The 57,671-nt window shown below is 29.1% G+C and carries 70 protein-coding genes, 2 tRNA genes and 1 riboswitch (1 of these 73 running past the window's edge); of the genes, 11 read left to right on the top strand and 61 right to left on the bottom strand.

Annotated features, from left to right (window positions below; genetic code table 11):
- Together G534_RS0100980 and G534_RS0100975 are read right to left on the bottom strand one after the other, a co-directional pair.
- A protein-coding gene (locus G534_RS0100980) for a hypothetical protein (protein WP_027347463.1) crosses the window boundary here: on the bottom strand, positions 1–104 show its start. It extends 166 nt beyond the left edge of the window; only the first 104 of its 270 coding nucleotides appear in the window; it begins with the start codon at positions 102–104; the stop codon falls past the left edge of the window.
- A 95-nt stretch (positions 105–199) separates the two neighbouring features.
- Entirely contained in the window at positions 200–412 is a 213-nt protein-coding gene (locus tag G534_RS0100975; protein WP_027347462.1) for a hypothetical protein, read from the bottom strand.
- 81 nt (positions 413–493) lie between these two features.
- Here G534_RS0100975 and G534_RS0100970 point away from each other — a divergent pair, with 81 nt between their 5' ends.
- Entirely contained in the window at positions 494–733 is a 240-nt protein-coding gene (locus tag G534_RS0100970) for a hypothetical protein (protein ID WP_027347461.1), read from the top strand.
- Here the strand turns inward: G534_RS0100970 and G534_RS0100965 are convergent.
- On the bottom strand, positions 711–896 hold the full coding sequence (locus G534_RS0100965) for a hypothetical protein (RefSeq protein ID WP_027347460.1): 186 nt from the start codon (positions 894–896) through the stop codon (positions 711–713). The genes G534_RS0100970 and G534_RS0100965 overlap by 23 nt on opposite strands.
- A 21-nt stretch (positions 897–917) precedes the next feature.
- Positions 918–1,133 (bottom strand): DUF739 family protein, encoded by a 216-nt coding sequence (locus tag G534_RS0100960; RefSeq protein WP_240470406.1) that lies wholly within the window; start codon positions 1,131–1,133, stop codon positions 918–920.
- A 201-nt stretch (positions 1,134–1,334) separates the two neighbouring features.
- On the opposite strand from G534_RS0100960, the gene G534_RS0100955 reads away from it, so the two are divergent.
- From G534_RS0100955 to G534_RS0100940, 4 genes are all read left to right on the top strand, one after another.
- Entirely contained in the window at positions 1,335–1,988 is a 654-nt protein-coding gene (locus G534_RS0100955) for a LexA family protein (protein WP_027347458.1), read from the top strand.
- Positions 1,989–2,136: 148 nt separating this feature from the next.
- Positions 2,137–2,559, top strand: a complete 423-nt coding sequence (locus G534_RS08300; protein ID WP_051177362.1) for a hypothetical protein — start codon at positions 2,137–2,139, stop codon at positions 2,557–2,559.
- A gap of 113 nt (positions 2,560–2,672) precedes the next feature.
- On the top strand, positions 2,673–3,683 hold the full coding sequence (locus G534_RS0100945) for an Abi family protein (protein ID WP_027347457.1): 1,011 nt from the start codon (positions 2,673–2,675) through the stop codon (positions 3,681–3,683).
- 119 nt (positions 3,684–3,802) lie between these two features.
- Positions 3,803–4,849, top strand: a complete 1,047-nt coding sequence (locus G534_RS0100940; RefSeq protein ID WP_027347456.1) for a tyrosine-type recombinase/integrase — start codon at positions 3,803–3,805, stop codon at positions 4,847–4,849.
- A 125-nt stretch (positions 4,850–4,974) separates the two neighbouring features.
- Here the strand turns inward: G534_RS0100940 and rpsI are convergent, their stop codons facing one another.
- The 38 genes from rpsI to rpsJ all read right to left on the bottom strand — a co-directional run bounded on the left by rpsI (position 4,975) and on the right by rpsJ (position 25,082).
- A complete protein-coding gene (gene rpsI, locus G534_RS0100935; RefSeq protein ID WP_027347455.1) occupies positions 4,975–5,364 on the bottom strand; it encodes a 30S ribosomal protein S9 in 390 nt (129 codons plus the stop codon).
- 10 nt (positions 5,365–5,374) lie between these two features.
- Positions 5,375–5,803 (bottom strand): 50S ribosomal protein L13, encoded by a 429-nt coding sequence (rplM, locus tag G534_RS0100930; RefSeq protein WP_027347454.1) that lies wholly within the window; start codon positions 5,801–5,803, stop codon positions 5,375–5,377.
- A gap of 199 nt (positions 5,804–6,002) precedes the next feature.
- Complete coding sequence (truA, locus tag G534_RS0100925; protein ID WP_169513538.1) at positions 6,003–6,719, bottom strand: tRNA pseudouridine(38-40) synthase TruA; 717 nt, start codon at positions 6,717–6,719, stop codon at positions 6,003–6,005.
- A gap of 8 nt (positions 6,720–6,727) precedes the next feature.
- The gene (locus tag G534_RS0100920) at positions 6,728–7,525 is read right to left on the bottom strand and encodes an energy-coupling factor transporter transmembrane component T family protein (protein ID WP_027347452.1); all 798 of its coding nucleotides are present in this window, start codon (positions 7,523–7,525) and stop codon (positions 6,728–6,730) included.
- Positions 7,518–8,375 (bottom strand): energy-coupling factor transporter ATPase, encoded by an 858-nt coding sequence (locus tag G534_RS0100915; protein WP_027347451.1) that lies wholly within the window; start codon positions 8,373–8,375, stop codon positions 7,518–7,520. The genes G534_RS0100920 and G534_RS0100915 overlap by 8 nt, the downstream gene beginning before the upstream one ends.
- The gene (locus tag G534_RS0100910) at positions 8,372–9,181 is read right to left on the bottom strand and encodes an energy-coupling factor transporter ATPase (RefSeq protein WP_027347450.1); all 810 of its coding nucleotides are present in this window, start codon (positions 9,179–9,181) and stop codon (positions 8,372–8,374) included. Before G534_RS0100910 ends, G534_RS0100915 begins: the two co-directional genes overlap by 4 nt.
- Position 9,182: 1 nt before the next feature.
- Positions 9,183–10,616 carry a L,D-transpeptidase family protein gene (locus G534_RS0100905; RefSeq protein ID WP_027347449.1) on the bottom strand — a complete coding sequence of 478 codons (1,434 nt, stop codon included), beginning with the start codon at positions 10,614–10,616 and terminating at the stop codon, positions 9,183–9,185.
- Positions 10,617–10,717: 101 nt separating this feature from the next.
- A complete protein-coding gene (gene rplQ, locus G534_RS0100900; RefSeq protein ID WP_027347448.1) occupies positions 10,718–11,059 on the bottom strand; it encodes a 50S ribosomal protein L17 in 342 nt (113 codons plus the stop codon).
- A 21-nt stretch (positions 11,060–11,080) separates the two neighbouring features.
- A complete protein-coding gene (locus G534_RS0100895; protein WP_027347447.1) occupies positions 11,081–12,031 on the bottom strand; it encodes a DNA-directed RNA polymerase subunit alpha in 951 nt (316 codons plus the stop codon).
- Between the two features lie 25 nt (positions 12,032–12,056).
- Positions 12,057–12,644 (bottom strand): 30S ribosomal protein S4, encoded by a 588-nt coding sequence (rpsD, locus tag G534_RS0100890; protein WP_027347446.1) that lies wholly within the window; start codon positions 12,642–12,644, stop codon positions 12,057–12,059.
- A 14-nt stretch (positions 12,645–12,658) separates the two neighbouring features.
- The gene (gene rpsK / locus G534_RS0100885) at positions 12,659–13,072 is read right to left on the bottom strand and encodes a 30S ribosomal protein S11 (protein ID WP_027347445.1); all 414 of its coding nucleotides are present in this window, start codon (positions 13,070–13,072) and stop codon (positions 12,659–12,661) included.
- A gap of 10 nt (positions 13,073–13,082) precedes the next feature.
- Positions 13,083–13,427, bottom strand: coding sequence for a 30S ribosomal protein S13 (gene rpsM / locus G534_RS0100880; protein WP_027347444.1), 345 nt, complete (start codon positions 13,425–13,427; stop codon positions 13,083–13,085).
- A 10-nt stretch (positions 13,428–13,437) separates the two neighbouring features.
- Positions 13,438–13,551 carry a 50S ribosomal protein L36 gene (rpmJ, locus tag G534_RS0100875; protein WP_027347443.1) on the bottom strand — a complete coding sequence of 38 codons (114 nt, stop codon included), beginning with the start codon at positions 13,549–13,551 and terminating at the stop codon, positions 13,438–13,440.
- 9 nt (positions 13,552–13,560) lie between these two features.
- Positions 13,561–13,779: a translation initiation factor IF-1 gene (infA, locus tag G534_RS0100870; RefSeq protein WP_027347442.1), complete on the bottom strand. Its 219-nt coding sequence runs from the start codon at positions 13,777–13,779 to the stop codon at positions 13,561–13,563.
- Positions 13,769–14,068 carry a KOW domain-containing RNA-binding protein gene (locus G534_RS0100865; RefSeq protein ID WP_034595813.1) on the bottom strand — a complete coding sequence of 100 codons (300 nt, stop codon included), beginning with the start codon at positions 14,066–14,068 and terminating at the stop codon, positions 13,769–13,771. Before G534_RS0100865 ends, infA begins: the two co-directional genes overlap by 11 nt.
- Before the next feature lie 5 nt (positions 14,069–14,073).
- Positions 14,074–14,715, bottom strand: a complete 642-nt coding sequence (locus G534_RS0100860) for an adenylate kinase (RefSeq protein WP_027347440.1) — start codon at positions 14,713–14,715, stop codon at positions 14,074–14,076.
- 13 nt (positions 14,716–14,728) lie between these two features.
- Positions 14,729–16,015, bottom strand: a complete 1,287-nt coding sequence (gene secY / locus G534_RS0100855) for a preprotein translocase subunit SecY (RefSeq protein ID WP_027347439.1) — start codon at positions 16,013–16,015, stop codon at positions 14,729–14,731.
- A gap of 1 nt (position 16,016) precedes the next feature.
- Positions 16,017–16,466: a 50S ribosomal protein L15 gene (rplO, locus tag G534_RS0100850; protein WP_027347438.1), complete on the bottom strand. Its 450-nt coding sequence runs from the start codon at positions 16,464–16,466 to the stop codon at positions 16,017–16,019.
- A gap of 10 nt (positions 16,467–16,476) precedes the next feature.
- Positions 16,477–16,659, bottom strand: coding sequence for a 50S ribosomal protein L30 (gene rpmD, locus G534_RS0100845; protein WP_027347437.1), 183 nt, complete (start codon positions 16,657–16,659; stop codon positions 16,477–16,479).
- 9 nt (positions 16,660–16,668) lie between these two features.
- Positions 16,669–17,169, bottom strand: a complete 501-nt coding sequence (rpsE, locus tag G534_RS0100840; protein ID WP_027347436.1) for a 30S ribosomal protein S5 — start codon at positions 17,167–17,169, stop codon at positions 16,669–16,671.
- A 12-nt stretch (positions 17,170–17,181) separates the two neighbouring features.
- Positions 17,182–17,544 carry a 50S ribosomal protein L18 gene (rplR, locus tag G534_RS0100835; protein ID WP_027347435.1) on the bottom strand — a complete coding sequence of 121 codons (363 nt, stop codon included), beginning with the start codon at positions 17,542–17,544 and terminating at the stop codon, positions 17,182–17,184.
- A gap of 13 nt (positions 17,545–17,557) precedes the next feature.
- The gene (gene rplF, locus G534_RS0100830; protein WP_027347434.1) at positions 17,558–18,094 is read right to left on the bottom strand and encodes a 50S ribosomal protein L6; all 537 of its coding nucleotides are present in this window, start codon (positions 18,092–18,094) and stop codon (positions 17,558–17,560) included.
- Between the two features lie 19 nt (positions 18,095–18,113).
- Positions 18,114–18,506: a 30S ribosomal protein S8 gene (rpsH, locus tag G534_RS0100825; protein ID WP_027347433.1), complete on the bottom strand. Its 393-nt coding sequence runs from the start codon at positions 18,504–18,506 to the stop codon at positions 18,114–18,116.
- Between the two features lie 16 nt (positions 18,507–18,522).
- Entirely contained in the window at positions 18,523–18,708 is a 186-nt protein-coding gene (locus G534_RS0100820) for a type Z 30S ribosomal protein S14 (protein ID WP_027347432.1), read from the bottom strand.
- Between the two features lie 13 nt (positions 18,709–18,721).
- A complete protein-coding gene (rplE, locus tag G534_RS0100815) occupies positions 18,722–19,264 on the bottom strand; it encodes a 50S ribosomal protein L5 (RefSeq protein ID WP_027347431.1) in 543 nt (180 codons plus the stop codon).
- A 12-nt stretch (positions 19,265–19,276) separates the two neighbouring features.
- A complete protein-coding gene (gene rplX, locus G534_RS0100810; RefSeq protein WP_027347430.1) occupies positions 19,277–19,588 on the bottom strand; it encodes a 50S ribosomal protein L24 in 312 nt (103 codons plus the stop codon).
- 9 nt (positions 19,589–19,597) lie between these two features.
- Positions 19,598–19,966 (bottom strand): 50S ribosomal protein L14, encoded by a 369-nt coding sequence (gene rplN, locus G534_RS0100805; RefSeq protein ID WP_027347429.1) that lies wholly within the window; start codon positions 19,964–19,966, stop codon positions 19,598–19,600.
- Positions 19,967–19,994: 28 nt separating this feature from the next.
- The gene (gene rpsQ / locus G534_RS0100800; protein ID WP_027347428.1) at positions 19,995–20,249 is read right to left on the bottom strand and encodes a 30S ribosomal protein S17; all 255 of its coding nucleotides are present in this window, start codon (positions 20,247–20,249) and stop codon (positions 19,995–19,997) included.
- A gap of 1 nt (position 20,250) precedes the next feature.
- The gene (gene rpmC, locus G534_RS0100795; RefSeq protein ID WP_027347427.1) at positions 20,251–20,457 is read right to left on the bottom strand and encodes a 50S ribosomal protein L29; all 207 of its coding nucleotides are present in this window, start codon (positions 20,455–20,457) and stop codon (positions 20,251–20,253) included.
- The gene (rplP, locus tag G534_RS0100790) at positions 20,457–20,888 is read right to left on the bottom strand and encodes a 50S ribosomal protein L16 (protein ID WP_027347426.1); all 432 of its coding nucleotides are present in this window, start codon (positions 20,886–20,888) and stop codon (positions 20,457–20,459) included. The genes rpmC and rplP overlap by 1 nt, the downstream gene beginning before the upstream one ends.
- Positions 20,889–20,932: 44 nt before the next feature.
- Entirely contained in the window at positions 20,933–21,652 is a 720-nt protein-coding gene (gene rpsC, locus G534_RS0100785; protein ID WP_027347425.1) for a 30S ribosomal protein S3, read from the bottom strand.
- 8 nt (positions 21,653–21,660) lie between these two features.
- Positions 21,661–21,996 carry a 50S ribosomal protein L22 gene (rplV, locus tag G534_RS0100780; RefSeq protein ID WP_027347424.1) on the bottom strand — a complete coding sequence of 112 codons (336 nt, stop codon included), beginning with the start codon at positions 21,994–21,996 and terminating at the stop codon, positions 21,661–21,663.
- Between the two features lie 9 nt (positions 21,997–22,005).
- Positions 22,006–22,290 carry a 30S ribosomal protein S19 gene (rpsS, locus tag G534_RS0100775; protein WP_027347423.1) on the bottom strand — a complete coding sequence of 95 codons (285 nt, stop codon included), beginning with the start codon at positions 22,288–22,290 and terminating at the stop codon, positions 22,006–22,008.
- A 16-nt stretch (positions 22,291–22,306) separates the two neighbouring features.
- Entirely contained in the window at positions 22,307–23,140 is an 834-nt protein-coding gene (rplB, locus tag G534_RS0100770) for a 50S ribosomal protein L2 (RefSeq protein WP_027347422.1), read from the bottom strand.
- 16 nt (positions 23,141–23,156) lie between these two features.
- Positions 23,157–23,450, bottom strand: a complete 294-nt coding sequence (rplW, locus tag G534_RS0100765) for a 50S ribosomal protein L23 (RefSeq protein ID WP_027347421.1) — start codon at positions 23,448–23,450, stop codon at positions 23,157–23,159.
- Positions 23,450–24,073, bottom strand: coding sequence for a 50S ribosomal protein L4 (gene rplD / locus G534_RS0100760; protein WP_027347420.1), 624 nt, complete (start codon positions 24,071–24,073; stop codon positions 23,450–23,452). The genes rplW and rplD overlap by 1 nt, the downstream gene beginning before the upstream one ends.
- 14 nt (positions 24,074–24,087) lie before the next feature.
- On the bottom strand, positions 24,088–24,720 hold the full coding sequence (rplC, locus tag G534_RS0100755; protein ID WP_027347419.1) for a 50S ribosomal protein L3: 633 nt from the start codon (positions 24,718–24,720) through the stop codon (positions 24,088–24,090).
- A gap of 53 nt (positions 24,721–24,773) precedes the next feature.
- Complete coding sequence (rpsJ, locus tag G534_RS0100750) at positions 24,774–25,082, bottom strand: 30S ribosomal protein S10 (protein WP_027347418.1); 309 nt, start codon at positions 25,080–25,082, stop codon at positions 24,774–24,776.
- A 366-nt stretch (positions 25,083–25,448) separates the two neighbouring features.
- Between rpsJ and G534_RS0100745 the strand changes: the two genes are divergently transcribed.
- Positions 25,449–25,796: a hypothetical protein gene (locus G534_RS0100745; protein ID WP_027347417.1), complete on the top strand. Its 348-nt coding sequence runs from the start codon at positions 25,449–25,451 to the stop codon at positions 25,794–25,796.
- Positions 25,771–26,430 (top strand): phosphatase PAP2 family protein, encoded by a 660-nt coding sequence (locus G534_RS0100740; protein ID WP_027347416.1) that lies wholly within the window; start codon positions 25,771–25,773, stop codon positions 26,428–26,430. Before G534_RS0100745 ends, G534_RS0100740 begins: the two co-directional genes overlap by 26 nt.
- A gap of 190 nt (positions 26,431–26,620) precedes the next feature.
- Here G534_RS0100740 and pulA read toward each other — a convergent pair whose 3' ends face one another.
- From pulA to G534_RS0100680, 11 genes are all read right to left on the bottom strand, one after another.
- Positions 26,621–33,355, bottom strand: coding sequence for a type I pullulanase (pulA, locus tag G534_RS08295; RefSeq protein WP_051177361.1), 6,735 nt, complete (start codon positions 33,353–33,355; stop codon positions 26,621–26,623).
- Between the two features lie 343 nt (positions 33,356–33,698).
- On the bottom strand, positions 33,699–34,121 hold the full coding sequence (locus G534_RS0100725; protein WP_027347415.1) for a cupin domain-containing protein: 423 nt from the start codon (positions 34,119–34,121) through the stop codon (positions 33,699–33,701).
- A 134-nt stretch (positions 34,122–34,255) separates the two neighbouring features.
- Positions 34,256–35,845 carry a C39 family peptidase gene (locus G534_RS08290; RefSeq protein WP_051177360.1) on the bottom strand — a complete coding sequence of 530 codons (1,590 nt, stop codon included), beginning with the start codon at positions 35,843–35,845 and terminating at the stop codon, positions 34,256–34,258.
- Between the two features lie 132 nt (positions 35,846–35,977).
- The gene (locus tag G534_RS0100715) at positions 35,978–36,664 is read right to left on the bottom strand and encodes an SH3 domain-containing protein (protein ID WP_027347414.1); all 687 of its coding nucleotides are present in this window, start codon (positions 36,662–36,664) and stop codon (positions 35,978–35,980) included.
- A gap of 293 nt (positions 36,665–36,957) precedes the next feature.
- A tRNA-Leu gene (locus G534_RS0100710) sits at positions 36,958–37,042 on the bottom strand.
- Positions 37,043–37,117, bottom strand: a tRNA-His gene (locus G534_RS0100705).
- A gap of 72 nt (positions 37,118–37,189) precedes the next feature.
- A complete protein-coding gene (gene udk, locus G534_RS0100700) occupies positions 37,190–37,819 on the bottom strand; it encodes a uridine kinase (protein ID WP_027347413.1) in 630 nt (209 codons plus the stop codon).
- Positions 37,819–38,520 carry a pseudouridine synthase gene (locus tag G534_RS0100695; RefSeq protein ID WP_027347412.1) on the bottom strand — a complete coding sequence of 234 codons (702 nt, stop codon included), beginning with the start codon at positions 38,518–38,520 and terminating at the stop codon, positions 37,819–37,821. The genes udk and G534_RS0100695 overlap by 1 nt, the downstream gene beginning before the upstream one ends.
- Complete coding sequence (locus G534_RS0100690) at positions 38,520–39,134, bottom strand: ECF transporter S component (RefSeq protein WP_027347411.1); 615 nt, start codon at positions 39,132–39,134, stop codon at positions 38,520–38,522. Before G534_RS0100690 ends, G534_RS0100695 begins: the two co-directional genes overlap by 1 nt.
- 94 nt (positions 39,135–39,228) lie before the next feature.
- Positions 39,229–39,341, bottom strand: a riboswitch (FMN riboswitch).
- Positions 39,342–39,374: 33 nt separating this feature from the next.
- The gene (locus G534_RS0100685; protein ID WP_034595811.1) at positions 39,375–40,814 is read right to left on the bottom strand and encodes an alpha-amylase; all 1,440 of its coding nucleotides are present in this window, start codon (positions 40,812–40,814) and stop codon (positions 39,375–39,377) included.
- A 2-nt stretch (positions 40,815–40,816) separates the two neighbouring features.
- Positions 40,817–41,194 carry a hypothetical protein gene (locus G534_RS0100680; protein ID WP_051177359.1) on the bottom strand — a complete coding sequence of 126 codons (378 nt, stop codon included), beginning with the start codon at positions 41,192–41,194 and terminating at the stop codon, positions 40,817–40,819.
- Between the two features lie 115 nt (positions 41,195–41,309).
- Here G534_RS0100680 and murJ point away from each other — a divergent pair, with 115 nt between their 5' ends.
- Positions 41,310–42,830, top strand: a complete 1,521-nt coding sequence (murJ, locus tag G534_RS0100675; RefSeq protein WP_027347408.1) for a murein biosynthesis integral membrane protein MurJ — start codon at positions 41,310–41,312, stop codon at positions 42,828–42,830.
- 41 nt (positions 42,831–42,871) lie between these two features.
- Here murJ and G534_RS0100670 read toward each other — a convergent pair whose 3' ends face one another.
- From G534_RS0100670 to G534_RS0100635, 8 genes are read right to left on the bottom strand one after another with little or no spacing between them, the layout of a single operon-like run.
- Positions 42,872–43,876: a sugar-transfer associated ATP-grasp domain-containing protein gene (locus G534_RS0100670; protein ID WP_027347407.1), complete on the bottom strand. Its 1,005-nt coding sequence runs from the start codon at positions 43,874–43,876 to the stop codon at positions 42,872–42,874.
- Between the two features lie 14 nt (positions 43,877–43,890).
- On the bottom strand, positions 43,891–44,967 hold the full coding sequence (locus tag G534_RS0100665) for a sugar-transfer associated ATP-grasp domain-containing protein (RefSeq protein ID WP_027347406.1): 1,077 nt from the start codon (positions 44,965–44,967) through the stop codon (positions 43,891–43,893).
- A 9-nt stretch (positions 44,968–44,976) separates the two neighbouring features.
- Positions 44,977–45,684 (bottom strand): hypothetical protein, encoded by a 708-nt coding sequence (locus G534_RS0100660; RefSeq protein WP_027347405.1) that lies wholly within the window; start codon positions 45,682–45,684, stop codon positions 44,977–44,979.
- Positions 45,674–47,059, bottom strand: a complete 1,386-nt coding sequence (locus tag G534_RS0100655; protein WP_027347404.1) for a MurT ligase domain-containing protein — start codon at positions 47,057–47,059, stop codon at positions 45,674–45,676. The genes G534_RS0100660 and G534_RS0100655 overlap by 11 nt, the downstream gene beginning before the upstream one ends.
- 58 nt (positions 47,060–47,117) lie before the next feature.
- Positions 47,118–48,098, bottom strand: coding sequence for an HPr(Ser) kinase/phosphatase (hprK, locus tag G534_RS07550; protein WP_034595810.1), 981 nt, complete (start codon positions 48,096–48,098; stop codon positions 47,118–47,120).
- The gene (gene uvrC / locus G534_RS0100645; protein WP_027347403.1) at positions 48,091–49,920 is read right to left on the bottom strand and encodes an excinuclease ABC subunit UvrC; all 1,830 of its coding nucleotides are present in this window, start codon (positions 49,918–49,920) and stop codon (positions 48,091–48,093) included. The genes hprK and uvrC overlap by 8 nt, the downstream gene beginning before the upstream one ends.
- A gap of 8 nt (positions 49,921–49,928) precedes the next feature.
- Positions 49,929–51,686 carry an aminopeptidase P family protein gene (locus tag G534_RS0100640; protein WP_027347402.1) on the bottom strand — a complete coding sequence of 586 codons (1,758 nt, stop codon included), beginning with the start codon at positions 51,684–51,686 and terminating at the stop codon, positions 49,929–49,931.
- Between the two features lie 2 nt (positions 51,687–51,688).
- On the bottom strand, positions 51,689–52,540 hold the full coding sequence (locus G534_RS0100635) for a Cof-type HAD-IIB family hydrolase (protein WP_027347401.1): 852 nt from the start codon (positions 52,538–52,540) through the stop codon (positions 51,689–51,691).
- Positions 52,541–52,724: 184 nt separating this feature from the next.
- Here G534_RS0100635 and mprF point away from each other — a divergent pair, with 184 nt between their 5' ends.
- The 3 genes from mprF to G534_RS0100620 all read left to right on the top strand — a co-directional run bounded on the left by mprF (position 52,725) and on the right by G534_RS0100620 (position 57,384).
- A complete protein-coding gene (gene mprF / locus G534_RS0100630) occupies positions 52,725–55,247 on the top strand; it encodes a bifunctional lysylphosphatidylglycerol flippase/synthetase MprF (protein ID WP_027347400.1) in 2,523 nt (840 codons plus the stop codon).
- Positions 55,248–55,348: 101 nt separating this feature from the next.
- Positions 55,349–56,449: a redox-regulated ATPase YchF gene (gene ychF / locus G534_RS0100625; RefSeq protein WP_027347399.1), complete on the top strand. Its 1,101-nt coding sequence runs from the start codon at positions 55,349–55,351 to the stop codon at positions 56,447–56,449.
- Positions 56,450–56,457: 8 nt separating this feature from the next.
- Positions 56,458–57,384, top strand: a complete 927-nt coding sequence (locus tag G534_RS0100620; RefSeq protein ID WP_027347398.1) for a CPBP family intramembrane glutamic endopeptidase — start codon at positions 56,458–56,460, stop codon at positions 57,382–57,384.
- The last annotated feature ends 287 nt before the right edge of the window (positions 57,385–57,671 follow it).

Genomic DNA, 57,671 nt, shown 5'->3' with positions numbered 1-57,671 from the left:
TATGTTGTCATTGTTGTAACAAGCCTTACACTTAGGTCTTTATTCACCATATGTCTTTCTTCCTGCAAGCTATCAAAGCCTTGTAATTCTAAAAAGTTTCCCATTCTCACTCCTTTCTACATTAATGCTAAATATGATGTTGTTTTTTTAGATTTTGAATAATCTAAGAAATTAAGGCTATGTTTTTCATAGTCTTTTTTTATTTAAGCCATAAAGGTATAAAGTAAGTTTCAGTTTCCGCCCCTATAATCAGCATGTTCCCAGCAGTATTTATTTCGATTATTTCTTTTTCTGTATTTTCGATTTTTTCTTGTAAAACGCTTAAAGCTCTACATAAGTCTTTTTTACTTTTTCCATTCACTTTTATATTTAGTTCTATTGTTGAATCTTCACTTAGTATTAATTCGTTCATATCTTCTCCTTTTTTAGTTACTCCTTTGATATACTTTACTTAGGTGTTAATCACCAAGTATTATCGAAAGGGGGTTATTTTATGAAATATGTTTATGCTTGTTTAATTGGTGAATGGGTAAATCTTTCAACTGATGATACTGTCAAAATTGGTGAAGATAGAGTTTCTGCTGATCAATGGCTTAAAGAAAATCCAGAAGTCTTTTCTCCATATAAAAGAGATATGTATAATAATTATGAATATCTCGATTATGTCAATATTGAATATCAAGGAAAGAATTATCGCATAAACCCAGTTTTTATTCAGATAGTGACTTACTAGATTTAAGTCTTTCTAAAATAATTTCAATGTCCGAGTCGTCCAATTTTATTTGGTCGGCTCTTTCATTTTCTCTAAACATTACTGAATGATTCAATTGTGCCCAATCCCATTTAGTGAATTTTTTTCTAAAGTTTAGGTAATCTATTACATCTTGCTTATTCATATTGTCTCCTTTTGTTCAATCTTATTGAACTTTTAGTGTAAAAAAATAATCTGCTATTTCTTCTTTTGGAATCTTTAATAATTCACAAGCTTTAACTATTTCAGATTGTTTCCAGTCAACTTGATTGTCAAGCTTTAAGCTTACTGTTCGTTCAGACATTCCCATTGCTTTTGCAAAATTTCCTTGAGTGCCAAACTTTTCAATTATTCTTCCTTTTAGCTTATTTAAGTTATACAAAATATCCCCCTTTCTGTTCAATTTATTTGAACCATTTATATAGTATCAAAACTTTTTTACCTTGTCAACACTTTTATTCAAAAATAATGAACTTTTCTTACCTTTTTATAAATTTATCTTCAAAATACTTGAACATATATTCAAAACATAGTATTATAATATTAAATATATAAGTAAGGAAATATTAAAGTAGGAGATGCTATGAGAACTAATACTTCTATGAGATTAAAAGAAATAATGAACGATAGAAACCTAAGACAAGTTGATATATTAAGGAAAGCTGAACCATATTCTAAAAAATATAATATAAGATTAGCGAGAAATGATTTAAGTCAATATGTATCAGGTAAAGTTGAACCATCGCAAGAAAAGCTAACAATCCTTGCTCTAGCTTTAGGTGTTTCTGAACCTTGGTTGATGGGATATGATGTACCAATGGTAAAACCTAATAATGTTATTGATATAACTGATAGCTTAGCTAAGAAAATACCTATCCTAGGCACCATAGCCTGTGGCGAACCTATATGGGTTTATGAAAACTTTGATGGATACTTTGTTGCAGATACAAGTATAAAAGCTGACTTCATAGTAAAAGCTAAAGGCGATTCAATGATTGAAGCTGAAATTTACGACAATGACCTGGTATTCTTAAAAAAGGTTAGCGATGTTGATAACGGAAAAATTGCTGCAGTCCTTATAGATAATGAAGCAACACTTAAAAAGATTGTTAAAACTGATAATGCAATTATTCTACAACCTTGTAATCAAGATTATCAACCTATTGTCTTAACTAACAATGAAGATGTAATGATACTTGGTGAAATGGTAGGTGTGTATCAAATTAGAAATAGTTAAATATGTTGTCGGGGAGTAGATGGAAGATATAAGAATCTGTTGGATAATTGTAAACAAGTGGAAGTAAAGAAAAAGAGGTAAAAAATGAAAGTTATTGCTATAGCAAATAATAAGACAAATATATTTAATATTTTGGAGGTAAATAGGTATGTTGCTCAATGAAGAATATAAAGTAATCAAAATATTATCTAAATCTTCGATATTAATAAATTATGGTTTCAAACAAGGCGCTAAAAAACGACAAAGAGTTAGAATTGTAATAACTGGAGATGATATTGAATTCAATGATTATCATTATGGAACCTATGATTTTGTAAAAGATGAACTAGAAATAGATAAAGTGTTTGAAAATTTTTCTGAGTGTAAAAAATTTATTATGAAGCCTAGTCCTTTTACTAGAGATTTAAGCTCTATGACAAATGCTTTTTCTGAGTTTCTAGGCAATTCTAGAATTGAATCAGAACTTAATGTTAAAGAAAATGAAATAACTCCATTAATTGAAAAATTTAAGGAAATGGATGAAACTATACATCTTGGAGATACAGTAAAAATAATTAATATTGACAAATAATTTAATATATTTTATAATCTAAGTAGATGAAGAACAGCGCGAGGAATTATTCCTTGATGGCACTAAAAAAGGCACTCTACTTAAGGAGTGCCTTTTTTAGTTGGAGATAATAAATGAATGAACAAATTAAAAACTTTAAGACATATGATGAACAAATCCAAATACTAAAATCAAGAAATTTAATAGTAGACGACGTTGATAGAGCTAAAATTATTTTATCATCAGCAAGTTATTATGAATTAATTAACGGATATAAGGGATGTTTTGATATTAATGAAGATTATCAAAAAAAATATTCTTTAGAATTTTTAAACGCTTTTTATAATTTTGATCATGGATTTCAAAATATTCTCTTTTTACAAAGTATTTTTATAGAAACAAGTTTTAAGACATGTTTAAGTTATGTTATTTCTGAAAATTTCGGAATTTATCAAGATAAATATTTGAGCATTAATAATTTTAGGAAAATGAGAGGAAAAGGTGCTAAGGACAATTTTAAAAATCTAATTTCAAAAATAAAATATACATATAAAAAGCACTATGAAAATCCAAGAAAAAAAGTTGACCAACCCACATTACATTATATTTTAACAAAAGATCATATTCCTGCATGGATATTATTTAAAAATATTACATTCAATCATGCCATTGACTTATATTCATATTTAAAACCTGAAAATAAATTAGACGTAATAAAGTTAATTTGTCCTGATTTATATAATTCTATAAATATAAAAGACGCAAAACAAGTACAATCTCTTCAAAATTGCTTTATTAATTCATTACAATTAGTTAGAAAATTTAGAAATACAATCGCTCATAATCTGCAATTTATTAAATATAAATCTGGAAATTATAAATTAGATATTAATTTAGTTAAGAAGACCCCTCTTAATATCTTTGTAGATAATTATAATGGAGATGATAATAATATATATTCAATGATTATCTCAATACTTTTACTTACTAAGGATAAAACTGTACACAAAGATTTCTTAGAAAAAATTGATAACTATTTTAAACCTACAAATAACAGCCTTGATTATCTTTATATTAATGAATACCTAAAAATTAGTGAAATACCACTCACAATATTTGATAGGATTGAAAAATATTTAAAATAAAAAAAATCCCCTACCGCTCTCACCTGGTAAGGGATTGAATAAGAGTATATTGCTATACCCTTTTCACATTAAAATTATAGCATATACTCCACTTGACATACAAGAAAGGAGTATTTTTTATGGCTAAAAAACTTAGACTACCTAATGGATTTGGTAATATAGTTACTTTACCTGGTAGAAGAAGAAAGAAATATGCTGCAAGAGTTACCGTTGGTTATACTCCATGTGGCAAACAGATAAGAAAATATATTGGATATTATGAAAAATACGCTGACGCTTTAAATGCTTTATCAGAATACAATACCAATCCATATGATATAGATACTGCAAATCTAACGCTAGAAGAAGCATACGAAAAATACAAGAAGTGGAAATTTAGAGATATAAGCAAAAGCTCCATTGCTGGATATGAAGCAGCATTTAATAATATTCAAAGATTGCACAAATATAATCTAGTTGATATTACTACTAATGATTTACAAATAATCTTAGATGATGAAGAAATTGGTCATGGCATTAAGCGTAAAATAATTGTCCTATTCAATCAGCTATATACTTACTTTTCAGACGATATCCCAAACCTTAAGAAAATCACAAATAAAGCGAAACTAATTAATACAAAGGCAGATTTGAAAACTGAAGACAAAGTATTTAGTAAATTAGAAATAAAAACTCTATGGGATAATCTCGATAATTATATGGATCTAGATATAACACTTATACTTTTATATACAGGATTTAGAATAAATGAATTGCTAAACATTGAAACTGTAAATGTAAATCTTGAAGATAGATATTTAAGAGGAGGCAATAAAACTAAGGCTTCTATAAATAGAATTGTCCCAATCCATGATAAAATATTTGACTTCATAAAAAAAAGATATAATCCAAAAGAAAAATATTTATTTAGAAATAGACTAGGTGAAAGATACAAATATAGCAACTTCAAAAGAGAAAGGTTTGATAGACTAATGAATGACCTAAATATGAAGCATACCCCACACGATACAAGGCATACTGTAGCAACTACTTTACATGTAAATGGAGCTGATAAAATTGCCATAAGGCAAATACTTGGTCATGCTGCAAAAGATATAACGGAAGACGTATATACCCATGCAGATATTAAAGATCTACACAAAAATATTTCCTTGATTGACTATTGATATTTGTAACCTATGTGTGGCCTATTTGTAACCTATTAATGAAAATTATGGGCATTTGTGAGTACTATATGCATACAAAAACCGTTGGAATAAAGCCATTCCAACGGTTTGAAAAATGTATAAAATTATCTCTTTGAAAATTGTGAAGATTTTCTCGCCTTTTTGAAACCTGGTTTCTTTCTTTCTTTCTTTCTTGAATCTCTTGTTAAGAATCCAGCTCTCTTCAATACAGGTTTTAATTCTTCATCAGCTTCTAGTAAAGCTCTAGCAACACCATGTCTGATTGCACCAGCTTGACCAGTAAATCCACCACCTTTAACATTAACTTTTACATCATATTGACCTAATTTTTCTGTTAATTGTAAAGGAGATTTTGCTAATTCTTTTAATGTTTCATAACCAAAGTATTCTTCGATATCTTTACCATTAATTGTAAATGTACCTTGTCCTGGTAATAGTCTAACTCTTGCTACTGCAGATTTTCTTCTGCCTGTACCGTAAAATTGATTACTCATTTATCCTCCCTTAAATTTCTAATGGTTCTGGATTTTGTCCACCATGTACGTGTTCTGGTCCAGCATAAACCTTTAGTTTCTTAAACATTTGTCTTCCTAATGAATTTTTTGGTAACATACCCTTAATTGCATGTTCTAAAATTCTTTCAGGATTTTTTGCCAATACTTCTTTATAAGGGATTTCTCTTAAACCACCTGCGTAACCTGTATAATGTTTGTAAAGCTTTTGTTCTGCTTTATTACCTGTTACTCTGATTTTGTCTGCATTGATGATTACTACATAATCACCAGTATCTACGTGTGGAGTGTAAATTGGTTTATGTTTACCTCTTAAAATAGAAGCTACTTTTGTTGCTACATCACCTAATACTAAGTCTGTAGCATCTACAAGGTACCATTTACGCTCAACTTCACTATGTTTTGCTAAAAATGTGCTCATTTTTCCTCCTAATTCTTTCTTTATATCTAGCCTCAAATATTTGGAACCCGCATTTGAGGTTGCGGATTTTGTTTCTTCGACGATTTCTTTTTCGCACATCGACGCTGCGAATTTGGTATCGTAGATATCTAAAAAGAATTTGGATCCTTTTTTAGATACTCAAATATTATACCTTTTATATAAGTCTTTGTCAAATATTCTAGTAGTTTACTTTAATCAAATATAGTCCTTCAGGACCATATGTTTTAGCAGCTCTTTCAACTTTATTATCAAATATTTCATCTATATATGAAATTTCTCTAAAACCTCTTCCTATATCGATTAATAAACCTGTCATTATACGAATTTGATTGTGTAAAAAGCTCTCTGCTATATATTCAAAACAAATATCTTCATTTTCTCTATATATATTTATTTCATCTATTTTTCTTATTGGATTTTTATCTTCTCCCCATTTCATAAATGCAGTAAAATCGTGTTTTCCTAGCAATTTTTTGGAAGCAAGCTTCATTTTTTCTAAATCTAAATCCTTTGATATATATGTTTTATATTTTCTATAATATGGATATTCATACTTACCATTTGAAACAATATATCTATAAATCTTTGATTTAGCATCAAATCTTGCATGAAATTCCATATCTACATCTTTTGTCTCAATAATTTCAATATCTTTTGGAAGATGTCTTCTTAAATGGTATTTAAAAGAAATCCCTGGTAAATCAGATTCTATAAAAAAATTGGATATATGCTCTTTTGCATGCACTCCAGCATCTGTACGACCGCAAGGTATTAAATTTACCGTCTTTCCAGTGACTTCCTTTATGGCTCTTTCTATTTCACCTTGAACTGTTCTTTTATCAGGTTGTCTTTGAAATCCATAAAACTCACTTCCATCATATGAAATATTAATCAAAATATTCCTCATATTATTTTCCCTATTACTATTAGAGCAATAAATAGAATTATAGTCCCAATTAAAACTAACCAATCTACTCTATTCATAACCAGAGGATTTAATCTTGTTCTACCCTCTGATCCCTTATATCCTCTAGCTTCCATTGCTGTTGCAAGTTCTGATGCTCTTCTAAATGAATTTATAAATAAAGGAACTAAAAGCGGTATCATGGCCTTCGCTTTTTTTAGAACATTTCCAGAATCAAATTCTGCACCACGGGCCAATTGTGCCTTACGTATTTTATTTGCCTCATCAAATAATGTAGGTATAAATCTCAAAGCTATTGAAATCATCATGGCTAGTTCATGAGCGGGAAATCCAATCACTTTTAATGGGCTCATAATCTCTTCTAAACCATCAGTAAGTTTTGTAGTACTTGTAGTTAAAGTTAGATAAGAAGTCCCTATAACGAGCATTATTAGCCTTATACCTATATATAAAGCTCTTTGTATACCTTCATATGTTATAGTTAATTTCCAAATACTTGCTACTTCTCTACCTGGTGTAGAAAATATATGAATTACTGTAGTAAATAGCAATATAAATATTATAGACTTTAGTGATTTTAATATATTTAGAAAACTTAGATTAGCTAATTTAACAACCAAATACACAAATATAAAAAGTGGAATATACAGTAATAAATTATCTATCATGAATAATGTAATCATGTAAAATATTACTAAAATAAGTTTGACTCTAGGATCTAATCTATGAATTAATGTATTTCCTGGAACATATTGTCCAAGTGGCATATTATTCATGCTTACCTCCTATTTGTCTCATAATTTGATTGTATGCTTCTTCAACTGTTAAAATCACCTTATCAAATTTATATCCTTTTTCTTCAAGTAATCTTGTAGCTTTTGTAATTTGAGGTATATCAAGTCCGATGCTTTCTAATTCCTTTTCTCTTCTATAGATATTTTCAGGAATGTCATCAGCAAATACCTCACCGTCATTCATAACAATAACTCTATCAGCTAAATTCGCAATATCTTCCATGGAGTGAGAAACTATGATTACAGTTATATCTTCATTTGATTCATATATTTTTCTTAGCTCTCCTAGTATCTCATCTCTACCTTTTGGATCAAGTCCTGCTGTTGGTTCATCAAGAATTAGATACTTTGGTTTCATCGCTAATATTGAAGCTATAGCAACCCTTCTTTTTTGTCCACCAGATAATTCAAAAGGAGATTCATCCTTGAATTTTTCATAATCTAGTCCTACTAATTGCATAGACTCTTTTACTCTTTTTTCTACTTCTTCTTCACTTAGTTCTAAATTTTTAGGCCCAAATGCTATATCTAAAGCTATAGTTTCTTCAAATAATTGATATTCTGGATATTGAAAAACTAATCCAACTTTTTGTCTAATTTTCTTTAATTCTGACTTTGTTTCTTCTGATACTAGTTGGCCATCTACTGTAACTTTTCCACTTGAAGAATATAATAGACCATTAAATAATTGAACTAATGTTGATTTACCAGAGCCTGTGTGTCCGATTATACCAATAAATTCATTTTTATTAATTTGTAAATTTATATTTTTCAGCGTCATATCATCGCCATTACCATAATCAAAATTGACATTCTCAAGTTTTATACTCATAACGCGTCTACTAACTCCTCAATACTCAATATATCATTTGAAATATTTACTCCATTTGATTTTAGTAAATATGCAAGTTCTGTAACTTGGGGTACATCTAGGCCAAATTGTTTTATTAAATCTACTTTAGAAAACACTTCTTTAGGAGTGCCATCTAAAACAATTTTCCCTTCATCAATAACTACTACTCTATCTGATAGTACCGCCTCATTCATATAATGAGTTATATTAATAATTGTTTTATTTTGTTCTTTATTTAATTTAATAGCATGTTCCATAACTTCTTTACGACCATTAGGATCAAGCATAGCTGTTGGTTCATCAAAAACAATAATTTCAGGATTCATAGCTAGAACTCCTGCAATTGCTACTCTTTGTTTTTGACCACCTGATAACATATGAGGAGCATGTTTTCTATACGAAAACATGCCCACAGTTTCAAGTGCTTTATCAACTCTTTCTCTAAGTTCTGGATTAGGTATTCCTAAATTTTCTGGTCCAAATGCCACATCTTCTTCTACAACAGTTGCTACAATCTGATTATCTGGATTTTGAAATACCATTCCTACTCTTCTTCGTATTTCCCATACATCTGTAGATTTTGTATCTAATCCATCTATTATTACATCACCATCATTCGGTAAAATCTGTGCATTCATCAATTTAGCAAGTGTTGATTTTCCTGATCCATTCTTTCCTAGAATTGAAACAAACTCACCATCTTTTATTGTAAGATTAATGTCATTTAATACATTTTTCTCTTCTTCTTCATTATATTTAAATTTTACATTCTTTATTTCTATCATTTTAATATTCCAATCTAGTTTTACCAGATCTTATCATATCTTGTTTTTCCCATTCTGTTGGAGATAAATTAGTGCTTGATTCATATATAACAACTGCTGAACCTATTGGAGTATTTTCAAAAATAACTTTCATAGCTTCAGGTGGTGTATTGATACAAGTATTTGAACCCCATGATTTATAAATTTCTCCACCAAATTCTGTTCTATTCCAGTTATCGTGTATTCCCGAATTTGTCCAACCCACTGGCATCCAATATTTAACTGGATAGGTATAACTTCCACCGGAAATTTCATATGTTCCTTTAAGATCTCTGTCAGTATCTTTAGTCCAAACCATATTTACACCTGTAGGTGTTGCTGATGTTATTTCTCTAGCATCTCCTGATACTATAGGTGTTGAAATAACTAATTCATAGTCATTGTATAACCACATAGTTTGTCTAGATAAGTCTATTTCAATATAAGTTCCACCAATATCATTAGTTTCACGATGATTTGCTTCCCTTAGATATTCAATTTCAATATCTCCGCCTTTTCCTTCAGTTAGCATTTTCTTTAGATTTTCAAAAGTACTATCTATATCCATTTGCCAACCATATATTCCACCAGGAACAGTGATTTCTCCTAATCCTGTAGCATTGAATCTATGTGGTTTGCTATATGTGTTTGTTTCACTTGCAATATCATATACATAGTTATATGCTCTATCTTCATTTAAAACAAAACCTTTGTCAGTATTATCATATAAATCCATTAATTCTTGCCCTGTTAGCTCGTATTGTCTATCAACAAAATCAAAAACAATCTTTTGTTCTTCGAACTTTTTCAAAGTTTTATATTCTGAAACAAGTTTTGGATCATCTTTTAATATCTGAGGTTTAATATATTCATCATCAAGTTCAACTTCTTCTTCTCTATTTTTAATAGCAGTATCAATTCTTTGTTTTAATTTTTCTACATCTATCTTAGATCCTAAAACTTCTTCTACTAAAGTTGCTTTACCATCTTTAGTTTGAATTTCAGCGTTTTTAGGTTCAACTTGATTTTGTAATAATTCCGAATTATTAATTATATTTGATAATTTTATTTCATTAATAGTGCTATTATATTCAATATCATAATCATGCTTTTGAAGTATTTCTACCGGCCATAACCAATTATTTTGGTCTATAGTAGGTTTTCCACTAATAGTCAATTTATAATCTATATCTTTAGAATTAATTTCAAGATTTTTATTATCTCTACCTTTAATATTTACAACAAATTCATCATCTTCAGGTAAAAATACTTCACTAAAAGATTTCATTCCCTTGTGATTTCCATTTACTGTTGTATTTGGATATGTAATACTAGAAAAATAAAAAGCGCCAACTAGATAAATAGCAGCAATAACTACTACCACTCCAATTATAATTTTTTTCACAGTTTTACTCATTTTAGCTCCCTTATTTTTTTATAATTTTATACTATTATATCAAATATTATAAAACATTTAAAATATTAAAAGGACAGGCAAAGCTCTGTCCTAATTAAATACTATACTAATTCTAATATTGCCATTTCTGTGGCATCGCCTCTTCTAGGTCCTACTCTTAATACTCTTGTATATCCACCGTTTCTATCTTTATATTGTGGACCATATTCGTCAAATAATTTCTCTACAACTTCTGTGTCATAGATGAAAGCTAGAGCCTGACGTCTTGAATGTAAGTCACCTTTTTTAGCTAATGTAATCATTTTATCAGTTAATCTTTGAGCTTCTTTAGCTCTAGTTACTGATGTTTGAATTCTTCCATTTTCTAATACTGATTGAACAAGATTTCTTAACATTGCATTACGATGGTCAGTTCTTCTTCCTAATTTTCTTAAACTTGACATACTGCCTCCTCGTTAATACTTTTATTTTAATTCTAAACCTAAGCCTTCAATTTTTTCTTTAACTTCAAGGAATGATTTTTTACCAAAATTCTTGATTTTAACTAATTCATCTTCTGGAACTTCTATAATTTCACCTACAGTATTGATTCCAGCTCTCTTCAAGCAATTAAACGCTCTAAGGCTTAAATCTAATTCTTCAAGTGTTAATGATAATACTTGTTCATTATCATCTATTTCTTCTTCATCTTCAACTTCTTCTACTTGTTCTTGTTCTATATTTGGTAATTCAGTAAAGAAATTTAGATAATTAATTAAAATTTGTGCTCCATCAGATACAGCTTCTTGTGGAGTGATTGTTCCATTTGTTTCTACTTCAAGTGTTAGTTTATCATAGTCAATTGTTTGACCTACTCTTGTTTTTTCAACAATAAAGTTTACCTTACCCACTGGAGTAAATGATGAATCAATGGATATTTCACCAATTTGTAATTCTTCAGGCTTGTGTTGATCTGCTGTTGAATATCCTGTACCATCTGAAACTTGAAGATCCATATGTATTGAACCTTCATCATTTACAGTAGCTATATAGTGATCTTTGTTTACAATTTCTAATTCAGCATCACCTACAATATCTCCAGCAGTAACAATTTTAGGACCTTCTACATCTAATCTTAGATTAATAGGACCTTCACTATCTGATAGTTTTTTTATTGCTATGCCTTTAATATTTAATATAATTTCAGGTACATCTTCAATCACACCTTTAACAGTTGAGAATTCATGTAATACCCCTTCATCAAATTTAATACTTGATATTGCACTACCTGGTAGAGATGATAGAAGTACTCTTCTCATACTGTTACCAAGAGTAGTTCCATAACCTCTTTCTAGTGGTGAAATTACGAAACTTCCTCTATTGTTTTTTTCATCAATGTCTAATATTTCAATTTTAGTATTTAGCTTTTCTATCACGGATTACCTCCTGTGCTTTAAACTATTATTTTGAATACAACTCAACTATTAATTGTTCATTTATTTCAAAATCTATATCTTCTCTTTGAGGTAATGAATCTACTTTACCTTCAAGTTTTTCAACATCTACACTTACCCATTTTGCTTGGTTCCATACTTTATCTTCAGTGTATTTGAAAACTCCATTATTTCTAGATTTTTCTTTAACAGATATTACATCACCTTGAGAAACTCTATATGAAGGAATATCTACTTTCTTACCATTAACTAAGAAATGTCCATGAGATATTAATTGTTTTGCTTCATTTCTAGTTTTTGCAAAACCCATTCTATATACAACATTATCTAATCTTAATTCTAATAATTGTAGTAAATTTTCACCTGTAATACCGTGTAATTTTTCAGCGTCTTTATATACTCTTCTAAATTGTTTTTCTAAAACACCATAAATAAATTTCGCTTTTTGTTTTTCTTGTAATTGAAGACCATATTCACTTAATTTACCTGATCTTTGTTTAGGATTTCTATTTGATTTTTTATCTATTCCAACTACTTGTGGAGCAACACCAAGTGTTCTTGCTCTCTTAAGTATTGGTCCATTATATTTTGCCATTAATCATATCCTCCCTATACTCTTCTCTTCTTTGGTGGTCTTGTACCATTGTGAGGTATTGGAGTAACGTCTTTAATCTTATTAATTGATAAACCTGCAGTTTGTAAAGCTCTTATAGCTGATTCTCTACCAGAACCTGGTCCTTTTACATATACTTCAACAGTTTTAAGTCCATGTTCCATAGCTTTTTTAGCTGCTTCTTCTGCTGCTTGTTGAGCTGCAAATGGAGTAGATTTTCTAGAGCCTTTAAAACCTAATTGACCAGCTGATGACCAAGAAATAGCATTACCATTCATATCTGTTAACATAACCATTGTATTGTTAAAAGTTGAATTGATATGAGCTTGGCCTCTTTCGATTTGCTTTCTATCTCTTCTTCTTACACGTGTAGCTTGTTTACCACGTGCATTTTTTGTTGCTTTTGCCAAATTCTACCCCCTATCTTTTCTTACCTTTACGAGTTCTTGAATTGTTTTTTGTATTTTGTCCTCTTACAGGTAGATTCATTCTATGTCTACGACCTCTATATGAGTTAATTTCACGTAGTCTCTTAATATTTAAACTAACATCTCTTCTCAAATCACCTTCTAATGTGTAATTATCGATTTGATCTCTTATAGCTTGTAATTCGCTTTCTGTAAGGTCCTTAACTCTTGTATCAGGATTTACTCCAGCATCTTGTAAAATTTTATTTGATCTTGCTCTACCAATTCCGAAAATATAAGTTAAACCAATTTCAACTCTCTTTTCTCTTGGTAGGTCAACTCCAGAAATTCTTGCCAAGTCGTGCCTCCTAACCTTGTCTTTGTTTGTGTTTTGGATTACTGCAAATTACCATTACTTTGCCTTTTCTTCTGATAATTTTACATTTTTCACACATTTTCTTTACTGATGGTCTTACTTTCATATAATCCCCCTATTTCTTTCTCCATGTAATTCTTCCCTTAGTCAAGTCATAAGGTGACATTTCAACTGTAACCTCATCTCCTGGAAGAATTCTAATATAATTCATTCTTAATTTACCTGATATATGGGCTTGAATTTGATGTCCTGATTCTAGTTCTACAATAAATATTGTATTTGGTAATGCTTCTTTAACTTTACCAGTTACTTCTATAACATCTTTATTTGCCAATTTTGTCCTCCTGTAATTTCAATTTTATAGATCTCTTTATCTTTATATCTTCAAGTTTATCTTCTTCTTTAAGTATATTGAAATCATCTATCCAAGAATTTACTTTCTGTAAATGTCTTTGATTTTTCCTCTTAGGATTTTTTATATTTCTATCTTCGCCATTTACAAGTAAGACATAATCCTCGTCGACAATTTCATATACGATATAAATTTTTCCTTTGTCTCTTCCCTGTTTTGATGTGCAAAATTGACCAGGTGACAATTTAGTTTTATCTTTATTAAAAATCATATGAATTACTTCAGAGAATCTCTTACATCTTCATAAACTTCATCTATTTCTAAATTACCATTAAATCTGTGTAAAACACCGGATTTTTCATAGTAATCAATCAATGGAGAAGTTTTTCTATTATAAACTTCAATTCTGTCTAATGCGGTTTCTTCATTATCATCAGGTCTTTGAACTAATTCACTACCGCAAACATCGCATATTCCATCAACTTTTGGAGGATGGTTTTTGATATGATATGTTGCACCACAGTTCTTACATACCCTTCTTCCAGATATTCTTCCTATTAAAGTTTCATTGGATGCTTCTATATAAATAACTTTCGTAATTTCTTTATCATGTTCTTTTAACCATGAATCTAAAGCTTCCGCTTGATTAATATTTCTTGGATATCCGTCTAGCATAAATCCAGATTCTGAATTTTCTTTAGCTAATCTATCAAATACAAGTTCATTTGTAAGATCATCGGATACTAATGACCCTGCTTCTATAATTTTTTTAACTTTTAGACCTAACTCAGTACCTTCTTTAATATTTTTTCTAAAAATATCTCCAGTTGAAATATGAGTTACTCCAAATTCTTCAATAATTTTTGATGCTTGAGAGCCTTTACCAGCTCCAGGAGGGCCTAATAATATTAATATCATGTATTACTCCTTATTATTTATTTAAGAAACCTTTATAATGTCTCATTTGCATCATTGCTTCTAGTTGTTTTTGTGTTTCAATTATTACACCAACTACAATGATGATTGATGTTCCACCAAGTGCTAAATGTGCATTCATAAAATGACTTATTAGTCTTGGTGCTGCTGCTATAATACCTAATCCTATAGCACCGATTAATGTTATTCTACCTACTACATTCCCTAAATAATCAGTTGTTGGTTTTCCTGGTCTAATACCTGGAATGAAACCACCATTTTGTTGTAAGTTTTTAGAATATTCATAAGGACTAAATTGAATTGAGTTATAAAAATATGCAAATAAAATTACCATCGCAAATTGAATTATAATAAATACAATTGTTCCTAATGTTCCTGTAGGAATGAACCATTTTTCTACAAAGGTTCTAAATCCTCCACCAAAAATTAATGCAAGAGTTTGAGGTAATGCAAGTACTGCTGATGCAAAAATAACAGGCATAACACCACTCATATTAACTTTTATTGGAATATGTGTAGATGAACCACCATACATTTTTCTTCCAACAACTCTTTTTGCGTATTGAACTGGTACTCTTCTTTCACCTTCTGTCAATAACACTACAAAAATTACAGAAATTATTGTGATTAATAATAGTATTACAAATTTCCACCATTCATAACCAACAACACCTTGTGTAATTCCTTGGAACCATCCGATTACAACATCAGGAATACTTGATATAATTCCTAAGAAAATAATCATTGATACACCATTACCGATTCCATGTTCAGTTATTAATTCACCAATCCATACTATGAATTGAGATCCAGCTACTAATGAAACTATTACCACTAATTTTGGTAAAAATCCTTCACCATTAGCGATAGCTAAATTGAATATACCCACAACTATACCGTAAGCTTGAAGTATAGCTAATACTAAAGCTACATACTTAGTAATCTTTTGTATTTTCTTTCTTCCAGCTTCACCTTGTTTAGATAATTCTTCTAATGAAGGGATTGCAAATGTTAATAATTGAACTACGATTGATGATGTAATATATGGTCCAACCCCTAGTGCAAACACTGAAAGTGATGATAAACCACCACCAGTAATTTGGTTAACTAATCCTAAAATTGAACCTGCAGTCCCATTATATATTTGTTTTACTATCTCTTTATTAACAAATGGTAGAGGTAATATATTACCAAATCTAAATACAACTACCATTAAAAGAGTAAAAATCATTTTCTTTCTTAAATCTTCTATCTTCCAAGCATTAGCGAATGTTTTTAGCATCTTAGATCACCTCTGCCCTTCCTCCTAGAGAATTAATCTTCTCTTCTGCTGATTTAGAAAACTTTTGAGCTTTTACTATTAATTTCTTGTCTAATTCACCAGTTCCTAAAACCTTGATACCGTCCTTAGCTTTAGATTTCTTTACTAATCCAGTTTCAAATAATAATTCTGGTGTTATTTCTGTACCTTCTTCAAATCTATTTAATTGAGTTAGGTTTACTTCACCATAAACTTTACTGAAGTTATTAGTGAAACCTCTCTTAGGTAATCTTTGGAATAGAGGCATTTGACCACCTTCAAATCCTGGTCTTACTCCACCACCTGATCTAGCCTTTTGACCTTTTTGACCACGAGCAGATGTTTTACCCCATCCTGAACCGTGTCCACGACCAATTCTTTTTTTCTTTTTAACTTCACCGCCTGGTGCAGGTCTTAAATCATGTAATTTCATTGTGCACCTCCTATTCAACTTCTTTTACTTCAACCATAAAATCAATTGCTCTAACCATTCCTAAAATAGCTGGATTTGACTCTTTTACAATAGTTTGTCCAACTTTTTTTAGTCCAAGTGCTTCTACAGTTTTTTGATGTTTTTCCAATCTTCCGATTGGACTTTTTACTAGTTTAATTTCTAATTTTGACATGCTAGCCTCCTAGTTTAGTATTTCTTCAACACTTTTACCACGAAGTCTTGCGATTTCTTCAGCTGTTTTAACATCTTTTAATCCTTGAAGTGTAGCGTTTACCATACTCTTTGAGTTTGATGAACCTAAAGATTTAGCACGGATGTTTTGGATACCAGCTAATTCACAAACGGCACGCACTGGACCACCAGCGATAATACCAACCCCTTCTGCAGCAGGTTTCATAAATACAACACCTGCTCCGTGTCTTCCGTAGATTTCGTGAGGAATAGTACCATTTACTATATCAATTTCTACTGCATTTTTCTTTGCATCTTCTACGCCTTTTCTGATAGCTTCTGGAACTTCGTTAGCTTTACCTATACCAACTCCAATAGTTCCTTTTTTGTTTCCAACTACAACTAGCGCTGAAAATCTCATAGTTCTACCACCCTTAGCTACTTTAGTAACTCTAGAGATGTCAACTACTCTTTCTTCAAATTCTGATGTGTTTCTTCTATCTCTTGCCATTATTCCTCCCGACTAGAATTTCAAACCAGCTTCTCTTGCTGATTCTGCTAGTTCTTTTACTTTGCCGTGATAAATATATCCTGATCTATCAAATACTACATTTTCAACGCCTTTATCAAGAGCTCTTTTAGCAATTGCTTCTCCAACTTTTTTAGCTGATTCAACATTTGAACCAACACCTTCACCCTTGATTTCTTTATCTAATGTTGATGCACTTACTAATGTAACTCCATTAACATCATCTATAATTTGTGCATAAATGTTAGCATTACTCTTATATACGCTTAATCTTGGTCTTTCAGGAGTACCACTTAAATTTTTTCTTACTCTTTGATGTCTAGCTTTTCTATTTAAACTTTTATTAAATCTTGCCATTTAATACTCCTTTCTATTTACCAGTCTTACCAACTTTTCTTCTTACATATTCATCAGCATATTTAACACCTTTACCTTTATATGGTTCAGGACTTCTAAACGCTCTGATTTTTGCTGTATAGTTACCAACTAATTGTTTATCTATACCACTTATTATAATAACTCTTTCAGATGGTACTTCTGTAGTAATTCCTTCAGGATCTTCAAGTATTAGAGGATGTGAAAAACCAAGTGATAAATTTAATTTATTCCCTTGTTTTTGAGCTCTATAACCTGTACCAACTATTTCTAGTTGTTTTTTATATCCTTCAGTAACACCAATAATCATATTTTCGATTAATGTTCTATATAATCCATGTAATGATTTATCTTCTTTTGATTCTGATGGTCTTACTAATGTTGCTTGTCCATCTTCAATGTTTAATACGAAACCTCTGCCTACTTCTTGATTTAAATTTCCTTTAGGTCCTTTTACTTCTACTAAACCATTTTCAAATTTAATTTCAACTCCAGCAGGGATTTCAATTGGTTTTAATCCAATTCTTGACATTTTTTCCTCCTTGTTGAAACTACCAAACGTAGCAGATTACTTCGCCGCCAACAGTTTCTTTTCTTGCGTTCTTATCTGTCATTACACCCTTTGATGTAGAGATAATTGCTGTACCTAATCCGTTTAGTACTTGAGGAACATCTTGTGCACTCACATATACTCTACGTCCTGGTTTAGAAATTCTCTTTAATCCAGATATAACTCTTTGTTCATTAACATATTTTAAATCTATAGTAATTATTCCTTGCTTATCATCTTCTGTAACGTTGAATCCTTTTATATATCCTTCGTCTAATAAGATTTGTGCAAGATCTTTCTTAATATTAGAAGCAGGTACTTCAACTGATTTATGTTTTGCTAAATTACCATTTCTAATTCTTGATAGCATATCTGCTATAGGATCAGTCATCATAAATTTTACCCCCTTCTTACCAACTTGATTTTTTTACACCAGGTATTTCACCTTTGTATGCAAGTTCTCTAAAACATATACGACAAATTCCATATTTTTTTAATACTGAATGTGGTCTTCCACAGATACTACATCTTGTATATTCTCTTGTAGAAAACTTTTGTTTTCTTTGTTGTTTAGCAATCATTGATTTTTTTGCCATATTATCTCCTTACTTACTTCATGAAAGGCATGCCTAATTTTGAAAGCAATGCTCTTCCTTCTTCGTCAGTTTGCGCAGTAGTAACAATAATAATGTCCATACCTCTTATTTGTTCTATTTGATCAAATACGATTTCTGGGAAAATTAATTGTTCCTTAATACCTAGAGCATAGTTTCCTCTACCATCAAATGATTTTGGTGAAACTCCTCTAAAGTCTCTAACTCTTGGCAATGAAATGTTTACTAATTTATCAAAAAAGTCATTCATTAATCTGCCTCTTAATGTAACTTTAACACCGATAGGTTGACCTTCTCTTAATTTAAAGTTAGATACAGATTTTTTTGCTTTAGCAATTACTGGTTGTTGTCCTGTAATAGTTCTTAATTCTTCAACAGCTGATTCTAATAATTTAACATTATCTTTAGCTTCACCTAGTCCGATATTAATAACTATTTTTTCTAGTTTTGGAGCCTGCATAACATTTTTGTAATTAAATTCTTTCATTAACGCAGGTAAAACTTCTTCTTTATATTTTACTTTTAATCTAGAATCCATTTTATCTCCTTTCTATTTATCTAATCTATTGCCAGATTTTGCTGATACACGAACTTTCTTGCCATCTTTTACTTCTGTTCTTGTTCTTACGCCTCTACCTAGCTTTTCATCATAAAGTAGTACATTTGAAGCGTGGATTGCTCCTTCTCTTTCAATAATACCACCTTGTTGGTTTGCTTGTGTTGGTTTTTGGTGTTTAACTTGTACGTTTACACCTTCAACTATTACTCTATTTTCTTTAGGAAAAGATACTAATACTTTACCAACTTTTCCTCTATCTTTACCTTTAATAACTTGTACTTTATCTCCAGTCTTTATATGCATATTTTCCTCCTATAAAACTTCTGGAGCTAATGATATGATCTTCATAAAACCATTCGCTCTAAGTTCTCTTGTTACAGGTCCAAAAATACGTGTACCAGCTGGGTTTTTATCATCTTTAACTATAACTGCTGCATTGTCATCAAACTTAATATAAGATCCATCTTCTCTAGAAATCCCACTTACTGATCTTACTATAACAGCTTTAACAATAGCACCTTTTTTAACAACTCCGCCTGGAGTAGCACTTTTTACTGAACAAACTACTATGTCGCCGATGTTTGCGTATTTTCTTTTTGTACCGCCTAATACTTTTATTACTAGTAGTTCTTTTGCACCTGAATTGTCAGCAACTCTCATACGTGTTTCTTGTTGAATCATTTGATCCTCCTCTTCCAGAAATAAAAGTCTATTTAGCTTCTTCTAGGACTTTAACAAGTCTAAATCTCTTAGTTTTAGATAATGGTCTAGTTTCCATAACTAAAACTTTATCGCCTACTTTAGCAACATTTTCTTCATCATGTGCTTTTACTTTTTTACTTCTTGTAATAAATTTCTTATAAACTGGATGCTTAATTGATCTTGAAACATCTACAGAAATTGTTTTATCCATTTTATCAGAAACTACAATACCGATAACGGTTCTTCTTGAATTTCTTTCCATCTTAAGCCTCCTTGTTTAAGTTTAACTTTCTTTCTGTTATTATTGTTTTTACTCTTGCAATATCTTGTTTTACATGACCTATAGAACTAACATTTTCAATTTGACCAGTAGCTTGTTGAAATCTTAAGTTAAATAATTCTTCTTTTAGGCTAACTAATTTAGTATTAAGTTCTTGATCAGATAATTTTCTTATATCCTTTGCTTTCATTAATTGCCCTCACTTTCTGATGGACCTGTACGACTAACAAATTTTGTCTTAATTGGTAATTTTGCTGCTGCTAGTCTCATAGCTTCTCTTGCTATATCTTCAGAAACTCCACCCATTTCGAACATTATTCTACCTGGTTTAACTACTGCTACCCAATATTCAGGAGCACCTTTACCAGAACCCATTCTAACTTCTGCAGGTTTCTTAGTTACTGGTTTGTCAGGAAATACTTTTATCCAAACATGACCACCTCTTTTAATATATCTAGTCATAGCTCTTCTGGCTGCTTCAATTTGATTAGAAGTTATCCAGTGTGGTTCTAATGCTTGTAATCCGTATTCTCCATATGCAAGTTGATTACCTCTTTGAGCGTTTCCTTTCATTCTGCCTCTATGAACTCTTCTACGCTTAACTCTTTTAGGCATTAGCATAAATTTTCCTCCTTCTACCAATTGTATAAATTGGAGATAAATCTTTATTTATTATTTTTTCCTCTATTGTTTGCTCTTCCTCTTGAATTTCTCTTGTTATTTCTTGGTTTCTTTGTATCTTCTACAGATTTTTGACCTGGAAGAATTTCACCCTTATAAATCCAAACTTTAACACCTAATTTACCGTAAGTTGTATCTGCTTCCGCAAATCCATAATCGATATCTGCTCTAAGTGTTTGTAGAGGAATATTACCTTCTGAATAACCTTCTGTTCTAGCCATATCAGCACCACCAAGTCTTCCTGAAACTTGAGTTTTAATACCCTTAGCTCCAGCTTTCATAGTTCTTTGGATAGCTTGTTTCATAGCTCTTCTAAAAGTAATTCTTCTTTCTAAGTCTTCAGCTATTTTTTCTGCTTGTAATTGAGCATTAACAGCTGTATTTCTTACTTCTTCTATATTTACGATAACTTGTTTATTAGTCATCTTTTCTAATTTATTTTTTAATTCATCTACTCCAGCTCCACCTTTTCCGATAATCATACCTGGTTTAGCTGTATTTATTGTAACTTTTATTCTGTTTGGTGTTCTTTCTATATCTATTTTTGATACACCTGCAGAATATTGATCTTTCTTAAGGAATTTTCTTATTTCATTATCTTCTTTTATTAATTTTGCAAAATCTTTCTTATCTGCAAACCATTTAGAATTCCAATCTTTGATAATTCCCACTCTCATACCATGTGGATTAACTTTTTGACCCATTATTCCTCCTACTCTTCTTCTCTTACAACAACACCTATATGAGATGTTCTTTTAAGTATTGGATAAGCTGAACCTTTTGCTTTAGGTCTAATTCTCTTCATGGTTGGACCATCATTTGCCCAAGCTTTGTCAACTACTAAATTATCTCTATTTAGATTGTGATTGTTTTCAGCATTTGCTATTGCTGATTTTAATACATCTTCTAGGATTTTAGCACCTTTTTTAGGAGTGAATCTTAAAATGTTAAGTGCTTCATCTACATTTTTTCCAACTATTTCTCTACAGATAAAATGTACTTTCAAAGGTGAAATTCTAACGAATCTTGCTTCTGCTCTTACTTCCATTCTATCCTCCTATTTCTTAACTCTACTTGTTCTATCATTTTTATCATGACCTCTATATGTTCTTGTTGGAACAAATTCACCTAATTTATGTCCAACCATATCTTCAGTAACATATACTGGAACATGTTTTCTTCCATCGTGAATCGCAATAGTGTGTCCTACGAATTCTGGAAATATTGTTGATCTTCTTGACCAAGTTTTAATCACTTTTTTATCGTTAGCTTCATTTAAAGCTACCACTTTTTTCATTAAGTGGTCATCTACAAATGGTCCCTTTTTTAGAGATCTACCCATTTATTACCTCCTAAGACTATTTACCTTTTCTTCTTCTTATAATGTCATTGCTTGATTTCTTTTTGATATTTCTTGTCTTAACACCACGTGATTTCTTACCCCAAGGTGTCATAGGTTGTGGTCTACCAACTGGTGTTCTACCTTCCCCACCACCATGAGGGTGATCTACTGGGTTCATAGCAGAACCTCTAACATGTGGTCTTCTACCTAAATATCTAGATTTACCAGCTTTACCTAAAACTACTAATTCGTGTTCTACATTACCTACTTGACCAATTGTAGCTTTACATCTGATATCTAATCTTCTGATTTCTCCTGAAGGTAATCTAACGATACCATATTTTCCTTCTTTACCAGCTAATTGAGCTTCTGCTCCAGCTGTTCTTACTAATTGTCCACCTTTTCCAGGTTTCATTTCAATATTGTGAATTATTGTACCAACCGGAATATCTTTCAATTGTAGTGCATTACCTATCATAATGTCAGAACCTTCACCAGATTCTACAGTAGCACCTACTTTTAATCCGTTTGGAGCTAAAATGTATCTCTTCTCACCATCTACATAGTGGATTAGAGCAATATTTGCTGTCCTATTAGGATCATATTCAATAGCTGCAACTTTTCCAGGTATTCCTTCTTTATCTCTCTTAAAGTCTATAATTCTATATTTTCTCTTGTTTCCACCACCTCTAAATCTTGAAGTAGTTCTACCATCGTTATTTCTACCACCAGATTTTTTTAATGGAGCTGTCAATGATTTTTCAGGTGCTTTCTTTGTAAGTTCATCGTAAGATAACACTGACATTTGACGAAGTCCAGCAGAAGTTGGTTTATATTTTTTAATAGCCATCTAATCCCCCTAACTATTACATCTCTTCAAACAATTCAATAGTTTTTGAATCTTCTTTTAATGTAACTATTGCTTTTTTCCAGTCAGATTTCTTACCTTCTATTCTACCTAATCTAGTTTTCTTACCTAGCATATTCATAGTGTTAACTTTAGCTACCTTCACACCATCAAATATTGTTTCGATTGCAGCTTTAATTTCTGACTTGTTTGCTTTCTTATCTACTTTGAATACATATTTTCTTTCTTCAATTAAATCCATAGATCTTTCTGATACTATAGGACTAATGATTATATCGTAAGGTGATTTCATTATGCGAATACCTCCTCTGCTTTTTTAACTGCAGCTTCTGTAATCACTAATGTATTATGTCTTATTAAATCATATACATTCATGTTGTTTACTACTACAACTTCTACGCCTTCAATATTTCTGAATGATTTATATACATTTTCATTAGCTTCTGCTACTGCGATATATACTGTCTTATCAGCTTTAATAGCTTCTAAAATTGCTTTAGCATTTTTTGTACTTATTGAATCTAATGATAATTCATTTAATACTATGATTTCATCTTCAACAACTTTAGATGTTAATAATGTTTTAAGAGCAACTCTTCTTACTTTTTTAGGAACTGTATAAGAATAATCTCTTGGTTTTGGTGCGAATACAACTCCACCACCTCTCCATTGAGGAGATCTTATAGAACCTTGTCTAGCTCTACCAGTACCTTTTTGTCTCCAAGGTTTTTTACCACCACCTCTAACTTCTCCACGAGTTTTAGCTGAGTGTGTACCTTGTCTTTTGTTTGCTAATTGATTTTTTACTACTTCGTATACAGCGTGTTCTTTCATTTCGACACCAAATAATGACTCTGGTAAATCTATTGAACCGACGTTGTTTCCTTTAATATCTAATACATTAACATTAGGCATTTACTATCTCCTTCCTATTTAGAAGCCTTTTTAGCTTCTTTTACAGTAACTAGTCCACCTTTTGGTCCTGGGATAGCACCTTTGATAAGTAATAGATTTTTATCTGCATCAACTCTTACTACTTCAAGATTTTGCACTGTTACTCTATCATGACCCATCTTACCTGAGCCTTTTCTACCTTTGAACACTCTAGCTGGATATGAACCTGCAGATCTAGCACCAGCTATTCTATGTGACTTAGAACCATGTCCCATAGGTCCTCTACCATAGTTATGTCTTTTAATTGAACCTTGTGTACCTTTACCTTTAGATGTACCAACAACGTCTACAACGTCTTTTTCTTCAAATACATCTACTTTAATCTCTTGTCCTAATTCAAATTCTTCTGGATTTTCCACTAAGAATTCTCTTAAATATCTCTTTAACTCAACATTAGCTTTAGCAAAATGTCCCTTCATTGGTTGGTTAGCATGTTTTTCTTTTCTTTCTACATATCCAACTTGAATCGCTTTGTAACCATCAATTTCTTGTGTTTTGATTTGAGTTACTACCATTGGACCAGCTTGAACTACTGTTACTGGTACTACTTTACCAGATTCTTCGAATAATTGAGTCATACCCAATTTTCTTCCCAATATACCTTTCATTTTTTCCCCTTTCTTACAGCGGATTAAACTTTATAGCTTAATCATCCTAAGTTTTATAGCTTAATTTCTATATCTACACCAGCTGGTAGATTTAATTTCTTAAGAGCATCTAATGTTTTTGCATTAGGATTGATAATATCAATTAATCTCTTATGTGTTCTTTGTTCAAATTGTTCTCTTGAATCTTTATATTTGTGAACAGCTCTGATAATTGTTATCTTTTCAATCTCTGTTGGTAGTGGAATAGGACCTGAAACGTCTGCCCCACTTCTCTTACATGCATCTACGATCTTTGCTGCTGAAGAATCAATAACTTCGTGATCGTAAGCTCTTAATCTAATTCTGATTTTTTGTTTTGCCATTTGTTCCTCCTATATTTGATAGCCATACTCTCTTCCGGGTGTACAAATCCTTTACATTAAAAAAAGCGAAGCTATCTCGCTCAAAATTTTCCTTGAACTAACTCAGTGGGAATTACCCTAAAACGCCTTAGAAGCAAGCCTTTTAAGCAACCTCTCATTTCATCGCTACAAATTAGTACTCAAATAGTATACTAAAAACCTTTTTTTTTATCAATAAATTTCTTTTTATTTTATGATATTTTATTATATTGTTACAAAAAATTAATAATTGCTTTTTAACATCTTCTATTGCCTACAAAATTTTATTATTATTTTATTTCAAATATGCTATAGTATATTATGTTCATCATTTAAAGGAGACTTTTTATGGATCAATTAATAACAATTATTATAATATCAGGAATATTTCTTTTAGGTTTAAGTATATTAAACTCATTAAAAGATGAAAAAATTAAATCAAAATACGATAAATGTGCTGCTTGTGATAATCCTCTTATAGAAGATGAAGATAATACAATTCTATTTGACGGAATTATATGTCCAAAATGTACAGAGATTGCTTTAAAAACAAATGCACTTACTCCACAAGCAAAAAATATGGGAAAAAATGGATTTAAATTTACTAAATCCGAAATAGTAAAAAATGAAATCGAAATATATAAAAATTTACACAAAGGAAAATTAATTAATGATAAAGATTCAAAAAATAATTGATAAAATCAAAAAAGATAAATTTACCGCTCTTGGAATATTTTTATTTGCAATATTTTCAGCTACTACTTTTGAATTATTCAATAGACCGTGGGGAGAAGTTACAAATCTATGGATTCCATTTGATGACAAAATTCCATTTATAAAAGAATTGATAATCGTGTATCACACTTTTATGCCAATGATTATAATTACAGGTATAATTATATTTTATTTTAATAAGGAAGAATACAAAAAATTAGTTATATCACTATTCCTAGCTCAAATAAGCGCTTATATTATATATGTACTTTTTCAAACATATGTACCACGTTATGATACCAATCTACTAGGAAATGATATATTTTCTAATTTGGTAAGAGCAACTTATTCAATAGATAATAGTTACTCCGGTGCTCCTTCACTTCATGTTGCGGATATGACTTTATGTATACTTTATTTAATGAGAATAAAAGAAATAAAAATTTCAACTCGAACAATATTGAGTTTATATATGACATTAATAGCTTTAACTACAATTCTTGTAAAACAACATGTGGTTCTTGATATTCCTGCAGGATTAATTCATGCTATTATGAATTTCTTTGTTGCAAATTTAATTTATACTAAATTTATAAGTTCAAAACAACACTATTAATAAATCTTAAATTTTTAATATAAAAAAAGTAATTTATAAAAGTAAAAAGGATAGACAAAACTAACTTGAACCCGTTAACTCGGAATAATTTAATAATGCTTTAATCGGAATATAATCTGTAATCAACAAGTGACATTCCTTTTAATTTTATTTAATAAAAAAAATCGGAGCGAACTCCGATTTTTTCATTCTATTTTACAAATTCTTTGTAAACATATGCTCTTTGGCCATTGTATTGGATTTCTATCCAATTTGAATTTCCATCATATACTTTACCTATTAACTTAACACCTTTTCTGTATGCTCCTAATATTTTACCATTTGGTGTTTGTCTTACATTTACTGTATCTGTTACTATTCCACTTACTGAAACTGAATCTACTATTAAACTTCTATATATATATACATCTCTATTTTGGTATCTTATTCTTACCCAGTTTGGATTTGCTATATTTAATGTTCCTTCTACATATTCAGCTTTTCCAAGTGTTCCCATTAAAGTTCCATTTGGTGTCATCCTCACATTTGTTGTGTCTACCATTAAACCTTTTATTTTTAATGTGTCTACTAATAAAGGTCTATAGATATATCCTTTATCTGTCTTAACCCAGTTTGGATTTGTTATATTTAATGTTCCTTCTACATATTCAGCTTTTCCTAGTGTTCCTATTATAGTTCCATTTGGTGTCATTCTTACATTTGTTGTACCTGACATTAGTCCTCTTACTTTTATAGTGTCTACTACTAATGGTCTATAGATATATCCTTTATCTGTCTTAATCCAGTTTGGATTATCTATTGATACAACACCTTCTACTATTTCTTCACGTTTTGCTATAGCTGTTACTTCACCATTTGGAGATTTTCTTATATTTGAATTTCCAGTTGAAAATCCTTTTACTTCAATTGTATCTGAAAGAAGTGGTTTGTATACATATGCTTCTTGTCCATAGTAATCGAATTTAACCCAATCTGAACCTTCTTCGTATTCACCTTCTACTATAACTTCACGTTCAAGTGTTCCTATTACTGGACCATTTGGACTTATTCTAACATTTGTTGTCCCAGTTATATATCCTTTTGTATCATGAAGTTTTGGTTCTTCTGGTTCTTCTTCACTTTCATTTTTAGCTAATACTAATGATGATAAAGGTAAAACTTCTACTTTACCATTTGTAACCTCAATAGTTTCAAGTCCATTTACATTAGCTTTTTGATCTCTAACAAGCACTTTGTACGTTCCATTATCTACATTTATTTCTTTAGTTTCATTAGAAGCATTATATGAAATATATAAATGTTCATTACTGCTATTTTGTGATGCATTTATATCTTTTAATTCATAAGCAATCAATTGATCTTCAGCATTTAATTTGTTGAACACTCTATTTATATCACTATATTCTTTTAAATCAAATACATTGTATGCTTTTCTAATCTTAACTAATTCTCTGAAATAATCTATATGAGTGCTAAATTCTTCAGCTCTATCCCAATCAATTCTATTTATCTCATCACTTGATTTATATGAATTGTGATCTCCATCTTTAGTTCTAGCAAATTCTTGTCCAGCATGAATAAATGGAGTACCTTGTGATAATGTAACTATAGTAGTAGACATTTTATGTCTCTTCAATAATGTTTCATCATCTTCATCAGGATTAGTAAATTTCAATTTATCCCATAATGTAAGATTATCGTGAGCTTCTACATATTGAATAATTTGATTTGCTGATTTATATGTCTTAAGTCCTTCTCCACCTCTAATATTTTGAAGTAAAAATTCTTCCTTACCTAAAGCTCCATTTACAAAACCTGGATCTGTATCTCCAAATACGCTACCCTTAACTGCATCTCTTAAATCATCGTTGAAGAATGCTACCCTATCAGATATCTTAACTGCATTTACCTGAGTTGCTCTTTGGTCTTCTGGAATACCCATATCCATATTCCAACCTTCACCAAGGATGAATATATTTGGATTTATCTTGTCTAATTCTTCCCTAACCTCATTTATAGTTTTGTAGTCATGTGTTCCCATTAAGTCAAATCTAAAACCATCTAAATTATATGTTTCAGCAAGATATTTAGTAGAATCAACTATGAATTTTCTAACCATCTTTCTTTCTGATGCAGTTTCATTACCTACACCAGTTCCACCTAAGAAATTACCTTTAGCATCTTGTCTGAAGTAATAACCTGGGACTATCTTATCAAATGAATGTTGATCAATACCAGCTACGTGATTATATACGACATCCATTATTACTCCAAGATTATTATCATGAAGTTTATCAACCATTTCTTGGAATTCACTGATTCTATTAAATGGATCATATGGATCAGTACTATATGAACCTTCTATAGCGTTATAGTTAACAGGGTCATAACCCCAGTTAAATTGCGGTTCATCTAATCTAGTTTCATCAACAGAGTATTTACTATAGTCATATACCGGTATAAATTGAACATGAGTTACTCCTAAAGACTTGATATAGTCTAAACCAGTAATTTGCCCACTTGGAGTCTTAGTTCCTTCTTCAACTACACCTAAGAATTTTCCTTTATTCTCTATACCACTATTTTCTTGAATAGATAAATCTCTAACATGAAGCTCATATATTATAGGATTATCAGAATTTGCCTTATTAATAGTTTTAGAATCTGTCTTTTTAGGATCTACAACTACTCCTCTTTCACCATTAATAGTTACTGATTTAGCATATGGATCTATAGCTAAAGTTTTATTATCATATACATCTACATTAAACATATATGCTTTACCTAATTGATCACCATCTAATTTATATGACCATACTCCTTTATCATTTCTTGTCATTTGATATGAAGTATATTTCTCTTCATTAACTAATTCTCTATTTTTATCGCTACCTTCTTCAAATCTACCATCATATATAATTAAATCAATATTTTTAGCTGTTGGAGCCCATACTTTAAATTCTGTAGATTCCGATGAATATATAGCACCTAATTCACCATCATAAGAATATCTGTCTTCAAACTTTTTAGTTTCAAATATCTTATATAATCTTGATGTTTTTGTAAGCTCATATTCAACATTTTCATCATTTTCGTCTTTAGAAGTTAATATCAGCTTAATATCTATGTTTTCATCAATAGGTAAATCTTCTTTGAAATTTATAGCAAAGGATTTAGAATTTTCTTTGTTTTCAGTAGTACTTTCTATACTTTCTACCTTATTCTTGATATCTTCACCTTTAATTTCTAAAGTATAATCCTCTACTATATCACTTATGTTAGCTTCTTTACTTAAAACTAAATTAGCCTTTCTAAAATCATCTATAGTAAAGCTATCTATCATAGGCTTATCAATACCGTCAGTAGTAAAATCTTCAACACCAGATTTTAAATAAACATTTTGAGGGTTTTTAGTAATAGTAACAAATCTATCTTTATCTACATCTTTTCTCCAGTCATCTGCAGAATTACTTCCTTTAACGATAAATCCTATTTCTTCTACATCCTTGTCTAAGACAATTTCAGCTATTTTTGTATCACCTTCTTTTCTAGTAAATGGATATCTTTCTCCATTTCCACCTTTAGGCCATACATACATTTCCCATTCGCCATCTTGTGGATCTTCGAAATGAAAGATTACTTTTTGAGCATCTGGATCTTCAGTTTCTAGGCTAGGATCTTTTTCTATCTTAAATACAGAAGTTCCTCCCTTAGAATTGGCAGGTATGGTTATTTCAACCTTGCCATTTTCAGCTATATATTCTTTATTATCATTATAAATATCTATTAATTTATTGCCTAGATTTTTATCAAGATTGAAACTTACTTTTTGGTCTTGATCAGAGATATTTAGTCCTACCAATAGGCTTTCTCCATCATGAGATCTCTTAAATACTGAAACATTGTTATTAACGTGTAAACTTTCTCTATCTCCCCTAGAAAATACTTCTGAATTATCACGTCTAATATTTATTATCTTTCTATAATGTTCTAAAATATCATTATCTTCAATTTGATCCCACTTGAATGATTCTCTATTTTCACTCATTCTATTTACAGAAAAATCAGCATTTTTACCAGACATGCCAATTTCTTCGCCATAGTATATTACAGGTTGACCTTTTGCGGTCATTTGTAAAGAAGCTGCTACTTTTAGTAAATCTTTATTTCCATTAACTCTAGTAGATAAGAAACCATCTTCATCATGAGAAGATAAAAATTGCCCTAAACCATTAATATCTGTTATAGATTCATTTCTTTCTTTCAGTCTATCTTCTACTCTTTGTATATTACCTTTAACAAAATTCTCTGCAAGAGACTTAAATTCAAAGTCTAATACAGAATCCATCATACCATTACCAAGATATCCACCATTATTTCCTGCAGATGCTCCGTAATATTCACCTATTATCTTAAAATCAGGTTTAATATTTACAAGTGAGTTCTTAAATTCTTTCCATGTATCTTTTTCAACATGCTTTACAGTATCTATTCTGAAGTAATCAACTGTATTACCTTTATCAGTTGTTAGAGTTTTTAACCAATCACTTTGCCATTTCACCAGTTTAGCACTAACTTCAGGATCTTCAGTTATAAAATCTGGAAGGCCCGCTAGTTCACTAGTTATATCATCAGCACCAGGATTTGTTCTAATCATACCTTCAAATATTTCATCATTATTAGTTCCATATCCGGAATGATTTAAAACTACATCAACCATTAATTTAATATCATTCTCATGTAATACATCAATTAATTCTTTTAATTTTTCTACATCACCTAATCTAGGTTCAATTTGTGTAAAATCTTTTGCCCAATAACCATGATAACCATATTGTTTATCATTTTCACTTTCTCTTTGATTAGTTTCTATATTCTTTACTATAGGTGTAATCCATACAGTAGATACTCCTAATTCTTTTAGATAATCAACTTTATCAATAATTCCTTGGAAGTCTCCACCATGAAAAGCTTCTAAATGATTAGTGTCATAAGATTCATCATTATTAGGATTATTATTCGCCTTGTCCCCATCAAAGAATCTATCAGTCAACATAAAGTAAATTATCTCTTCATCCCAAGCAATAGTTTCTTTAGTATCTGTAGATGCTAATGTATTTAATTTAACAGTTGCTTTATGTTCTTTTTCATAATTATCTACTACAACAACATCAATTCCTTTTTCACCTGGAGTTAAATCTAAAGGTAAAGCTACATTATGTTTCAATAAATCTTTTGCAACTACAGATTTACCTTGATTTAAATTTCTTAAATCTAAATAAACTTCTTTAATTTCATGATTATCTGGATTATTTATTTCTATATCTACTAAAACAGATTCTCCTGCTTTAGCTTCTGTTCTATTTAATGAAGCTTTGACATCAATATCTAAATCAATTAATCTTACATATGATATCCCATCTTTGGTATTAGATACATCATTTAGCCCTTTTTCAGTATCATTATCTTTTGTTACATCAAATGTATATATATAATCAAACCCATCTTCTGTTTTTTCTAAAGTATATTCAAATCTTTCATTATCTTTTGAATATTTCATGGCAAAAGATCCTAAAGATTCTTTTTTACCATCTTCTAGGTTTTTCTTAATTATATTTATCTTTACATTATCTATATTATCCATCTTATTTTCTTCATAAAGATCGATATCTCTATAGAAGAAAGTAATATTTCCATCTTTTATTTCAGGACCTTTTAGATAAGGGATAGTTCTAAATTCATCGTTTCCACTTTCAAAAACTACTTTTGTAGTTAATTCTAAAGCATTTGGATCAGTGCTAATACTTCTATCTATATCTTTATTAGGATCTTTTTCAGCCCAATCATTTCCTTCGATTGATTTTCTAACTATAAATCCTACATCAGTAGTCGTTTTAGCTATAGGAAATACAGAAACATTCCCTTCGAAATCTTGTCTACCATCAGATAAACCTGATGACCATAACCACAGATTCCATCCTTCATAATTATTATCTTCTCTTAAATAAGTAAATTGAATTTGTCTTTGTTTTGGTTTAGGTGTATTTTCATCTGGTTTAGATGTATATACTGTTTCATCATTTTGTATTATCCAAAATTCACCACTGTATTCTCCATCAGCTATACTTATTTTTCTATCAGCTTCTTGAGAAACCCAATTTCCTGGTCTAGTAATTACAGTGATATTGTTTTTTGGAAGCTTAAATGTAGCTTTAGCATATCCATCATTTTCTTCAGTAAATTTAATTGCTCTACCATCTAAGCCATCACCAAACACCCACATATCCCAATTAATTTGATTTCCATCATTTCTTTTATAATTAATGGTATATTCAAACATTTGAGATAAAACATGGATAGTTTTTTCTGTCTCTTTATTATCATAATTACTTATTACTGTAATATCTTTTACATCACTACTATCTAATATAGAAAGTTTATCACCTTCTAGTTTAACTCCTGTATAATCTTCTTTTAGTCTATATGTAGCATTAACTTCATTTTCACTTCCATCTTCTATTACATTTATGGTTTTTAATGATATTTCATCACCTAGTTTAATATCATTATCAGATTGAATTTTAATCCCTTTTACTACATACTCTAAATTATCACCTTCCATCCACTTACCATCAATAACAAATTTATATTGATATTTTCCAGGTTCTAATTCTAACTCTTTACTAAAAAGATTATTTTCTCCCTTTTCAAGTGAAATACTTTCTGGATCCCATCCATTCATCTCACCTGCTAGATTTACCGTTTTAGTTTCATCTTTGCCCTGATAACTAAAAGTAGTAATTTTATTTTCAGTTGTAGGCTTTATAGCCTCAGCGTCTACAGTTTTTATATTTGCCGGAAATATTCCTATTATCATCGCAAATATTAAAAATATAGACATAAATTTTCTAACTTTCTGGTTCATATTATCCTCCTTATAATTTATATCTCTTGAAAACATTATATTATCAACATAAGTAATTGTAAACGATGTCATTTTTTATGAAAAAATTTAATTATACGCTAATTTATAAGCGTTTAGCTGTATTTTTCCTTAAATAAAAAGCTGTATAAATATTACAAATGTTTAACAACTGAAAATAGTATGAAAACAAAATCATTATTTCATCTAATATAATTAAATAAAACTTAATCCGATTTTATTCAAAAATATTTACTACAAAAAAAATAGAGACATATATTTCTAAATGTCTCTATTTTCATTAAAATTTTTTATATTATATTTTTATATCTGTAAATTTTATATTTTAATGTTCGTTTGGATCATTTTCTGCATCTTCATGTGTTGGATGTACTGTTCCTGAAAGATGATCTGGGCCTGCATAAATTGTATATAATTTTAATGGTTTGTCACCTGTATTTATTACATTATGCCACATATCCGCTGGTACAAATATTGCAAAATCATCTTTTACCTTTTCTTCAAAAGTTAAATTATCTTCTGATTCACCCATTTGGCATAGTCCTTCTCCCTCTTCAATACGTAAGAATTGATCTATTCCATGATGTACTTCTAATCCAATATCATCACCAGGTTGAATTGTCATTACTGTAACTTGTAATTTTTCACCTGTCCAAATAGTTGTTCTGTAGTTTTCATTTTCTAAAGTCATACCTTCAATATCTACTACCATTGGTTCTTTGCCACGATCTGAATAATCATATTTCATAAAATCCTCCTTAGAATATATATTATACTTACAATATACATATACCCATATAAAGATATATAAACTTATTGGTAAGTTTTAATTTAAATATAGTACAAAAAAATGAATTTGGATTAACCAAATTCATTTTTTTACTAATATCCAATAGAATACATTACAATCGTTTGATTTAACACTCTCTGAATCGACCAATTTCTATTCGTAAATGAATAGTCTGCAGGATCATATATTTTTACTTCATTACCAATATATTCGGATAATATTATAAAATGCCCTGAACTCGTAAAGTCTCCAGGACTTACTAAAGCAACTAATAATCTACCTTTATCTAATTGATTTTTAACATTGCTAACAGTCTTTGTAGCTGCATATGATGATAATCCAAATGTTTTAGGACCATAATAAAACATAGTGGCATAGCTAGTATATCCTGTTGACCAACCATTTGCAATTGCGATTTCCGTCATATCTTTTACATCTAGACTAGTATCACCTGTAAAATAGCTATATACCATAGTTAATGCTGTTGGACCACAAGCTATATTAGCTATATAGTCAGTATTTTTGCCGTTCATATGCTCAAATCCCCATCTTTCATCAAATTGTGCAAGATACGGAACTTTTACTTTTCTTGTTGATTTAAGTGCATTTTGATAATCATAATCTAAATTTGTAGATGAACTACGCCCTTTATAATCTCTATATTTTACAAGTGTATTTAATGCTGTTGGATTGCTTTCAGTACCTTCTTTAAGAAATTGCGGAAGTTTTCTAATTCTTTCATTAATTTGTGCTTTTGTCAAATTAGTAGTTTTATTAGGATCAACAATTTCTCCAGTTACCTTTCTTCCATTGATAACTTCAGGTACCTTACCGTCAACTGTATATAAGTATTTTGTATTTTTAAAACTATTTTGTACAGTTGCAACAACTGTTCTAGCATTTACATATCCATTTCCATATTTAATCCAATCAGAATCGCTAAATTTATTAATATAAGTTCCATATGGTAAAGAGCCAATTACTCTACTGTTAAATGATGCACCACTCCTTATATTTAATGTCATTCTTGTATATCCTTTATGATGTTTTTTATATAATCCAAAATTATAAAGATATACTGTCTTTTTACCACTATTTGTCGGTCCAACTGTAATCACATAATTATCTGTATTTAAATTTCCTTGTACATACATTCCTGCATTTATAACACCTAATATTGTGCCATTTGGCTTTTCACGAAGATTTATTGTGCTATTTACATAACCTTCTACTGGAATAGTTGATTTTAGTCCAAAATCATATAAATAATTGCCTTTATCTAAGTTTATCCAACCATTAATGTTTTTATATCCACTAATTAGGCTATCTTTTGCTTCAACTCTAAGTATTTTAGCATTTGGTGCTGTTCTAACATTTGTTGTAACTGGTAAAAACCCTTTTACTCTAATAGTTTCTAATAAACCGAAATCATATAGAAAATTTCCATCATCTAGTCTAATCCAATTATTAGCGCTCTTAATACCACTAACTAAACTTTCTTTTCCTTTAGCTTTAAGTATAGTTCCATTTGGTTTTGTTCTTACATTAGTAGATACTGGAATAAAACCTTTTACTTTAATTGAATCTAATAGACCAAAATCATATAAATAATTTCCATCTTCTAATTTTATCCATCCATTAGATTCCTTAATTCCGCTTATTAAAGTATTTTTTGATTCCACCCTAAGGATTTCGCCATTTGGCTTAGATCTTACATTTGTTGAAACAGGAATGAATCCCTTAACTTCTATATTTTCTAATATACCAAAGTCATAAATATAATTTCCATCATCTAACCTTATCCATCCATTAGTCTATTTGTTTCCACTTATTATACTACCTTTGTTTTTTACGCCAACTATTTCACCATTTGGAAATTTTCTCAAATTTGATGTCACGGATACAAAACCGTTTACTGGAATTGTTTCTAATAGACCTATGTCGTATAAATAATTTCCATCCTCTAATTTTATCCATCCATTAGATTCCTTAATTCCTTTTATTAAACTACCGGATTTTGCTATATCTATTATATCGCCATTCGGTTTTGATCTTATTTCTATATCATATTGTAAAAATCCTATAACAGCAATTTCTTCAGAAGATTCTACCTCTTCATCTTTTATTTCTTCTTTAGATTCATTTTCTGTTTCAGATTCTTCAATAATATTTTCTTCTTTCTCAGAATCTTCAATCATATTTTCTTCTTTTTCAGATTCTTCAAAAACATTCTCATCAGAAATATCGTTTTTTGACATTGTTTGTAAATCTTCTACAAATTCAGTTTCAGTTTCTAAATAATCATCTAATTTTTCTTTTGAAACACTTATATTTTCAATAATATCCATTTGTGAACTTGTTTCATTGTTATGTACATTTAAAGATTTATCTTCTATATCTACTAACTCTTGAGATAAATCACTCGCAAATGAAATATTAGGTAAAAATAAAATTGATGTCAAAATAAATACGAAACAAAAAGATTTCTTATATCCCTTCAAAATTATATCCCCCTTACATAATTTTACAAATATTATATCATAAATAATTATTATTTTATAATAATTAATAATTATTTATTAAAATTTCGTTAATAACTCTTAATAAGAAATTTTAAGTTATTATTAAACAAGATAATAGTTTTAACACTAATGAAAAAATCTACAATATGTATGAATACTTTTAAATTACTTCTAAAATATTGATCCATCAAATCGTAAAGTTTAGTAAATGATTGATAGTTTAAATAAAAAAAAACAGCTCAGAACCAATGTTCTAAGCTGTGTATGTACTATGGTGCGGGTGAGAGGAGTCGAACCCCCACATCGTAAGATACTAGATCCTAAGTCTAGCGCGTCTACCAGTTCCGCCACACCCGCTGGGGTGAGTAATGGGATTCGAACCCACGAATACAGGAACCACAATCCTGGGCCTTGCCGCTTGGCGATACTCACCACATAATATTAAAAACAACTGCTTTATAAGCATATCAAAAAAATATGTTTAAGTCAAGTTGTTTTTTATTTTTATTTATTATTGTTTTTTCTTACATATTTTTCAACACTATCAAGTAATATTCCAACCGCTATTTTGTTTTTTCCACCATATGGGATAATAATGTCTGCATATCTTCTTGAAGGCTCTACAAATATATCATGCATTGGTTTTACTGTTTCTCTATATTGAGTGATGACAGATTCCAAGCTTCTTTCACGCTCAATAACATCTCTTTGAATTCTACGTATAATTCTTTCATCAGAGTCCGTTTCAACATAGATTTTAATATCCATCAAATCTCTTAATTCTTTATTTTCAAGAACTAAAATACCCTCAACTACTATAACAGGTTTTGGTTTTACAAGAACTACTTCATCTGAACGATTATGAATAGTATAGTCATAAACCGGTCTATATATTTCTTCACCATTTTTTAATTTCTTTATATCTGATATAAGTCTATCTGTATCATATGCATTTGGGTGATCATAATTTAATTCAACTCTTTCTTCAAACGTGAGATTATCATGCGCTTTATAATAATAATCATGTCCTAAAACTACAAGATCATTATCATATTGTTTTCTAAGCTTATTTACAATCGTTGTTTTACCTGATGCAGAGCCACCGCATACTCCAATTATAGTTATTTTTTCCATTATTCGCCCTTTAGTAAGTTTATTTCTTCATCAGTTAATTCCCTATATTCTCCTAGTTTTAGATTTTCATCTAATGAAAGTTCGCCCATAGAAATTCTTTTTAAATAAATAACAGAATTATCTACAGCATGAAACATTCTTTTCACCTGATGATATTTTCCTTCTTGTATAGTTATATAAGCTTCATTATCAGATAATATTTCAAGCTTTGCCGGTTTTGTAAGATAATTTTCTTTATCTAAGTATACTCCATTTTCGAATACTTGTATATCTTCTTTTTTTAATCCCTTTTCGACTCTTGCGAAATATTTTTTATTTACTTTCTTTTTTGGAGAAAGCAATTCATGAGCCAATTTCCCATCATTTGTTAATAAAAGAAAACCTTCAGTATCTTTATCAAGTCTACCTACAGGGAATATATCTTTATTTTGATACTTTTCTTCAAGTAAGTCTATTACTGTTTTAGAATAATCTTTTGTCGCAGAAATTACACCTTGAGGTTTATTAAGCATAAGATATATATATGGTTTATATATTATTTCTTGATTTTTGTATTCAATCTTATCTTCATTTTCATTTATTTGTTGGGTCGCTTTTTTTACAACTTCCCCATTAATCAAAATAAAACCCTTGCTAATATAATCTTTAACTTCTTTTCTAGTTCCAACTCCCATATTAGCAAGGTATTTATCTATTCTCATTAGAATCCTTTCATAACTTTAGAAACTCTTTTATATGTTAAAAATGTTACCAAAGCGTTTAATGTTCCTTTTACTAAATTAAATGGTACTACAGCAAATAAAATTAAATCTAAATAAGTGTTTATATATCCAGCATTTGGCATAGTATTTACAAATGCATCTACTGATCCCATTCCTAAAGCTTTTGCATATAAAGGAAATATTACAAAATAATTTGATAAAGTAGCTACCATAGTCATCGCTATAATACCGAATGTCAAACCAATTAAAGCTGATTTCTTAGTTTTATATTTGTTATATATGTATGATGAAATAAATACAAATATAGAACCAACTATAAAATTAGAAACTTCTCCTACGTATGCAGTAGTAGTTCCATTCAATATAAGATTAAGCATTATCTTAAGAAATACTGTAATCACACCTGAAACTGGACCTAATACAAATCCACTCATCAGTGTTGCAACGTCTCCGAAATCAACAGTCATAAAAGTTGGTGCTATTGGTATAGGAAACTTAAATAGCATTAAAACTCCTGCCATAGCAGCAAATATAGCCATCTTAACCATATTACTTATCGATAGTATTCCTTCTCTTCTTGATATATTTTCCATTATTCTTCCTCCCTAATATCATTTTTAGGGCAATAAAAATGCCCCTGATACTTCGGGGCATAAAAACATTATTTAACAATACACTATATTTAAATAATATCTTCTTCCATCCAGACTCTACTGTCGGTATCGGAGTTTCACCGATTCTGCTTTCGCTCGCGGACTTTTACCGCCGGTAGGGAATCACACCCTGCCCTGAAGATACTCTAATTATACATCATATTTATTATATTTGCAAAATTATCTATTTACCCATACTGAAACAGATGCTGGAGATGTGAAGAAATCACCATGACCACTCTCATCTATAATTATTTCAGCATCGTTGTTTCCAAGATAATCTTTGTATACTTTACCTGCTTGATCCTCTCCAACATACATTCTAATTGTGTTTGCTCCAGCATTTGAAAATGTAACAGCCATCCTTCCTGGATGATCATCTTCACCATAACGAACAAATCCAACTGAATTAGGATCTTGTAAATAGTCTTTTTGTTCCCCATATGCATAATCTTTTCTTAATTCAAGTAGAGGACGAAGTTTTTCACCCATACCGTCATAAATATTTCCACCATCTATATTAAATAAGTCTCCAAAAAATACACATGGATAGCCATCTTTCTTCAATAGTATAAATGCATATGCGCTTTGTCTAAACCATTCATCTATCCAAGATTCTAATGATTGGCCAAGCTGCGAATCATGATTGTCAACAAAGGTTACAGAATTCATTCTTCTTTGAGATTCAACTGAATTTTCAAATAGTTTTGTTAAATCAAAATGCTCTCTTGATTTTGAAGCTTCATAAAGTTTATAGTGAAGAGTTACATCGAAAAGATCGACATTTTGAGAAGTTGAGTCAATATATTGGATAAGATTTTCTTGATTATTTTCCCAATATTCTCCTACAAAATACATATCATTTTTTATTGCGAGTATATGATTTGTAAAATCATTTATAAAATTAGAATCAATGTGTTTTAAAGCATCATATCTAATTCCATCAATTTTAGTCTCATTTATTAACCATTCTATCCATCTAAATAATTCTCCTCTTACATCATTATTATAATGATCAATATCGGCAAACATTAGATAATCATAATTTCCTTTTTCTTTAGAAACAGCTTGTTTCCAATCCCTATTTTCCCAAATTATTTTGTAAATTCCATTTTCACCAGTTAAATTGTCGTAATCTACACCACTAAAATGTTGGAAACTCCATATGAATTCGCTATACTTTCCATTTCTTCCCGGGAAAGTAAATTTTGTCCACCCTTCAATATCTTTTGCTTCAGATATTTCTTCTGTTCTATTATCTGGATTAACCTTTACAGCCTTAAATATCTCCGTTTCATCTGCACCAGCCTTATGATTTAATACTAAATCAGCATATATTCCCATTCCTTTTTCATGAGCTTCATCTATCAATTTTAAAAGCTCTTCTTTTGTACCATATTTTGTTCGAACATTTCCTTTTTGATCAAATTCTCCAAGATCCCAAAGATCATAAATTCCATATCCTACATCATTTGTTCCAGTAGCTTTTGTAAATGGTGGCAACCAAATTGATGTAATCCCTAATTCTCTAAAATAAGCTAAATTTTCTCTTAAAAAATTAAAATGATTCCCATCATCTGGTAAATACCATTCAAATCCTTGTAATATAACCCCGTTCATAATTATTTTTTATTCCTTTTCATCTTATAATTTTCTAAATATACTTCATCTTCATCTACTAAATCTCTTAATTTAGCTTTGTACTCGACATGATGTCTAAGTTCATGATTAACAAGCTCTTCCAATCTATTATACATTTGTTCATCATTGTAATGAGAATATCGTCTAATCAAAGAGCCATAATAAATTATAATTCTTTTGATAAATCCATGCCTTTGATACTCCCCTAAAATAATCAAATCTTCATTAATTGATTCCTCATGAAATTTAATTTTTTCCTCTAAAACTACCCCTCCATTTAATCCTTCAAATAAAGTTTCATCTATTGAGTCCACTATTTCATTTAACATTTCATGTATTTTATCAATTTCAAACGACATAATATCCTCCAGAAATATTATAACATATAGTAATTTGTTAGATTAGTAATTAGTGATAATCTTTATTAAGTTTAGTATATATGGTATAATCAATCATTAGATTTAGGAGATTTATATGGGAAAAACTACCTTTTTTTTAATGATAATTACATTGATTTCAAAATTAACAGGGCTTGTACGAGAGCAAGTATTTGCATATTATTTAGGAACTGGTGATGTATATGATGCTTACAGCACTGCGAGTACAATTCCATTTATTTTATTTGGATCAATTTTACAAGCAATGATTGCTGGATATATACCTATATATTCAGAAATTAAAAATAAACACGGTGAAAAAGAAGCAAATAAATTCACTTCAAATTTATTAAATATAATTACAACTTTTTCAACCCTTTTTATCGCTATAATTATATTAATCTCTCCATTATTAGTTAGTATATTTGCTCCAGGCTATGTAGGGGATAAAAGGGAACTCAGTATACAATTTACTAAAATATTTGCATTTTCATTGTATCCAACTATGATATCTTCTATTTTTATAGGATTTTTACAAATGAAAAACAGATTTATAGTTTCTGAAACTCACGGAATAATAATGAACGGATTGCACATAGTAACGATAATACTTTCTAATTATTTTAACAATTATTATATTGTTGCTTATGGTATAGTTATAACTGAATTTTTGAAATTTATACTCTTTCCAAAAGCTATAATTAGTGAAAATTACATACATAAATTTAAGATGAATTTCAAAGATAAATATGTAATTAAATTAATTAAATTTGCGATACCTATGTTAATTTCAATATCAGTAATGGACTTGCTTGTAATCTCAGATCAATCCTTAGCTTCTATAATAATGCCAAATGGTGGTGTATCAGCTCTTAGATACTCTTCATTAATTTATCAAATAATTACCGGTATTATTATAACCTCAATTGTTACAACAACTTACCCTACTATATCTGACTATGCGAGTAAAAAACAATATGGTAAAATGAAAAAAACAATGATGAATGGCGTATCATTAGGCTATATTTTAGTAATCCCATCAATGATTGGAGTAATGATTTTAGCAGAACCTTTAGTAACAGTACTATTTCAAAGAGGTAGTTTTACAGCTGAATCTACAAAAGTAACTTCCAGTCTTCTATTTTACTATATGCCTGTTGTTATTGGTTTTACAATAAAACAAATATTTAACCGTGGTTTCTATGCAATGCAGAATACAACATTGCCAATTATTACAACTGTAGTTCAAGTAATTTTAAATATTATATTAAACTATGCACTATCTGCTATTTGGGGGATAAATGGTTTAGTAATTGCATCATCAATAGCTTCACTGGTATCCAGCATATTATCCGTATATCTTTTTAGAAAAAAATACGGACAAATTTCGTTCAAATCATTTATAAATACATTTATTAAATTATCATTTGCAAGCTTATTAATGGGAGTCGTAACATATTATTCATATGCTTATTTCTCTAATTTCAATATGTATATTGCACTGTTAATATCAATTATATTGTCTGTAATATTTTATGGAATATTGATATTATTTATGAGAATCCCATCAGTTATGAAAACTACCAACAAGTTATATCATAAATTCGTGAAAAAATAACATAAAAATCCCGTTATCAATTTTGATAACGGGATTTTCTCTTATCTTAATTTCATTCCTAAGCTTTTTTCAAAATTTTCTACCATACCAGTATTACCGTCTAATTGTACATATGTCTGGATTATATCAACACCAGGATAGTCGTTTCCTTCAATTAAAACTGGGCCATTTTCTGTGATTGCAATATCCCATCCGATATATTTTATCTTTTTATATTCACTCGCCGCTTTTATAGCTAAGTCTTTCACTTCATCAAACAATGGAATTTTAACACCAATATAATCAAGATTATTATAAGGGTTTTTATAAATGATTTCTTCGGTTGGATTATATCTATATAGAGGTTTTGTAATATATCCATCTTCTGACAACTTAACCCAATATCCACCTTGACTAGCATTATCTACAAACTTACCATCTACAGATAATCTTAATACTGCGTACATAACGTGAACTTTTCCTTCATTATCTACTACAGTACCAACTCTTATAGAATTGACTGAATTTTTAGATAATTTATTCATTTCTTCATGTTGAACTATTGGTTCTTCTAATATAGTGTAACTATCATTTACTAAATCATTATATAAGTCATTTATTTCATATTTTGAAGAGTCTACTCTTTTAACTCCATATCCACCTTTTTCATTTGAAGCTTTCGCAAAAAATATAGGATGTTTTATCACGAAAATTTTAAATTCATCAAAATTAGATTCTGTTAGTTCAAGTGTTTCTCTGCCTAAAAACTTTTTATATTTTTTTATAAAAAGTGATTTTTCTTGTATATATTTTAGCTCTTCACTGTCCTTAAACTCATCATAGATTTTTGCAGTATCTCTATGCCCAAAAAATGTTCTTCTAGTTTTAATATCTGTTACCCTATCAAAGTTAAAAGTATAAAAATTTAACCATGTGTATCCATACTTTTTATATGTTTTATACATATCAATGAATAAAGCTATTCTAAATCTTCCAGATCTTTTACTCATGTGATTAATGATAGGAAGAATATATTTCCAATCTGCATTTAATATTCTTTTTATCATATTTATTCCTTTTACTATTTTTTATTATTTTTCTTATCGTAATAATAATCTAAAACTTTTTCGGTAAATTTATTAAATGCAGGTCCATCTTCTCTTTGATTTTCTCCTACATAACCATTATATTCAATAAATACAGGTTCGTAATCTTGATCAATCGCAAAGTCCCAACCAATCATTCTTAAATGCGGTATTCTCTTATGATATTTTTTAATTTCCTCTATTATTTTGTCATATCCTATTATTTTTTCTTCAGTTAATTGATTTCCTTCATTATCAACATATACTTTATTCTCTTTTACAAAAGCATATGTTTTCAATACTCCTTCATCATCTATAGGTCTTGACATTCCACCTTGAGAATAATTATCAATAAATGATCCTTTACTACCTACTCTTAAAATCTTAGATAAAATTTCTACCTTATTATCTACTATTAAGGAAATAACTCTTATAGTATTTACACTTGAAGAATTAAATCTTGCCAGTTGATCACTTTGTTTTATTAATTCTTGAACAATAAAATCGCCATCGGAAATTTTTTCTTCAAAACTCTTTACTGCTTCATCATAACTTTTATTAAAGTCAAGTAATTCTATCCCTTTTCCCTGTCCTGTATCTGTAGGCTTTATCAAAACTTTTCCATATTGTTTAATTATTTCTAAAGCTTCTTCTTTTGTTATCAATTCAAAATCATCAGTTAAAAATAAACCATTACCATATTTAACAATTGTATGCGCTTTTTTTATACCTTGAACAAAATATTCTGAGAAAAACTTATTATCAAGAACATCATCATATCTGCTGTCATTTAAACTATAATATATGTCTGTATAATATAAATCTGCTGGGATTATATGTGGATCAAACTTTTGATTTACATATCCATAATATTGGAACCATCTTATGTCAGGTTTCAATCCATATTTTTCCCAAAAAGGTAAAACATTTTTTTCATATTCTTCTTTTGAACCTAAATAAATTTCTTTATTTTTTACATTTTGTTTAATGATTCTTTGATGAACCTTTTTATAATGGTATCTTCTAAATTTAATTAAAGATTTTTCAAATTTTAAATATAATTGCTTAATCATTTTCCCTCACTATAATGTTGTTTTTTTATCTTTAAACTCTTTCACCCTTATATTAAAAGCTTCCTTCATTTCATCATAATATTTCAATTTTGGATTTTCAACAAAGTTCTTCATGAAATCTAAAGTGAAATCTGGATTCATTATTAGAAGCGGCCCAATTAAATAAGTTCCCATAAAATTCTTATAGTGAATTCCTTCACCTAAAGATTCTTTATCCATTCCATATCCTCTTATATTTTCAAAAAGATATGGTACTTCTCCATTTGTTCTATGTGCAAATGTAAATTGTGTTTTAAACCCAACCACTTCAATATCTTGGTATTTTCCATGATAAATACAGTTTATTCTATCCATCATCTGCTGCTTAGCATAATATGGAAAAATTCCCAAAGCATAATTCTTATTGCCATTGTCATCTTCAATATAATCATAGAGAACTTCCATAGCATTGCCGATAAATAAGAAATGTACGCCTGATTCAATTTTGTTTTTAATTTCATTTTTAATTGGTAACCATTTTTCAATTATTTGCAATTGATACTTTTCAGCCATAGGTCCCATATAAACTAAATCTATATCTTCATCTATAAATCTAGGTCTTTCAGTTATATGAGTTCTAATAACTTCAGTATCATTAAATAATTTAGTTATAAACTCTACATGACCAATCTCACCAAAAAGATTTGCTATATCAGGATATAATATTTCAATTTTCATTTCTAATCCTTTGTTTTAATTTACCTTCAATTTTAGATTTTACTTTCCCGGTAAGGTCAAGAGTATCTATATCATTTAGTAAAAATATAGTGTCTATATTATCATAGTCTATGACATCTTCAATTCCATCCCAACCATCAATATCTATAATTTTAGATTTATCAATACCTGAAAGTAATAAAGCTACCTCTTGATCTTTATGTCTTTTACCACATGTAATAAATTGTTTAATATTATCACCTAATAAATAATTAAAATCTAAATCATATAGCCATGCAGTATTTTCGGAATTCATATATCCTATTGAATGTTTTGAATTTCCAAATATAATTGCAATATTTCCTTCTTGTTTTCTTATATAATCAAATGTTCTTGACGCAGATATTGGATTTATTGCTTTTGCCATCATATAAACAAATCTCTTATCACCAATAATTTGGTCATTATATCTTGATTTTACAACTTCTACCCCGTGAAAATCTTTTTCAAGTTCTTCCATTGAAAATCCAACTTCACTCAAAGCAACAATTGCACTTAAAAAATTATACAAATCAACTATATTACTACTTTGTAATTTAAATGAATATGTTTTGTTTCCATGTGTTACTTCTGCAGTTTTATCGATTAAATCAGCTTTATGTATTATATAATCAGCTTTTGGACTTTTGAATCCACAATTTTCACAGTGATATCTACCTATATGATTATATCTAATAAACTCTGGAATAAGTCTATGATTACATATAGGACAATTCTCTATATCTTTTATCCTTGAATCTCGTATTTCTTTTTCTCCTGATAGTAAATCTATTGAATAAAATCTTCTATCGCTATTAGGTTTTAATCTAGAACTTATTAAATCATCTGAATTTAATATTAATTTTGTAGAATCAGGAGTTGCATCATCGATGATATCAAATATATATTCAGCATGTGCATTTCTCTTAGAAGAATCTCTAAAAAGATTTGTTACAACCAATATATCTGGAGTAAAATCCTTATATATTCTATATGATGATCTTTCATCGATTTCAATAATACCAAATTCTCTATCTACATTACCTTTGAGATTACAAAAACTTATAAAAGAAGCTATTACTCCATGGACCGTATTGGACCCATAATTATTATGCATATAACTAATGTTTTTTGATTTTAAAAAGTCCGAAATCATATTAGCAGTTGTAGTCTTTCCATTTGTCCCTGTAATAGCTATAGTTTTATTAGGCATACCAATTCGACTTAGAATATCTGGACAAAGTCTATAAGCAAGCACCCCTGGAAGATGAGTTGCTTTTCTGCCCAATAATTTCATAATTTTAGTTGTTAATTTTACTAACCATAAAGTTAAATAAAATCTAAATCCTTTTTTCATAATTACCTACCAAAATTGTTATAAAATAATTATATAACAATGAGTTTTCTAATTCAATTTATCTCTCATCTTCATATAAGTCAATTTCTTCACCATAATAATTTTTTGCTTCTTTATCCTCTCCATTCATTTCATTGAAAAGTCTAGAAGTTAAATATTTTGCTGAATTATATCCTAATTTCTTTTGTCTTAGATTTCTAACTGCAACTTCTATTATCATAGCAATATTTCTTCCTGGCTTAACTGGAACAGTAATTTTAGGCACTTCTATTCCCAATATTGTTTCAGTTTCATCTTCTAAACCTAATCTGTCATATTCCTTATTCTCGTTCCAATTTTCAAGTTCAATAATTAGATCAATTCCTGTATCAAGTTTTACTGAACCTACACCATAGAGTCTTCTAATATCTAAAATCCCTATTCCACGAATCTCCATAAAATGTCTAATATTTGCAGCAGAAGTTCCTATCAACTCATCTACTATTCTTCTTATTTCAACTACATCATCTGCGACAAGTCTGTGACCTCTAATAACAAGGTCTAATGCTGTTTCTGATTTTCCAACCGAAGATTGTCCTTTAATCAAAACTCCAGACCCATACATTTCCATTAAACCGGCATGCATAGTAATCTCATCAGCTAAATGTTTTTCCAATGACATAGAAAGTTTAGACGAAAGTAAAGTAGTTGGGTCAGTTGAAATGAGTACTGTTTTATCATAATAATTTGCTAAATCTAATATATCCTGTGTAACCTGTCTATCATAAGAGAAAATTAAACAAGGAATCTCTTCTGATAAAATACCTCTAAATCTTTCATATCTCAATTCTTCAGTTAATTGCATATAATAATTATATTCTACATTTCCTATTATTTGAATTCTTTTATTAGGGAATGATTTCATATATCCTGTTAATTGAAGTCCTGGACGATTGATATTTGCATCTGATAGGGCGATTTCATCATAATCACTAGATTTTTCAATAATTTTAAGATTTAATTCTTCAACAATTTCTGATAATTTTACACTTTTAGCCATTTTTTTCTCCAAAATATTCTATTATGTTATCAGCAACGCTTTCTGTTATATTAGAAACTTGCAAAAGTTCTTCTTTCGAAGCCTCTTTTATTTTTGTAATTGAACCAAAGTACAATAAAAGTTCTCTAATTCTTTTTTCTCCAAGTCCTTTAATATTTGATAATTCAGATTCAAACATATTTTTTCTTCTTACTGTATTATGATAGTTAATAGAGAATCTATGCACTTCTTCTTGTATATCATAAAGAAATCTATATATCGCTGAATCTTTATCAATATCTCTTTCTTTATTATCAAGTATTATTCCTCTTGTTCTATGTTTATCATCTTTTACAAGACCTATAGTTTGTATATTTACTTTAAATTCTTTAAGTACTTCTTTGGCAATATTTACTTGACCTTTACCACCATCTATAATAATTAAATCAGGTTTTTCAGAAAAAGAGCCTGTTGTCTTATCGTCTAAAAGGCGTTTTATTCTTCTAGTCAACACCTCTTTCATTGAAGCATAGTCATCGGGACCTTCAACTGATTTAATTTTAAATTTTCTATAATCTTTTCTTTCTTTTTTACCTTGAATATATACAACCATTGATCCCACAGAATCTACACCAGAAATATTAGATATATCATAGGCTTCAATTCTATTTATAGGATGAATATCTAAAGTATCTTCAAGTTTCTTAAGTCCTAGATTTTTGTTTTTTTCTCTATAATCTAATTTTTGTAAAAATTCATCAATCATTTTGGAAGCATTTTGAGTAGCAAAATCTAAATAATCTTTTTTGACTCCTCTTTTCGGAACCTTAATCCTTACTTTTTTACCTTTTTGATCAGATAATATTTTTTCTAAAACTTCCTTTTCTTCAGGCTCCTCAATCATTAATATTTCACCTGGAATATATGTCATATCAAAATAATATTGTTTTAGATATGATGATAATATTTGAGAATTTTCTTCATTGAATTCATCTTCTATAATAAAATGTTCCCTATCTACAATTTTCCCAGATCTCATAAAAAACACTTGAATTGCTGCATAATTTCTTTTTTTCGCAATAGATATTATATCGAGATTGTATCCTGTAGTCGAAGTAACATTTTGACGCTCCATTAGACTCTCTACCGCTTGTATATACTCCTTATATTCTTGTGCTCTTTCAAATTCTAGTTTTTTTGAGTATTCAAACATTTTTTCCTCTAATATATCAGTTAATATTTTAGAATCACCTTTTAGAAATCTACGAACTTCGTCTATATTTTCAAGATATCTCTCTCTATCATTAAAATCATGTGTAGGATCTTCATATTTGTATAAATAATGTTTCAATGATGGTCTTTTGTTTTTACCATATCTTTGAATAGCATCATTTAATCTTATCCTGAATATATTTTGTAATAATTTTAAAACTTTATTTACAGAAAAAGCATCTGGATATGGCCCATAGTATTCATTTCCATCTTTTTTAGCAAATCTTGAAATCATAAGTCTTGGAAACTCTTCATTTGTAATCATTATATATGGATATTGTTTATCATCTCTAAGCAATATATTATAATGAGGTCTATGTTCTTTTATAAAATTTGACTCAAGAACTAGTGACTCTGCTTCAGTTTCAACAATAATATAATCAAAATGGTCAATTTTTTCTACCATTTTAATTACTTTTTGAGATTTACTACTATCATTAAAATATGATCTTACTCTATTTTTAAGATTTTTAGCCTTTCCCACGTATATAATATTGTCATCTTTATCTTTCATCAGATATACGCCTGGTGATTCAGGTAATCTTGAAAGTTCATATTTAAAATCTTTCATAAATTCTGTTAAATCTCTTTAGTAATTTTTTCTAGATATTCTAAATCGTATCCATCTAAATCTTTTGAAAGTCTTTCATAAGATTCTTTATTATATGCATTAATCCAGTCTTTTTCCCATTTTTCAAGCATAAATGATTTTACTGGTCTTGTATCTATTGGTAAATATAATAAAGTTTCAAGTTCTAAGAAGTCTTTTTCTTCTGATTTTTTAACATATACTATATTTTCAATTCTAATACCATGACTGCCTTCAATATATAAACCTGGCTCAATAGAAAATACCATTCCTTCTTGAAGTGGTAATCCTCCATCTTTTCTTGATATTGACATTGGACCTTCATGAACTCCTAATAAGAATCCTACTCCGTGACCTGTACCATGATTAAAATCTTTACCTTCTCTATATAGAGGATTTCTTACAATTGCATCAATAAATGCTCCTGTATTACCTTTTTTGAATTTAGCAGTCATACCAGCTATATGAGCTTTTAGAGTCAATGTATAGTCTGTTTTTTCTTCATCTGTAAGTTCCCCTAAAGCTACAGTTCTTGTAATATCTGTAGTTCCTTCTAAAAATTGTGCTCCACTATCTACTAAATACAATCCTTTTGGTTTTAGTGTAGCAGGAATCACTTTTTCTGGATCATAATGTGGCATAGCTGCATTTGGACCATAAGCTGAAATTGTTTGGAAAGAAACTTCTATAAAATTATCTTGTTGTTGTCTATATTCTAATAATTTTTTCGCAGCAAATACTTCATCAATATTTCCTGATTTTACCCCTGTTTCAACCCAATTGAAAAACTTAGTTAAAGCAATTGCGTCCTTATGAAATGCTTTCTTTTCATTTTCAATTTCAGTTTCATTCTTTAAAGCCTTCATTAAAGTTGTAAGATTATGTCCTCTTTTAATCTTTACATTTTTATTAAGACTTTGATAAACCAATACATTTGTTCTTCTTGGATCTAAATAAACAGTATTTGTTCCCTTAATATTTTTCATATAGTCAAAAATAGCATCATAAGTATATACATCTATATTATTTTCTTTTAGATATTCTTTAACTTCGATATCTAATTTATTTTCATCTATAAATAATACTGCTGTATCTAAACCTATAACTGCATATGAGAAAAACACTGGTGTTGCATATATATCATCAGCTCTTAAATTAGTTAGATATGCTATATCTTCTAAAGCTCCTATAAATGTATATTCTACATCTCTTGATTTCATCATTTCTCTTAATACATTTAATTTGTCTTTAGTTGATTGTCCTGTATATTTTTCATCAAATATCCAAGTTTCAGATTTAGGTAATTCTGGTCTATCTTCCCAAATTTCTGAAATAAAGTCGACATCTGTGATTAATAATCTTGTGTTAAGTTTTTTGGAAATTGCATCATATAGTTCAAGAGATAGTACTTTACCATCAATAGCTACTTTTCCAAATTCATGAACTTCTTCTACTAAAAAATCTTGGAAGTCAATGTCTTCAAACATGCGACATAATTTAAATGGTGAATTTTTTAATTCTTGTTCTGCTTGTACAAAATATCTACCATCTGTCCAAAGGCCGGCTTTGTCTTTTGTAACTACAGCAATACCTGCTGATCCTGTAAAACCTGATATATATTCTCTTGTCTTATAATAATCTGCTAAATATTCAGACATATGCGGATCAGATGTAGGTATTATATAAGCATCTATACTTCTTTCTTCCATCAATTCTCTTAACTTATCAACTCTATCATATAAATTCATAATTACTCCTTTACTATACCGTATTTTACTAACGCTTTATAAATTCCTTCATCTTCATTAGATGATGTTATATCAAATGCAATTTCTTTAAGTGGTTGCATAGCATTTTCCATTGCAATACCATATTTTGCAAACTCAATCATATGGTAGTCATTTAAACTATCTCCAAAAGTCATTAAATGATTTGGATCTATTCCTAAACTCTCAAGAGCGTGACCTTTACTAACTGTATTTTTTGAAAACTCCATAACTGCAGGTATTGTAATCATTGCATGTGCTATTGGTTCTAAATTCTTATTGATTTCTGGTAAAATATTCCACATATATTCAGGTAATCCTAAAGCCATCATTTTCACAATAGGCTTTTTTATTGAATCACTTAAATTATCATGTTCCATAACATCAAAATTTCCACCTCTCGCTTTTACATCTTCAAGGTGTACAAGATTAGAGCCTTCACCATGTTTCTCAACAAATTTATTATAATTTCCCATATGCATAAAACCATCTGATCTATAAAAAGGGAAAATTTTAAAATCTTTAATTCTATCTAGTATCTCTTGTGCTTCTTCTACTTCCATATAATCAGTATGGATAATCTCATCTTTTACTGGATCATAAACTATGGCACCATTACCAGATATAACTAATCCTTCATACTCTTTAAGTTTAATCTCTGGTATATACTTCTTAACGGCGTTTAATTCTCTTCCAGTTGCTATAATTAGCTTTACTCCTTTTTCTTGTAATTCTATTAAGGCCTTTTTTGTTTTAGGCATAATTTCAAGATTTTCGTCTAACAAAGTACCATCCATATCTACGGCTACATATTTAATCTGATTTAAATTATTCATATTACCTCCCTTTTAGAAAATTAAACTATATCATTAATTATACTATAAAAGGCACATAAGCTACATTTATTATACTACTTATTAAAAAAAAATATTAATATAACTATATTGTAATCTTATTTAATAAAAAAAATGATATTATATTAATCGATATAAAACATTAAAACTTATATAAGGAATATAAATGAATAAATTAAAAAACTTTTTTAAGGCAAATAAAAACTTAATAAGAGCTATATTAATATTTTTTATAATAATAATTACAATTATAATTATTAGAAAAGAAATTAAATCTATCGATATAAGTCAAATTAAAATCCTAGTGAATACTACTAGTAGTTTGCAAAAGATTTTATTTGTAGTTTTAGGAGTTTTATCATTTTCTTTTGCTACAATATATGATTATATATTAGCAAAATATTATGATATGAAAATTCCTATGAAAGAAGTATTTAAGATCGGTTTTATTTCTCAATCTTTCAATAACTTTATAGGATTAGGTGGTCTTGCCGGTGTTACAACAAGAGAACTTCTATACGATAAATATAAACTTGATAGAAAAATCGCTAATAGAATTATCTTTATCGTTTTATTTTCAGATATAATAGGACTTTTTACACTTTCTCTACCTGCCTCAATTGAGCTATATACAAGAAAATACTATTTTATAGCTTCAATTCTTTTACTACTTTTTGTAGCAGTTATTGGTTTTATTTTTATAGATATTTTACCTATTAAAAAATATTTAAAAGATGAAAATTCAGTATTTATTAGAGAACAAAGAAAATTAAGAGTATATCTTACCTTGCAATCTTCATTTGAATGGTTGATGGCTGCAATCTTTTTTGCATACACTATCATATATTATCAACCAGAAATAAGCTTATTGGAAGCAAGTGCTGTATATGTTATTTCTACAATTATCGCTTTCTTTTCAATGATACCAGGAGGACTTGGATCATTTGAAGCAAGTGCAATTTTTGTATTTGGGCTTATGGGCTATAAAACTCCAAATATATTTTTATCGCTTCTTGTTTGTAGAATTTGTTACACCATTGTTCCATGGATAATAGGTGTAATTTTAGTATTGTTTAATTCTAAAAATGATATAGAAGAACATGAATATGTAAAAAAAGCAAATACTACATCTTTTTATATTTCATACGTTATATTAGCATGTGGAGCATTACTTGTGTTTTCCGCTCTTCTACCAACTGTATTTCTAAAGTTTAAGTTTTTCCAAAAACATTTACCAAATATATTTACAATAGTTAATTTCAATATTACTCTATTTATCGGACTTTGTTTAATTGCTTTATCCACAGGAATACAAAACAGAGTTAAACTGGCCTATAGAATGAGTTTAATTTTACTTTCTATAATATTTATACTTTATATGACAATTAGTAAAAACTATTACAGCGCATTTATTGCTCTAGTTATTATAATATTACTATTCACAAATAGACAGTATTTTACAGGATATGCGCAAAAAATATCTATTATTAAAACTTTAATAGCTTTTATAATATTAAATTTATTAAACATCATATATATGACAATATATAATATAAGTCATCATGTAGACGTTATAAATGGATTTGAAAAATATTCTTTAGAATTTATGCACGATCATTTTTCAGAAATACTTTTAATACCATTTTTACTTGCTGCAATTTATGCAATATTTTTAAGTATTGAAAGAAAACATATTTCTTTTGAAGGTGTTTCAGAAAAAGAAAAAGAAGATTTTGAAAAATTCTTTGAAGATAATTCATATGAATCCAATACTCATCTATTTTATATGTATGATAAAAATATATTTCTTAATAGTAAAAAGACAGTATTATTTTTATATAGACCATTTAAAGGAACTTTGTTTGTTTTAGGAAACCCATGTGGAAAAAAAGAAGATTTTGAAGATGCTATTGAAGAACTAATCATATTTGCTCAAAAAAATAAGATGGATGTTTTCTTTAGTGGTATAAAAGGGAATGTTATCGAAGATTTTGTAAGCCAAGGTTTTGAGCTTATGAAGATTGGAGAAGACGCTGTAGTAAATCTAGATAATTTTTCTCTTGCAGGAAAAAAATACAAAATAATGAGAAGATCTCTAAACTATATGGATACAGTTAATTATAAATTTGAAGTAATATATCCTCCATTCAATAAAGATACTATGAATCAACTAAAAACTGTTTCCGATGAGTGGCTTGGAAAAAGAAAAGAAATGCAATTTTCAATAGGAGCATTTAAAGAAGATTATATTCAAAAAGCTCCAGTATTTATTATAAAACAAGATAGAGAAATTTTAGCTTTCGCAAATATGAATCCTGTTAAAAACACTAAAAAAATGTCTATAGATTTAATGCGACATAAAAATAATGTTTTTTCAGGAATTATGGATATGATGTTTATTTCTATAATTAATTGGGCAAAAGAAAATGACTATAAATACTTTGATTTAGGACTTTCTCCTTTATCTAATGTTGGTAATTCAATGTTTGCCTCAAAAAAAGAAAAAACAGCAAAACTCGCATATAAATATGCCAATAAAATATATGGTTTCCAAGGACTTAAAAAATTCAAAAATAAATATAATCCTGAATGGAATTCAATATTTATAGCCAGTCAAAACAATATTAAATTATTAGACAATCTCATTAAATTACTTAATATGAACTATAAAAACTCTAATGAATCTTAAATTATTATTATTTCAAGTTTTAATGTATAATATAATGGTGTAAATATTTATTAAAATATATATTAAATTAAATTTAATATATTATGAATAAGGAGTTTAGAATGAAGTTAGGAATTGTAGGATTGCCAAATGTAGGTAAATCAACACTTTTCAATGCCATTACAAAAGCTGGCGCTGAATCAGCAAATTATCCATTTACAACAATAGAACCAAATATAGGTGTTGTAAATGTTCCAGATGAAAGATTAAATATTCTTAGTGAATTAAATAATTCAAAAAAGATTGTTCCAGCATATATTGAATTTTATGATATTGCTGGCCTTGTAAGAGGAGCAAGTAAAGGTGAAGGCCTTGGAAATAAATTTCTTGCAAATATTAGGGAATCTGAAGCAATAATTGAAGTTTTAAGAGCTTTTGAAGACGAAAATGTAACCCATGTAGATGGCGGAGTAAATCCTATTAGAGATATTGAAACTATAAATCTTGAATTAATATTCTCTGATATGGATATGATAGAAGGAATTATGAATAGACTTCAAAAACAAGCTAAATCAGATAAAGATAAAGCTATTGAGCTTGAACTTTTACAAAGAATATACAAGACTCTTGAAACTGGTAAATCAGCTAGAGTTTTAGATTTAACAGATGATGAAAAGAAAATAATGAAATCTTATCCTCTACTATCTTCAAAACCAATTATATATGTTGCTAATGTTTCAGAAGATGAAGTTCATGATGATGGTGCTTCTAATAAATGGGTTCAAGAAATCAGAGAATTTGCTAAAACTGAAGACGCAAAAGTTGTAGTAATTTCTGCAAAAATAGAATCTGAAATATCTACCCTTGAATCTGAAGAAGAGAAAAAAGAATATCTTGAAATGATTGGACTTGATAAACCAGGTCTTGAAAAATTAATTGTAGCTTCATACGATTTATTGGGACTTATTTCATTTATCACTGCTGGAGAAATAGAAACAAGAGCATGGACAATAAAGAAAGGAACAAAAGCAGTAGATGCTGCCGGAAAAATACACTCCGATATTTCTAGAGGGTTTATCCGAGCTGAAATCATATCTTTTGATGAACTAATGCAATATGATGGTTCTATGACAAAAGCAAAAGAAGCTGGAAAAGTAAGACTTGAAGGTAAAGAATATATAATGCAAGATGGTGATATAACACACTTTAGACATAATGTATAGGAGGATAAATGGATTCTTATAATGAAAATTTGGAAAATAACAATATCGAAGAAAATTCTCTACTATATGAATATGAAAGAAAAAAAGATTATAATAAAGTTTCAAAATCTGCATTCCTTTTTTTACTATATACTCTAATATTTGGTATAGTATTTTCATTTATTAAAGATGCAGGTTTATTAAATTTACTTGTTATAGCTTTTTCCCTTATATCAATTTACTTCTATATTGGTAAAGACAAAAAAGAAGCTATGATTGTAAAACACAAAAAAATGAGTTTTCTTGATCTTATATTTTTCCTAGGATTAATGTATGGTCTAAATATTATTTTTTCTTATATTGCTATATTTCTCGTAGATATAGTAGGACTACCTTCTATAGACGTAACAGAAGAAATTTCACTATCTGCTAATATTTTATTATTAGTTTATGCAAGTTTTTTAGGTCCTATATTTGAAGAAATTCAATATAGAGGATTTTATCTAAATCATGTGCGTAAATATGGAATTCAAACCGCTATTATACTTTCAACTATACTATTTTGTTTTGCTCATATGAATATTATACAAAGTATAGGGACATTAGGTATTGGATTGGTACTTTCTTATGTTGCATATGTATATTCATTTAAGATGGCAGTTTTAGTCCACATTATAAATAATATTATAGCCTTAGTATCAACTTATCAAACTTCTATAGTAGAAAATTCAAAAATTGAAATGTTTGTAGGCTTATTAATATTATCTCTTATAGTATTTGCAATAATTAGATTAATATTTGGTAAAAAATATAAAGAAATTTTTGAAAACCTTAAATATAAAGGCAAAGAAAAAGAAAATTTTAACGCTTTATTAAAAAACGGATGGTTTATAGCATATTTTATAGTAGCTCTATTACTATCTATAGCCTCAGGTTTTTATACATTGCAATTATAAAATAGTAAACTTAAAATTTACCCAAAAAGATGAACTTTATAGCAGAGACATTTAGAAATATTTGTCTCTGTTTTTTTGTAGTCCCAATATTTCCTCTAGGAAAATCGCAATCAAAATACTTTTTATTTTATCTTATTTAATCAACAAAAAAAATCGGAGCGAACTCCGATTTTTTCATTCTATTTTACAAATTCTTTGTAAACATATGCTCTTTGGCCTTTGTATTGGATTTCTACCCAGTTTGGATTACTTGCAGATAATTTACCTGTTAACTTAACCCCTTTTCT

The organism is Helcococcus sueciensis DSM 17243 (genome assembly GCF_000423145.1).
GTDB lineage: Bacteria > Bacillota > Clostridia > Tissierellales > Peptoniphilaceae > Helcococcus > Helcococcus sueciensis.
This window is presented reverse-complemented; position numbering and strand designations above follow the sequence as displayed.

Coding starts and splice junctions, on each gene's coding strand:
- G534_RS0100975 (WP_027347462.1), bottom strand. CDS start 412: ATGAACGAATTAATACTAAGTGAAGATTCAACAATAGAACTAAATATA.
- G534_RS0100970 (WP_027347461.1), top strand. CDS start 494: ATGAAATATGTTTATGCTTGTTTAATTGGTGAATGGGTAAATCTTTCA.
- G534_RS0100965 (WP_027347460.1), bottom strand. CDS start 896: ATGAATAAGCAAGATGTAATAGATTACCTAAACTTTAGAAAAAAATTC.
- G534_RS0100955 (WP_027347458.1), top strand. CDS start 1,335: ATGAGAACTAATACTTCTATGAGATTAAAAGAAATAATGAACGATAGA.
- G534_RS08300 (WP_051177362.1), top strand. CDS start 2,137: ATGTTGCTCAATGAAGAATATAAAGTAATCAAAATATTATCTAAATCT.
- G534_RS0100945 (WP_027347457.1), top strand. CDS start 2,673: ATGAATGAACAAATTAAAAACTTTAAGACATATGATGAACAAATCCAA.
- G534_RS0100940 (WP_027347456.1), top strand. CDS start 3,803: ATGGCTAAAAAACTTAGACTACCTAATGGATTTGGTAATATAGTTACT.
- rpsI (WP_027347455.1), bottom strand. CDS start 5,364: ATGAGTAATCAATTTTACGGTACAGGCAGAAGAAAATCTGCAGTAGCA.
- rplM (WP_027347454.1), bottom strand. CDS start 5,803: ATGAGCACATTTTTAGCAAAACATAGTGAAGTTGAGCGTAAATGGTAC.
- G534_RS0100920 (WP_027347452.1), bottom strand. CDS start 7,525: ATGAATAATATGCCACTTGGACAATATGTTCCAGGAAATACATTAATT.
- G534_RS0100915 (WP_027347451.1), bottom strand. CDS start 8,375: ATGAGTATAAAACTTGAGAATGTCAATTTTGATTATGGTAATGGCGAT.
- G534_RS0100910 (WP_027347450.1), bottom strand. CDS start 9,181: ATGATAGAAATAAAGAATGTAAAATTTAAATATAATGAAGAAGAAGAG.
- G534_RS0100905 (WP_027347449.1), bottom strand. CDS start 10,616: ATGAGTAAAACTGTGAAAAAAATTATAATTGGAGTGGTAGTAGTTATT.
- rplQ (WP_027347448.1), bottom strand. CDS start 11,059: ATGTCAAGTTTAAGAAAATTAGGAAGAAGAACTGACCATCGTAATGCA.
- rpsD (WP_027347446.1), bottom strand. CDS start 12,644: ATGGCAAAATATAATGGACCAATACTTAAGAGAGCAAGAACACTTGGT.
- rpmJ (WP_027347443.1), bottom strand. CDS start 13,551: ATGAAAGTAAGACCATCAGTAAAGAAAATGTGTGAAAAATGTAAAATT.
- G534_RS0100865 (WP_034595813.1), bottom strand. CDS start 14,068: ATGATTTTTAATAAAGATAAAACTAAATTGTCACCTGGTCAATTTTGC.
- G534_RS0100860 (WP_027347440.1), bottom strand. CDS start 14,715: ATGATATTAATATTATTAGGCCCTCCTGGAGCTGGTAAAGGCTCTCAA.
- secY (WP_027347439.1), bottom strand. CDS start 16,015: ATGCTAAAAACATTCGCTAATGCTTGGAAGATAGAAGATTTAAGAAAG.
- rplO (WP_027347438.1), bottom strand. CDS start 16,466: ATGAAATTACATGATTTAAGACCTGCACCAGGCGGTGAAGTTAAAAAG.
- rpmD (WP_027347437.1), bottom strand. CDS start 16,659: ATGTCAAAATTAGAAATTAAACTAGTAAAAAGTCCAATCGGAAGATTG.
- rpsE (WP_027347436.1), bottom strand. CDS start 17,169: ATGGCAAGAGATAGAAGAAACACATCAGAATTTGAAGAAAGAGTAGTT.
- rplR (WP_027347435.1), bottom strand. CDS start 17,544: ATGGCAAGATTTAATAAAAGTTTAAATAGAAAAGCTAGACATCAAAGA.
- rplF (WP_027347434.1), bottom strand. CDS start 18,094: ATGTCAAGAATTGGATTAAAACCAATTGAAATCCCTGCTGGAGTTGAA.
- rpsH (WP_027347433.1), bottom strand. CDS start 18,506: ATGATGACTGATCCTATAGCAGATATGCTATCAAGAATTAGAAATGGT.
- G534_RS0100820 (WP_027347432.1), bottom strand. CDS start 18,708: ATGGCAAAAAAATCAATGATTGCTAAACAACAAAGAAAACAAAAGTTT.
- rplE (WP_027347431.1), bottom strand. CDS start 19,264: ATGGATTCTAGATTAAAAGTAAAATATAAAGAAGAAGTTTTACCTGCG.
- rplX (WP_027347430.1), bottom strand. CDS start 19,588: ATGCATATAAAGACTGGAGATAAAGTACAAGTTATTAAAGGTAAAGAT.
- rplN (WP_027347429.1), bottom strand. CDS start 19,966: ATGATTCAACAAGAAACACGTATGAGAGTTGCTGACAATTCAGGTGCA.
- rpsQ (WP_027347428.1), bottom strand. CDS start 20,249: ATGGAAAGAAATTCAAGAAGAACCGTTATCGGTATTGTAGTTTCTGAT.
- rpmC (WP_027347427.1), bottom strand. CDS start 20,457: ATGAAAGCAAAGGATATAAGAAAATTATCTGATCAAGAACTTAATACT.
- rplP (WP_027347426.1), bottom strand. CDS start 20,888: ATGCTAATGCCTAAAAGAGTTAAGCGTAGAAGAGTTCATAGAGGCAGA.
- rpsC (WP_027347425.1), bottom strand. CDS start 21,652: ATGGGTCAAAAAGTTAATCCACATGGTATGAGAGTGGGAATTATCAAA.
- rplV (WP_027347424.1), bottom strand. CDS start 21,996: ATGGAAGTAAGAGCAGAAGCAAGATTCGTTAGAATTTCACCTTTGAAA.
- rpsS (WP_027347423.1), bottom strand. CDS start 22,290: ATGGGTAGATCTCTAAAAAAGGGACCATTTGTAGATGACCACTTAATG.
- rplB (WP_027347422.1), bottom strand. CDS start 23,140: ATGGCTATTAAAAAATATAAACCAACTTCTGCTGGACTTCGTCAAATG.
- rplW (WP_027347421.1), bottom strand. CDS start 23,450: ATGAAATCACCTTACGATATAATCATTAGTCCTATAGTATCAGAAAGA.
- rplD (WP_027347420.1), bottom strand. CDS start 24,073: ATGCCTAATGTTAATGTATTAGATATTAAAGGAAACAACGTCGGTTCA.
- rplC (WP_027347419.1), bottom strand. CDS start 24,720: ATGAAAGGTATATTGGGAAGAAAATTGGGTATGACTCAATTATTCGAA.
- rpsJ (WP_027347418.1), bottom strand. CDS start 25,082: ATGGCAAAACAAAAAATCAGAATTAGATTAAGAGCTTACGATCACGAA.
- G534_RS0100745 (WP_027347417.1), top strand. CDS start 25,449: ATGGATCAATTAATAACAATTATTATAATATCAGGAATATTTCTTTTA.
- G534_RS0100740 (WP_027347416.1), top strand. CDS start 25,771: ATGATAAAGATTCAAAAAATAATTGATAAAATCAAAAAAGATAAATTT.
- pulA (WP_051177361.1), bottom strand. CDS start 33,355: ATGAACCAGAAAGTTAGAAAATTTATGTCTATATTTTTAATATTTGCG.
- G534_RS0100725 (WP_027347415.1), bottom strand. CDS start 34,121: ATGAAATATGATTATTCAGATCGTGGCAAAGAACCAATGGTAGTAGAT.
- udk (WP_027347413.1), bottom strand. CDS start 37,819: ATGGAAAAAATAACTATAATTGGAGTATGCGGTGGCTCTGCATCAGGT.
- G534_RS0100695 (WP_027347412.1), bottom strand. CDS start 38,520: ATGAGAATAGATAAATACCTTGCTAATATGGGAGTTGGAACTAGAAAA.
- G534_RS0100690 (WP_027347411.1), bottom strand. CDS start 39,134: ATGGAAAATATATCAAGAAGAGAAGGAATACTATCGATAAGTAATATG.
- G534_RS0100685 (WP_034595811.1), bottom strand. CDS start 40,814: ATGAACGGGGTTATATTACAAGGATTTGAATGGTATTTACCAGATGAT.
- G534_RS0100680 (WP_051177359.1), bottom strand. CDS start 41,194: ATGTCGTTTGAAATTGATAAAATACATGAAATGTTAAATGAAATAGTG.
- murJ (WP_027347408.1), top strand. CDS start 41,310: ATGGGAAAAACTACCTTTTTTTTAATGATAATTACATTGATTTCAAAA.
- G534_RS0100670 (WP_027347407.1), bottom strand. CDS start 43,876: ATGATAAAAAGAATATTAAATGCAGATTGGAAATATATTCTTCCTATC.
- G534_RS0100665 (WP_027347406.1), bottom strand. CDS start 44,967: ATGATTAAGCAATTATATTTAAAATTTGAAAAATCTTTAATTAAATTT.
- G534_RS0100660 (WP_027347405.1), bottom strand. CDS start 45,684: ATGAAAATTGAAATATTATATCCTGATATAGCAAATCTTTTTGGTGAG.
- G534_RS0100655 (WP_027347404.1), bottom strand. CDS start 47,059: ATGAAAAAAGGATTTAGATTTTATTTAACTTTATGGTTAGTAAAATTA.
- hprK (WP_034595810.1), bottom strand. CDS start 48,098: ATGGCTAAAAGTGTAAAATTATCAGAAATTGTTGAAGAATTAAATCTT.
- uvrC (WP_027347403.1), bottom strand. CDS start 49,920: ATGAAAGATTTTAAATATGAACTTTCAAGATTACCTGAATCACCAGGC.
- G534_RS0100640 (WP_027347402.1), bottom strand. CDS start 51,686: ATGAATTTATATGATAGAGTTGATAAGTTAAGAGAATTGATGGAAGAA.
- G534_RS0100635 (WP_027347401.1), bottom strand. CDS start 52,540: ATGAATAATTTAAATCAGATTAAATATGTAGCCGTAGATATGGATGGT.
- mprF (WP_027347400.1), top strand. CDS start 52,725: ATGAATAAATTAAAAAACTTTTTTAAGGCAAATAAAAACTTAATAAGA.
- ychF (WP_027347399.1), top strand. CDS start 55,349: ATGAAGTTAGGAATTGTAGGATTGCCAAATGTAGGTAAATCAACACTT.
- G534_RS0100620 (WP_027347398.1), top strand. CDS start 56,458: ATGGATTCTTATAATGAAAATTTGGAAAATAACAATATCGAAGAAAAT.